The organism is Ruegeria sp. AA6, from assembly GCF_056542865.1.
Window position 1 is genome coordinate 1 of record NZ_JBQGAN010000010.1, and the last position, 55,580, is coordinate 55,580.

Annotated in this window: 57 protein-coding genes (1 of these 57 running past the window's edge); 23 read left to right on the forward strand and 34 right to left on the reverse strand. The window is 58.8% G+C overall.

The features are described 5' to 3' along the window. Positions 1–100: 100 nt before the first annotated feature. From pta to ACR0LN_RS13050, 4 genes are all read left to right on the forward strand, one after another. Positions 101–1,123, forward strand: coding sequence for a phosphate acetyltransferase (gene pta / locus ACR0LN_RS13035; RefSeq protein ID WP_480430161.1), 1,023 nt, complete (start codon positions 101–103; stop codon positions 1,121–1,123). Between the two features lie 71 nt (positions 1,124–1,194). After that, the gene (locus ACR0LN_RS13040) at positions 1,195–4,008 is read left to right on the forward strand and encodes a molybdopterin oxidoreductase family protein (protein ID WP_480430163.1); all 2,814 of its coding nucleotides are present in this window, start codon (positions 1,195–1,197) and stop codon (positions 4,006–4,008) included. Between the two features lie 109 nt (positions 4,009–4,117). Further along, on the forward strand, positions 4,118–4,867 hold the full coding sequence (locus ACR0LN_RS13045) for a 4Fe-4S dicluster domain-containing protein (RefSeq protein ID WP_480430164.1): 750 nt from the start codon (positions 4,118–4,120) through the stop codon (positions 4,865–4,867). Then, complete coding sequence (locus tag ACR0LN_RS13050; RefSeq protein WP_480430165.1) at positions 4,867–5,754, forward strand: dimethyl sulfoxide reductase anchor subunit family protein; 888 nt, start codon at positions 4,867–4,869, stop codon at positions 5,752–5,754. Before ACR0LN_RS13045 ends, ACR0LN_RS13050 begins: the two co-directional genes overlap by 1 nt. 131 nt (positions 5,755–5,885) lie before the next feature. Here the strand turns inward: ACR0LN_RS13050 and dapA are convergent, their stop codons facing one another. Then, positions 5,886–6,758 carry a 4-hydroxy-tetrahydrodipicolinate synthase gene (gene dapA / locus ACR0LN_RS13055; RefSeq protein WP_480430166.1) on the reverse strand — a complete coding sequence of 291 codons (873 nt, stop codon included), beginning with the start codon at positions 6,756–6,758 and terminating at the stop codon, positions 5,886–5,888. Between the two features lie 134 nt (positions 6,759–6,892). Here dapA and ACR0LN_RS13060 point away from each other — a divergent pair, with 134 nt between their 5' ends. Beyond that, positions 6,893–8,857: a lytic transglycosylase domain-containing protein gene (locus tag ACR0LN_RS13060; RefSeq protein WP_480430168.1), complete on the forward strand. Its 1,965-nt coding sequence runs from the start codon at positions 6,893–6,895 to the stop codon at positions 8,855–8,857. Here ACR0LN_RS13060 and ACR0LN_RS13065 read toward each other — a convergent pair. Both ACR0LN_RS13065 and mnmC2 read right to left on the reverse strand, forming a co-directional pair. Continuing rightward, complete coding sequence (locus tag ACR0LN_RS13065) at positions 8,831–9,700, reverse strand: DMT family transporter (protein ID WP_480430170.1); 870 nt, start codon at positions 9,698–9,700, stop codon at positions 8,831–8,833. The two genes, ACR0LN_RS13060 and ACR0LN_RS13065, sit on opposite strands and share 27 nt — an antisense overlap. Continuing rightward, on the reverse strand, positions 9,697–10,362 hold the full coding sequence (gene mnmC2, locus ACR0LN_RS13070; RefSeq protein WP_480430171.1) for a tRNA (5-methylaminomethyl-2-thiouridine)(34)-methyltransferase MnmC2: 666 nt from the start codon (positions 10,360–10,362) through the stop codon (positions 9,697–9,699). Before mnmC2 ends, ACR0LN_RS13065 begins: the two co-directional genes overlap by 4 nt. A 49-nt stretch (positions 10,363–10,411) precedes the next feature. Between mnmC2 and ACR0LN_RS13075 the strand changes: the two genes are divergently transcribed. Further along, a complete protein-coding gene (locus tag ACR0LN_RS13075; RefSeq protein ID WP_480430173.1) occupies positions 10,412–11,452 on the forward strand; it encodes an NAD(P)/FAD-dependent oxidoreductase in 1,041 nt (346 codons plus the stop codon). On the opposite strand, the gene ACR0LN_RS13080 is transcribed toward ACR0LN_RS13075, so the two are convergent. The 4 genes from ACR0LN_RS13080 to ACR0LN_RS13095 all read right to left on the reverse strand — a co-directional run bounded on the left by ACR0LN_RS13080 (position 11,444) and on the right by ACR0LN_RS13095 (position 14,417). Then, positions 11,444–12,241: an HTD2 family dehydratase gene (locus ACR0LN_RS13080; RefSeq protein WP_480430174.1), complete on the reverse strand. Its 798-nt coding sequence runs from the start codon at positions 12,239–12,241 to the stop codon at positions 11,444–11,446. The two genes, ACR0LN_RS13075 and ACR0LN_RS13080, sit on opposite strands and share 9 nt — an antisense overlap. A 38-nt stretch (positions 12,242–12,279) precedes the next feature. Then, positions 12,280–12,822, reverse strand: a complete 543-nt coding sequence (locus ACR0LN_RS13085; RefSeq protein ID WP_480430176.1) for an NADPH-dependent FMN reductase — start codon at positions 12,820–12,822, stop codon at positions 12,280–12,282. Between the two features lie 112 nt (positions 12,823–12,934). Beyond that, on the reverse strand, positions 12,935–13,606 hold the full coding sequence (locus ACR0LN_RS13090) for a YiaD family glycine zipper/OmpA-like lipoprotein (protein ID WP_480430177.1): 672 nt from the start codon (positions 13,604–13,606) through the stop codon (positions 12,935–12,937). Between the two features lie 118 nt (positions 13,607–13,724). Further along, positions 13,725–14,417 (reverse strand): helix-turn-helix transcriptional regulator, encoded by a 693-nt coding sequence (locus tag ACR0LN_RS13095; RefSeq protein ID WP_480430179.1) that lies wholly within the window; start codon positions 14,415–14,417, stop codon positions 13,725–13,727. 102 nt (positions 14,418–14,519) lie between these two features. Here ACR0LN_RS13095 and ACR0LN_RS13100 point away from each other — a divergent pair, with 102 nt between their 5' ends. Continuing rightward, positions 14,520–14,705, forward strand: a complete 186-nt coding sequence (locus tag ACR0LN_RS13100; RefSeq protein ID WP_480430181.1) for a hypothetical protein — start codon at positions 14,520–14,522, stop codon at positions 14,703–14,705. Between the two features lie 3 nt (positions 14,706–14,708). On the opposite strand, the gene ACR0LN_RS13105 is transcribed toward ACR0LN_RS13100, so the two are convergent. Then, complete coding sequence (locus tag ACR0LN_RS13105; RefSeq protein WP_480430182.1) at positions 14,709–15,356, reverse strand: RluA family pseudouridine synthase; 648 nt, start codon at positions 15,354–15,356, stop codon at positions 14,709–14,711. A gap of 97 nt (positions 15,357–15,453) precedes the next feature. On the opposite strand from ACR0LN_RS13105, the gene ACR0LN_RS13110 reads away from it, so the two are divergent. Beyond that, complete coding sequence (locus ACR0LN_RS13110) at positions 15,454–15,864, forward strand: nuclear transport factor 2 family protein (RefSeq protein WP_480430183.1); 411 nt, start codon at positions 15,454–15,456, stop codon at positions 15,862–15,864. Positions 15,865–15,866: 2 nt separating this feature from the next. Continuing rightward, positions 15,867–16,571, forward strand: coding sequence for an SGNH/GDSL hydrolase family protein (locus ACR0LN_RS13115; protein WP_480430185.1), 705 nt, complete (start codon positions 15,867–15,869; stop codon positions 16,569–16,571). Here ACR0LN_RS13115 and rarD read toward each other — a convergent pair. The 10 genes from rarD to ACR0LN_RS13165 all read right to left on the reverse strand — a co-directional run bounded on the left by rarD (position 16,562) and on the right by ACR0LN_RS13165 (position 27,747). Then, the gene (rarD, locus tag ACR0LN_RS13120) at positions 16,562–17,416 is read right to left on the reverse strand and encodes an EamA family transporter RarD (RefSeq protein WP_480430363.1); all 855 of its coding nucleotides are present in this window, start codon (positions 17,414–17,416) and stop codon (positions 16,562–16,564) included. The genes ACR0LN_RS13115 and rarD overlap by 10 nt on opposite strands. Before the next feature lie 303 nt (positions 17,417–17,719). Continuing rightward, positions 17,720–20,173, reverse strand: coding sequence for a GcvT family protein (locus ACR0LN_RS13125; RefSeq protein WP_480430187.1), 2,454 nt, complete (start codon positions 20,171–20,173; stop codon positions 17,720–17,722). An 89-nt stretch (positions 20,174–20,262) separates the two neighbouring features. Then, positions 20,263–21,234 carry a GlxA family transcriptional regulator gene (locus tag ACR0LN_RS13130; RefSeq protein WP_480430189.1) on the reverse strand — a complete coding sequence of 324 codons (972 nt, stop codon included), beginning with the start codon at positions 21,232–21,234 and terminating at the stop codon, positions 20,263–20,265. A 10-nt stretch (positions 21,235–21,244) separates the two neighbouring features. Then, positions 21,245–22,135 (reverse strand): homocysteine S-methyltransferase family protein, encoded by an 891-nt coding sequence (locus ACR0LN_RS13135; RefSeq protein WP_480430190.1) that lies wholly within the window; start codon positions 22,133–22,135, stop codon positions 21,245–21,247. Between the two features lie 12 nt (positions 22,136–22,147). Further along, complete coding sequence (locus ACR0LN_RS13140) at positions 22,148–23,200, reverse strand: alcohol dehydrogenase family protein (RefSeq protein WP_480430191.1); 1,053 nt, start codon at positions 23,198–23,200, stop codon at positions 22,148–22,150. 18 nt (positions 23,201–23,218) lie between these two features. Then, positions 23,219–23,689, reverse strand: coding sequence for a cupin domain-containing protein (locus ACR0LN_RS13145; protein ID WP_480430193.1), 471 nt, complete (start codon positions 23,687–23,689; stop codon positions 23,219–23,221). A gap of 16 nt (positions 23,690–23,705) precedes the next feature. Further along, entirely contained in the window at positions 23,706–26,153 is a 2,448-nt protein-coding gene (locus ACR0LN_RS13150) for a GcvT family protein (protein ID WP_480430195.1), read from the reverse strand. A gap of 28 nt (positions 26,154–26,181) precedes the next feature. Beyond that, positions 26,182–26,550 (reverse strand): GFA family protein, encoded by a 369-nt coding sequence (locus ACR0LN_RS13155; protein ID WP_480430196.1) that lies wholly within the window; start codon positions 26,548–26,550, stop codon positions 26,182–26,184. A 4-nt stretch (positions 26,551–26,554) separates the two neighbouring features. After that, the gene (locus ACR0LN_RS13160) at positions 26,555–27,178 is read right to left on the reverse strand and encodes a LysE family translocator (RefSeq protein ID WP_480430197.1); all 624 of its coding nucleotides are present in this window, start codon (positions 27,176–27,178) and stop codon (positions 26,555–26,557) included. Then, positions 27,178–27,747, reverse strand: coding sequence for a helix-turn-helix domain-containing protein (locus ACR0LN_RS13165; protein WP_480430199.1), 570 nt, complete (start codon positions 27,745–27,747; stop codon positions 27,178–27,180). Before ACR0LN_RS13165 ends, ACR0LN_RS13160 begins: the two co-directional genes overlap by 1 nt. 126 nt (positions 27,748–27,873) lie before the next feature. Between ACR0LN_RS13165 and ACR0LN_RS13170 the strand changes: the two genes are divergently transcribed. Both ACR0LN_RS13170 and ACR0LN_RS13175 read left to right on the forward strand, forming a co-directional pair. Then, the gene (locus tag ACR0LN_RS13170) at positions 27,874–28,143 is read left to right on the forward strand and encodes a DUF1294 domain-containing protein (RefSeq protein WP_480430201.1); all 270 of its coding nucleotides are present in this window, start codon (positions 27,874–27,876) and stop codon (positions 28,141–28,143) included. 109 nt (positions 28,144–28,252) lie between these two features. Beyond that, a complete protein-coding gene (locus ACR0LN_RS13175; protein WP_480430202.1) occupies positions 28,253–28,642 on the forward strand; it encodes an SHOCT domain-containing protein in 390 nt (129 codons plus the stop codon). A 50-nt stretch (positions 28,643–28,692) separates the two neighbouring features. Here ACR0LN_RS13175 and ACR0LN_RS13180 read toward each other — a convergent pair whose 3' ends face one another. Continuing rightward, positions 28,693–29,145, reverse strand: coding sequence for a GAF domain-containing protein (locus ACR0LN_RS13180; RefSeq protein WP_480430204.1), 453 nt, complete (start codon positions 29,143–29,145; stop codon positions 28,693–28,695). Positions 29,146–29,199: 54 nt separating this feature from the next. Beyond that, the gene (locus tag ACR0LN_RS13185; RefSeq protein ID WP_480430205.1) at positions 29,200–30,372 is read right to left on the reverse strand and encodes a thiolase family protein; all 1,173 of its coding nucleotides are present in this window, start codon (positions 30,370–30,372) and stop codon (positions 29,200–29,202) included. Between the two features lie 102 nt (positions 30,373–30,474). Between ACR0LN_RS13185 and ACR0LN_RS13190 the strand changes: the two genes are divergently transcribed. The 3 genes from ACR0LN_RS13190 to ACR0LN_RS13200 all read left to right on the forward strand — a co-directional run bounded on the left by ACR0LN_RS13190 (position 30,475) and on the right by ACR0LN_RS13200 (position 33,074). Continuing rightward, a complete protein-coding gene (locus ACR0LN_RS13190; RefSeq protein WP_480430206.1) occupies positions 30,475–30,813 on the forward strand; it encodes an STAS domain-containing protein in 339 nt (112 codons plus the stop codon). A gap of 32 nt (positions 30,814–30,845) precedes the next feature. Beyond that, on the forward strand, positions 30,846–31,286 hold the full coding sequence (locus ACR0LN_RS13195) for an ATP-binding protein (protein WP_480430208.1): 441 nt from the start codon (positions 30,846–30,848) through the stop codon (positions 31,284–31,286). Positions 31,287–31,496: 210 nt separating this feature from the next. Continuing rightward, entirely contained in the window at positions 31,497–33,074 is a 1,578-nt protein-coding gene (locus tag ACR0LN_RS13200) for a gamma-glutamyltransferase family protein (RefSeq protein WP_480430209.1), read from the forward strand. A 24-nt stretch (positions 33,075–33,098) separates the two neighbouring features. On the opposite strand, the gene hspQ is transcribed toward ACR0LN_RS13200, so the two are convergent. Then, entirely contained in the window at positions 33,099–33,425 is a 327-nt protein-coding gene (hspQ, locus tag ACR0LN_RS13205; RefSeq protein WP_480430365.1) for a heat shock protein HspQ, read from the reverse strand. An 80-nt stretch (positions 33,426–33,505) separates the two neighbouring features. On the opposite strand from hspQ, the gene ACR0LN_RS13210 reads away from it, so the two are divergent. Then, on the forward strand, positions 33,506–34,387 hold the full coding sequence (locus ACR0LN_RS13210) for an AEC family transporter (RefSeq protein ID WP_480430210.1): 882 nt from the start codon (positions 33,506–33,508) through the stop codon (positions 34,385–34,387). Positions 34,388–34,447: 60 nt separating this feature from the next. Continuing rightward, positions 34,448–35,029: a transglycosylase SLT domain-containing protein gene (locus ACR0LN_RS13215; RefSeq protein WP_480430211.1), complete on the forward strand. Its 582-nt coding sequence runs from the start codon at positions 34,448–34,450 to the stop codon at positions 35,027–35,029. Between the two features lie 12 nt (positions 35,030–35,041). Here ACR0LN_RS13215 and ACR0LN_RS13220 read toward each other — a convergent pair whose 3' ends face one another. The 4 genes from ACR0LN_RS13220 to ACR0LN_RS13235 form a co-directional block, all read right to left on the reverse strand. Beyond that, on the reverse strand, positions 35,042–35,638 hold the full coding sequence (locus tag ACR0LN_RS13220) for a LolA family protein (protein ID WP_480430213.1): 597 nt from the start codon (positions 35,636–35,638) through the stop codon (positions 35,042–35,044). Positions 35,639–35,677: 39 nt separating this feature from the next. Beyond that, positions 35,678–38,566: a DNA translocase FtsK 4TM domain-containing protein gene (locus tag ACR0LN_RS13225; protein WP_480430215.1), complete on the reverse strand. Its 2,889-nt coding sequence runs from the start codon at positions 38,564–38,566 to the stop codon at positions 35,678–35,680. Between the two features lie 14 nt (positions 38,567–38,580). Further along, positions 38,581–39,762 (reverse strand): aminotransferase class I/II-fold pyridoxal phosphate-dependent enzyme, encoded by a 1,182-nt coding sequence (locus ACR0LN_RS13230; protein WP_480430216.1) that lies wholly within the window; start codon positions 39,760–39,762, stop codon positions 38,581–38,583. 109 nt (positions 39,763–39,871) lie between these two features. Next, positions 39,872–41,200 (reverse strand): amidase, encoded by a 1,329-nt coding sequence (locus tag ACR0LN_RS13235; protein WP_480430218.1) that lies wholly within the window; start codon positions 41,198–41,200, stop codon positions 39,872–39,874. Positions 41,201–41,253: 53 nt separating this feature from the next. Here ACR0LN_RS13235 and ACR0LN_RS13240 point away from each other — a divergent pair, with 53 nt between their 5' ends. Next, complete coding sequence (locus ACR0LN_RS13240; RefSeq protein WP_480430219.1) at positions 41,254–42,516, forward strand: FAD-dependent monooxygenase; 1,263 nt, start codon at positions 41,254–41,256, stop codon at positions 42,514–42,516. On the opposite strand, the gene ACR0LN_RS13245 is transcribed toward ACR0LN_RS13240, so the two are convergent. The 7 genes from ACR0LN_RS13245 to ACR0LN_RS13275 form a co-directional block, all read right to left on the reverse strand. Further along, complete coding sequence (locus ACR0LN_RS13245; protein ID WP_480430221.1) at positions 42,513–42,698, reverse strand: Trm112 family protein; 186 nt, start codon at positions 42,696–42,698, stop codon at positions 42,513–42,515. The genes ACR0LN_RS13240 and ACR0LN_RS13245 overlap by 4 nt on opposite strands. Further along, positions 42,695–43,336 carry an LON peptidase substrate-binding domain-containing protein gene (locus tag ACR0LN_RS13250; RefSeq protein ID WP_480430222.1) on the reverse strand — a complete coding sequence of 214 codons (642 nt, stop codon included), beginning with the start codon at positions 43,334–43,336 and terminating at the stop codon, positions 42,695–42,697. The genes ACR0LN_RS13245 and ACR0LN_RS13250 overlap by 4 nt, the downstream gene beginning before the upstream one ends. 27 nt (positions 43,337–43,363) lie before the next feature. Beyond that, positions 43,364–44,278, reverse strand: a complete 915-nt coding sequence (locus ACR0LN_RS13255; RefSeq protein ID WP_480430223.1) for a tetratricopeptide repeat protein — start codon at positions 44,276–44,278, stop codon at positions 43,364–43,366. A gap of 76 nt (positions 44,279–44,354) precedes the next feature. After that, positions 44,355–45,143 carry an exodeoxyribonuclease III gene (locus ACR0LN_RS13260; RefSeq protein WP_480430224.1) on the reverse strand — a complete coding sequence of 263 codons (789 nt, stop codon included), beginning with the start codon at positions 45,141–45,143 and terminating at the stop codon, positions 44,355–44,357. A gap of 231 nt (positions 45,144–45,374) precedes the next feature. Then, positions 45,375–46,274 (reverse strand): PA2778 family cysteine peptidase, encoded by a 900-nt coding sequence (locus tag ACR0LN_RS13265; RefSeq protein WP_480430226.1) that lies wholly within the window; start codon positions 46,272–46,274, stop codon positions 45,375–45,377. Next, positions 46,229–46,603: a PA2779 family protein gene (locus tag ACR0LN_RS13270; RefSeq protein ID WP_480430227.1), complete on the reverse strand. Its 375-nt coding sequence runs from the start codon at positions 46,601–46,603 to the stop codon at positions 46,229–46,231. The genes ACR0LN_RS13265 and ACR0LN_RS13270 overlap by 46 nt, the downstream gene beginning before the upstream one ends. A gap of 376 nt (positions 46,604–46,979) precedes the next feature. Continuing rightward, positions 46,980–47,666 carry a response regulator transcription factor gene (locus ACR0LN_RS13275; RefSeq protein ID WP_058283107.1) on the reverse strand — a complete coding sequence of 229 codons (687 nt, stop codon included), beginning with the start codon at positions 47,664–47,666 and terminating at the stop codon, positions 46,980–46,982. A gap of 162 nt (positions 47,667–47,828) precedes the next feature. Between ACR0LN_RS13275 and ribA the strand changes: the two genes are divergently transcribed. Together ribA and ACR0LN_RS13285 are read left to right on the forward strand one after the other, a co-directional pair. Further along, complete coding sequence (gene ribA / locus ACR0LN_RS13280; protein WP_480430229.1) at positions 47,829–48,923, forward strand: GTP cyclohydrolase II; 1,095 nt, start codon at positions 47,829–47,831, stop codon at positions 48,921–48,923. Continuing rightward, a complete protein-coding gene (locus tag ACR0LN_RS13285) occupies positions 48,920–49,420 on the forward strand; it encodes a L,D-transpeptidase family protein (RefSeq protein WP_480430230.1) in 501 nt (166 codons plus the stop codon). Before ribA ends, ACR0LN_RS13285 begins: the two co-directional genes overlap by 4 nt. Here the strand turns inward: ACR0LN_RS13285 and ACR0LN_RS13290 are convergent. Both ACR0LN_RS13290 and ACR0LN_RS13295 read right to left on the reverse strand, forming a co-directional pair. After that, on the reverse strand, positions 49,404–50,063 hold the full coding sequence (locus ACR0LN_RS13290; RefSeq protein ID WP_480430232.1) for a YggS family pyridoxal phosphate-dependent enzyme: 660 nt from the start codon (positions 50,061–50,063) through the stop codon (positions 49,404–49,406). The two genes, ACR0LN_RS13285 and ACR0LN_RS13290, sit on opposite strands and share 17 nt — an antisense overlap. 103 nt (positions 50,064–50,166) lie before the next feature. Beyond that, positions 50,167–51,246: a porin gene (locus ACR0LN_RS13295; protein WP_480430234.1), complete on the reverse strand. Its 1,080-nt coding sequence runs from the start codon at positions 51,244–51,246 to the stop codon at positions 50,167–50,169. 283 nt (positions 51,247–51,529) lie between these two features. Here ACR0LN_RS13295 and ACR0LN_RS13300 point away from each other — a divergent pair, with 283 nt between their 5' ends. From ACR0LN_RS13300 to holA, 4 genes are all read left to right on the forward strand, one after another. Continuing rightward, the gene (locus ACR0LN_RS13300) at positions 51,530–52,015 is read left to right on the forward strand and encodes a DUF3576 domain-containing protein (protein WP_480430236.1); all 486 of its coding nucleotides are present in this window, start codon (positions 51,530–51,532) and stop codon (positions 52,013–52,015) included. Positions 52,016–52,087: 72 nt separating this feature from the next. After that, complete coding sequence (leuS, locus tag ACR0LN_RS13305; protein WP_480430237.1) at positions 52,088–54,736, forward strand: leucine--tRNA ligase; 2,649 nt, start codon at positions 52,088–52,090, stop codon at positions 54,734–54,736. Continuing rightward, entirely contained in the window at positions 54,723–55,226 is a 504-nt protein-coding gene (gene lptE, locus ACR0LN_RS13310; protein WP_480430239.1) for an LPS assembly lipoprotein LptE, read from the forward strand. Before leuS ends, lptE begins: the two co-directional genes overlap by 14 nt. Next, positions 55,223–55,580, forward strand: the 5' end (the start) of a protein-coding gene (gene holA, locus ACR0LN_RS13315; protein ID WP_480430240.1) for a DNA polymerase III subunit delta. Its footprint extends 671 nt past the window's final position; 358 of the gene's 1,029 nt are visible here — the first part of the coding sequence; the start codon lies at positions 55,223–55,225; its stop codon lies off the right edge, out of view. The genes lptE and holA overlap by 4 nt, the downstream gene beginning before the upstream one ends.

The following is a 55,580-nucleotide window of genomic DNA, read 5'->3' on the forward strand; positions in this document are numbered from 1 at the left end:
AACTGGGCGAACCCTTCCGCCGCGACGCCATGAAAAAACCCGTCGCCGTCGCAGGCGTCGACGCCGCAGACATGACACCGCAGGTCGAGGCCTGATCGCAGTGAAGCCCCTGCATCAAATTCTTGGGGCTGCGACCAGTTCCAAAAAGATCATCGCCCTTTCCGAGGGCGATGATCCACGTGTTGTAGAAGGTGCGCTTAAAGCGCGTGCCGAGAACGCCGCCGAAATCATCCTTGTCGGCGATCACGCGCAAGTGGCAGCTCTGCTGGCCGAGAAGGGCGGAGCAGACGTTGACGGGATCGAGATTCACGATCCGACCACGTCCCCCCATACGGATCGGTTTGCCTCGGCCTATTATGAGCTGCGCAAGCACAAGGGCATGACGCCCGAAAATGCGCAGAAGCTGATCCGGAACCGCCTGAACTATGCCGCGATGTTGGTGCATCTGGGACTGGCTGACGGTACGGTTGGGGGTGCGGTCGAAACCACATCAGATACCGTGCGCGCCGCTTTGCAGATCATTGGCAAGGCTCCAAACGCCCATATGGTGTCCAGCTTCTTTCTGATGATCTACGACCGCGACCATCACGCGGTTCAGGGCGCCCACATATTTGCCGATTGCGGTCTGGTCGTCGATCCCGACGAACGGGAACTGGCCGAGATCGCACAGGCCTCTGCCGCGTCCTACCATGCGCTGACAAGTCACGAGCCACGCGTTGCAATGCTGTCCTTCTCGACCAGCGGCAGTGCCAACCACCCCAAAGTGTCAAAGGTGGTCGAGGCCACCCGTATCGCCAAAGCCGCCAGCCCACACCTGTTGATCGACGGAGAACTGCAGTTCGATGCCGCTTACGTACCTGAGGTGGCAAGCAAGAAGGCCAAAAACTCGCCGCTGGAAGGGAAGGCCAATGTATTTGTGTTCCCAAATCTCGACGCTGGCAATCTTGGCTACAAGATCGCGCAGCGCATAGGAGGGGCCGAGGCCATCGGGCCGGTTCTGCAAGGGTTGGCGAAACCCGCAAACGACCTGTCACGCGGCTGTTCAGCCGATGATGTGCTGCATATGATCGCCGTGACAGCGGTTCAGGCACAACACACTGAGACACAAGAAAAAACCGGGTAAAGCCGGTCAAAATACAATTTCGACCTGACCGGAATGCCAGAAGGGTCTGATAACCAGCAAAAGGGACTCCCATGAACCAGCCCGTTATCGACACATCGCCTAAGGTCTCGGACGAGGTCCGGAAAACTACGTGCTACATGTGTGCCTGTCGTTGCGGCATCAACGTCCACATGAAGGACGGCAAGGTCGCTTATATCGAAGGCAACCGCGACCATCCGGTGAACAAGGGTGTTCTTTGCGCCAAGGGCAGTGCCGGGATTATGCAGGTCAATGCACCATCCCGCCTGCGCAAGCCCCTGCGCCGAGTCGGTCCACGCGGTTCGGGTGAATTTCGCGAGATCGAATGGGATGAGGCGATCAGCACCGCCGTCGGCTGGCTGAACGAGTTGCACGAGACTGCGCCGCAAAAACTGGCGTTTTTCACCGGTCGCGATCAGAGCCAGAGCTTCACGTCATTCTGGGCACAGAATTTTGGTACTCCGAACTATGCCGCACATGGCGGGTTTTGTTCCGTCAATATGGCGGCGGGCGGAATCTACACAATGGGCGGCGCCTTCTGGGAGTTCGGACAACCCGATTGGGACCACACAAAACTGTTCATGCTGTTCGGCGTGGCCGAGGACCATGACAGCAACCCGATCAAGATGGGCATCGGCAAGATCAAGGCGCGCGGCGCGCGGGTGATCGGGGTGAATCCGATCCGCTCTGGCTATAACGCTGTCGCCGATGACTGGGTCGGGATTACACCCGGCACCGATGGTCTGTTCATCTTGTCTCTGATCCACGTGCTGATGAAGGCGGGTAAGATCGATCTGGACTACCTCAGCCGCTACACCAACGCGCCGGTTCTGGTGAATGCAGCCGACGGTCCCGAAAAGGGTCTGTTCCTACGCGACGCCGATGGCAAGCCTCTGGTCATCGACCGCGTCACGGGTAAGCCAACCGCATTTGACAAACCCGGCGTCCGCCCGGACCTGTCAGCCACCTACGAAAAGGACGGCGTCACTCATCGTCCGGTCTTCCACCTGATGGCCGAGAAGTACCTCTCTGACGATCACGCCCCCGAATCCGTGGCAGAGCGCTGCGGCATTCCCGCGAAACGCATCCGTGCCATCGCCGCCGAAATTGCCCGTGTGGCCTTTGATGAGGCCATCGAACTGGACCACGAATGGACCGATTTCCGGGGGGAAAAGCACTCGAAAATGACCGGCCGCCCGGTCAGCTTCCACGCCATGCGCGGCATCTCAGCCCATGCCAACGGCTTCCAGACCTGCCGTGCGTTGCACGTCCTGCAGATCCTGCTGGGCACGGTCGAGGTCCCCGGCGGCTTCCGCTTCAAACCGCCCTACCCCAAACCGATTGAAGCCCACCCCAGCCCTCACGGTGACCGTAGGCCCGGGCGCCCGTTGGAAGGTCCGCACCTGGGATTTGTGCGTGGCCCCGAAGACCTGCTTATCGACGACTGTGGTACGCCGCAGCGCATCGACAAAGCATTCACCTGGGAAAACCCGATGTCGGCCCACGGGCTGATGCATATGGTGATCTCGAACGCTGCTGCGGGCGATCCATACAAGATCGACACGCTGTTCATGTACATGGCGAACATGTCTTGGAACTCGTCCATGAACACCAAGGGCGTGATGGAGATGCTGACGGCCCGTAACGAGGACGGCAAATACGTCATCCCCAAGATCATCTATTCCGATGCCTATTCCTCGGAAATGGTGGCCTATGCCGACCTGATCCTGCCCGATACCACCTATCTGGAAAGGCACGACTGCATCTCGCTGCTGGACCGCCCGATCTGCGAGGCTGATGCTGCCGCCGACGCGATCCGCTGGCCGGTGATCGAGCCCGACCGCGATGTGCGCGGGTTCCAGTCGGTTCTGATCGAACTCGCCAACCGCATGAGCCTGCCGGGTTTCACCAACGAAGATGGCACGCCCAAGTGGAAGGACTACGCCGACTATATCGTCAACCACCAGCGAAAGCCGGGCATCGGCCCTCTGGCCGGCTTCCGGGGTGAAAACGGTGACAAGGAAGGGCGCGGAGAGGTCAACCCGGACCAATTGAACCGCTATATCGAAAACGGCGGCTTCTACGTCGCGCACATCCCCGAAGGCGCAGATTACTACAAACCATGGAATACGGCATATCAGGATTGGGCCGTGGGGATGGGGATTTATGACAGCCCGCAACCCTACCTGTTCCAGCTTTATTCCGAGCCGATGCGCAAATTCCAACTGGCTGCCGAAGGGCACGGAAAACGCCAACCGCCCGAGCATCTGCGCCAACGCATCAAAGACACGATGGACCCGCTGCCGATCTGGTATGAAACCGACCAGCAGGGCAACGAAGGCTTCACCGTCAACGCGCTGACCCAGCGCCCGATGGCCATGTATCACAGCTGGGGCACCCAGAACGCGTGGCTGCGCCAACTGCACGGGCGTAACCCGCTTTATGTCCCGTCCAAACTGATGCGCGAACACGGGCTGCAGGACGGCGACTGGGCCAAGGTCACGTCTCCGCACGGGGAAATCACCGTTCCGGTTATGGAGATGGCTGCGCTGAACGAAAACACCGTCTGGACCTGGAACGCGATTGGCAAACGCAAGGGCGCATGGGCTTTGCAAGAGGATGCGCCAGAAGCGACCAAAGGCTTCCTTCTCAACCACTTAATCCACGAATTGCTTCCACCCAAAGGCGATGGACAACGCTGGGCCAATTCGGACCCGATCACCGGGCAGGCCGCATGGTTCGACCTGAAAGTCAAAATCGAAAAAGCCGAAGCCCCCAGCGATGCCGAAAGCCAGCCCGAATTTGCACCGATCAAATCACCTGTGGGCACCGGTCCGAAAGACCTCGCATGGAAGGTCGGCAAATGACCCGGATCCGCACTTCATCTGGCCATAAATACCTCGGGGGTGAATTGAGCCGCAGGCTCAAGAGGGGGCTGGCCCCCTGCCCCGCCCACCAAAGCGGAGGCACCCTGACATGACGCAACTCCCCCAATCCACCGAGCGCAAAATGGGTCTGGTCATCGACCTGGATACCTGTGTCGGTTGCCATGCCTGCGTGATCTCGTGCAAAGGCTGGAATACCGAAAACTACGGCGCACCCCTTTCTGATCAGGACGCCTATGGCGGCAACCCGTCGGGCACCTTCCTGAACCGTGTGCATTCTTACGAGGTCACACCAGCCGAGGGTCACGCCCAACTGATCCACTTCCCCAAATCCTGCCTGCATTGCGAAGACGCCCCATGCGTGACCGTTTGCCCAACGGGGGCCAGCTACAAGCGGGTCGAAGACGGCATAGTTCTGGTCAACGAAAGCGACTGCATCGGCTGCGGTCTCTGCGCCTGGTCCTGCCCATACGGCGCGCGGGAACTGGACGTGGCAGAAGGCGTGATGAAGAAATGCACCCTCTGCGTCGATCGCATCTACAACGAAAACCTGCCCGAGGTGGATCGCGTCCCCTCCTGCGTGCGCACCTGTCCGGCAGGCGCGCGTCACTTCGGAGACCTTGGCGACCCCAACAGCGACGTCAACAAACTGGTGGCCGAACGCGAAGGCATGGATCTGATGCCCGAAATGGGCACCAAACCCGTCAACAAATACCTGCCGCCCCGGCCCAAGGATCAAATTGAGGACCAAATCGACATTCTGGCCCCGCTGCTGGCCCCGGTTGCCGAAGAACCCAAAGGCTTCCTCGGCTGGCTCGACAAAACTCTGGAGAAGCTCTGATGCATCCGGCCCCTTCTGTCATCATCTTCACCACCTTTTCCGGGCTTGGTTTTGGACTGCTGTTTTTCCTTGGCCTCGGCCAACCCGCAGTGACCGGCTTTGTCGCGTTCGTCTTCTACGTCATCGCCTATGCGCTGGCGGTTGGCGGGCTGCTGGCCTCGACCTTTCACCTGGGGCATCCCGAACGCGCTTGGAAAGCCTTTAGCCAGTGGAAATCCAGTTGGCTTAGCCGCGAAGGGGTTTGCGCTGTTGCTGCGTTACTTATCATGGGCCTCTACGCGCTTGGAGCCGTGTTCGCGGGCAGCCACTGGGCAATCTTCGGTTGGCTCGGCGCGATCCTCAGCCTTGCTACCGTGTTCACCACGTCGATGATCTACACCCAACTCAAGACCATCCCGCGCTGGAATATGAACCTGACCCCGGCAATGTTCCTGTCCTTCAGCCTGGCCGGTGGTGCGCTTTTTTCCGGGGCCGAAGCACTGGCACCGTGGTTGCTGGCCATTGCCGGTGCTGTTCAGCTTGCCTATTGGGCGAAGGGCGACGGAGCCCTGGCCCGGTCCGGCACCAATCTGGGCACCGCCACTGGTTTAGGAGGCCGAGGAGCCGTCCGGGCTTTTGAGCCACCGCATACGGGAACCAACTATCTGTTGCGAGAATTTGTCCACGTGGTCGGACGCAAACACGCACAGAAACTGCGCATGATTTCCTTTGGGTTGGCGTTTGTCCTGCCCCTGCTGCTGATCCTGATCCCGGTCTCGGGGGTTGCGATCAAGCACATATTGGCTCTGCTCGCGGTGCTATCGCATCTGACCGGTGTGGTGGTGTCGCGCTGGCTGTTCTTCGCACAGGCAGAACACGTCGTCGGCCTGTATTACGGGAAACGGTGAAGGGGGCTCTGCCGCCGCCGCGGCAAGCCGCGACTCCCCCGAGGTATTTTGGCCAGATGAAGTTGGGATCCTGAAAAGGAAAAGGGCGACACTCAGAGATGTAGCCGCCCGTTTTAAATTCGGGATTTCGTTCAGATCAGGCCAGCATGCGCCATTGCAGCATCGATGGCAGCTTTGGTGCTGTCCTCCAGCGAGGTCAAGGGCGAGCGAACCTCGGTGCTGCACAGGTCCAATTTGCTGAGCGCGTATTTTGCACCAACCAACCCCGGTTCGATGAAGATCGCTTCGTGCAGTGGCATCAGGCGGTCTTGGTATTCCAGCGCTTTGGCATAGTCACCGGCCAGTGTTGCCTGCTGGAACTCGGCGCATAGCTTTGGCGCCACATTTGCTGTGACCGAGATACAGCCGACCCCACCATGCGCGTTGAAGCCCAGTGCGGTGGCATCCTCGCCCGACAGTTGGCAGAACTCAGGCCCGCAGGAGGCGCGTTGCTGGCTAACCCGCGCCAGATCACCGGTGGCATCCTTGACGCCCACGATGCGCGGCAACTGCGCCAGTTCACCCATGGTATCCGGCGTCATGTCGATCACCGACCGGCCAGGGATGTTGTAGATGATGATTGGGATATCCGCGCAGTCATGCAGCGCGCGGAAATGCGTGATCAGCCCCTTTTGGGTGGGCTTGTTGTAGTAGGGCGTCACGACCAGCGCCGCATCGGCACCGATCTTTTCTGCGAATCGCACAAAGCGGATCGCTTCGACCGTGTTGTTAGACCCCGCACCGGCGATAACCGGCACACGACCGCCTGCAGCTTTGACAACCTCTTCCACGACAGTTTCGTGCTCTTCGTGGCTGAGTGTTGGGCTTTCGCCAGTTGTACCCACGGGAACCAGCCCGGTCGAGCCTTCCTGAATCTGCCATTCCACCAAGTGTTTGAGCGTCTTCAGGTCCAACTCGCCGTTTGTGAACGGGGTGACGAGGGCTGGCATTGAGCCTTTGAACATGACACGCTCCTTAGGGTGCAGTTTGTGTTTTTTGTGCCCAAGGATCGTCACATTCATGGCGATGTGAGTTGATACCGTGGGCACAAGGTTTATCCTAAATGGCTCTATCCTTGGTTGGTTGGGAAATGCAAGGCATGACACGCGTTCTGGCGCTTTTGATAGCAATGATTCTTGGGTCAATCGGGCAAGCACAGGCCGACTCGGTCGGTGATCTGCGCGCCGGTATGAATGAGATGCGCAAGGGCGACTGGAATGAAGCCTTGCGGGTGTCAGGCCAGCGCGGCTCGGTCAGCCGCGATATCATTGTCTGGCACTGGCTGCGCGAAGGGTTTGGCAGTTCTGGTGATGTGCTGGTGTTTCTGGATCGTCGGGCGGATTGGCCGGGTCTGGCGTGGTTGCGGCGCAAGAGCGAGCCTGCCTTTACAGGGGCCGATCCCGACCGGGTTCTGAAGTTTTATGCCGAGGTGCCACCACAGACCGCCGAAGGCGCACTGAACTATGCTGTCGCGCTGAAGGCAAAGGGCCGTCAGGGCGATGCCGAGGCCGACCTTGTGGCCGCATGGCGCACAATGCCGATGGGTAAGGGCCTCCAGAAGAATTATCTTGAGAATTTCGGCAAGCTTCTTAGGCCCCACCACGCGGCAAGACTGGACCGGATGCTTTGGGACAATCATCTGGTCAGCGCGGGGCAGATGCTGCCACTGGTCAGCACAGATCAACGCAAGCTGGCCGAGGCACGCATTGCTTTGCAAAAACGTCAGCCTGGTGTCGACGGCAAAGTTTCCGCCGTACCGAAATCTGTCGCCAACTCGCCCGGGTTGGCCTTTGACCGGTTTGTCTGGCGTGACAAGAAAGAGCTGGACGACAGCGCGATTGACCTGATGCTGGCGCGCTCGACCGGGCCGGATGCCCTGGGCGAGCCGGACAAATGGGCCGAGGGCCGTCGCCGTCTGGCCCGCCTTGAGATGCGCAACGGCAGTGCGAACCGGGCTTACCAGATCGCCGCCAACCACCACATGACGCCGGAAATGGGCTATGCCTATGCCGACCTCGAGTGGCTGGCCGGTTTCCTTGCGCTGCGCAAGCTGAATGATCCCGCGACGGCGGTACGGCATTTCCAGAACTTCTCGGGCGCAGTGCAGTCACCGATCTCGAAAGGACGCGGCGGGTACTGGCTGGGCCGGGCCTATGCCGCAAAAGGTGACGCAGACAAAGCCTATGAGGCGTACGCGACAGGCGCCGATCATCAGACCTCGTTTTATGGATTGTTGGCGGCCGAACGGATCGGACGACCCTTTGACACTGAGTTGGCTAATCCCCGCCGGGCACCGCATTGGAAACAGGCAGAGTTCGCCGATTCCAGCGTGCTGGAGGCTGGTTTGCTGTTGTTGCGTGCAGGTGAAGATAATCTGTCCGAGCGCTTCCTGACCCATCTGGTTGAGGAATTGGATCAGGTGCAGGCCACGCAGCTGGGCGATCTGGTGGTCGAACTGAAAGAGCCGCATCTGGCCGTCATGATCGCCAAACGCGCGGCCAAAACCGGCGTTGTTCTGCCCGCTGCCTATTACCCGGTGCATCCGGTGGCAGATATGGGTCTGCCGATGGCAAAAGAGATGACACTGGCGATCGCCCGCCGCGAGAGCGAGTTCGACCCTGTGGTGGTCAGCGGTGCCGGCGCGCGTGGGTTGATGCAGGTGATGCCCGCTACGGCACAACTTGTGGCCAAAGAGCTGGGCATTCTCAGTGGGCACAAGACCTCCAACCTGACCAGAGACTGGCAGTACAACGCCAAGTTGGGCGCAAATTACCTCTCGGGTCTGGCCGCTAACTTTAACGGCAATGTGGTGATGATGGCGGCGGGCTATAACGCCGGGCCGCGGCGTCCGATTTCGTGGATGGATCGGTATGGTGACCCCCGCGCCGGTGAGATCGAGGTGGTCGACTGGATCGAAACCATCCCCTTCAGCGAGACCCGAAACTACGTGATGCGGGTGGCGGAAAGCCTGCCCGTCTATCGCGCGCGGCTGGGCAAACCCGCGCTGCCGATCCCGTTCTCGCAGGAATTGGTTGGGTCAACGTTGGCGTCGTTCGCGCCATAAGGTGAACAGGCCCGCACTGACGACAAGCACTGCGCCCAGGACTACCTCTGGTCGCAGCTCCTCGCCAAAGACTGACAGACCGATAATGGACGTCCATATCAAAAGGAAATAGGCGAAGGGCTGCACCGCGCTGGCCTCGGCCTTTTCATAGCATTTGATCAGCAACCAATGGCCGCTTACTCCGGTGATGCAAAGCGCTGCCATCCACACCCAATCCGCGCGCACCATCGGTTCCCAGAACCACATCCCCACAAGCGTTATAGCCACGGCCCCAGCAATGCCAGTCCAGAAGAAACTTGTAACAGCGCTGTCTTTGCGGGCGACATATCGCGTCAGCAATGCGTAGACCGCAAACATCAGCGCCGACAGCAATGGTAGGACGGCCCAGGGATTGAAGACGCCAGCACCCGGCTGCAACATGACCAGAACACCGATGCAACCGACGCAAATCGCCGACCAGCGTCGCCAACCGACTTTTTCACCCAGAACCGGCCCGCTAAGGGCGGCGACCAAAAGCGGGTAGCAGATGAAAACAGCCGTGCTGTCGATCAACCCCAACACCGTGAAGGCATAAACGGCAACGCAGATCTCGGCCGCGAGCAATACGCCCCGAAACACCTGCAAACCCAACTGGCTGGTTTGCTTCGCGGCTTTCAGACCGCCGGGCGCACGCGCGGCTATGGCGACCACAAAGGCCGCAAAGAACCAGTAGCGGATCATCACGACCATATAGGTGTTATACGACCCCGCCAGATAGCGCGAGATGCCGTCCTGTGCGGCAAACACAACCGTCGCGGCGATCATCAGCGCGATACCCGCGCGCGCATTATTCTGCTGCGTCATGCCCGGATCGCCCGTGTCATGTGGCGTTTTCGTCCGTAGCCGGGGGTGCGGGTGACGGTGAAGCCCGCCTCCTCCAGCCCGCGCCGGACAAACCCGGCGGCGGTATACGTCGCCGCTGTACCGCCCTGGGCCGTGTGGTCGGCCACATGCTGCATCAAATCGGCGCCCCACAGTTCCGGGTTTTTAGCCGGTGAAAACCCGTCCAAAAACCACGCATCGGCCTTGCCGGTCCAAACAGGTAACGTCTGGCGCGCATCCCCTTCGATGACCTCAAGATGCAAGGTGCCCAGATTGCATGCCCCTCCCTGCCACTTTGCCAGAAAACGTTCGCTCCAAGGGGCCAACTCAGGGAAAGCCGCCAGCGCGCGGGACATATCGTCCGGCGCCATCGGGAAAGCCTCGAAGCTGGTAATGGTCAATGGGCTGGTCTGGCCAGATTTTTCCCACTCGGCCCAGACGGTTAGCATATTCAGTCCGGTGCCAAAACCCAGTTCGGCAATGCGAAACCCCGGCGCGAAACGCGCAGGCAGATCATTGCCCGCCAGAAACACATGCCGCGTTTCCTCCTGCCCGTTTTGCAACGAGTAGTAGGGATCGTCGAAACGATCCGAGACTGGGATCTGATCCTCGGTCCATGTCAGTTCGGCGCGCTGGTCTGCCATCGGGGAATCCTGTAGCTAAGCGGCGCGACACTGAACAAGGAAAAGGGGAATGGCAATGGTCGATGTAACGGTGCGCGGCGCGGGCATCTTTGGCCTGTCCATCGCCTGGACCTGCGCCCGGCGCGGTGCCAAGGTACAGATCGTCGATCCCTTCGGCCCCGGCGCTGGGTCCAGCGGAGGGTTGGTTGGCGCCCTTGCCCCCCATGTGCCCGAGAACTGGAACGCCAAGAAGGCCTTACAGTTTGACAGCCTGATCATGGCTGAACCGTTCTGGACGCAGGTCGAAGCCACTGGCGGCGTTTCCCCTGGCTACGCGCGGCTGGGCCGGTTGCAACCTATCGCCGACGCCCGCACGCTTGAGCTTGCCCATGCCCGTGCCGTTACCGCAGACCAGCTCTGGCAGGGCCGCGCGGAATGGCGAGTGGTTAAGACCGGCGCGCTGGGGTCATGGTGCCCACCCAGCCCAACCGGGTTCGTGATCCACGACACGCTCAGCGCCCGCATGCACCCGCGTCGCGCCTGTGCCGCGCTGGTCTCGGCGCTGGCGGTGATGGGGGTCAACGTGATGACGGATGCTCCGGACAAAGGGCAGGTCGTCCACGCCACCGGTCTGACGGGCTTGCGTGAACTAAACGTCGCATTCGGAAAAACCGTGGGCAACGGCGTCAAAGGGCAAGCCGCGCTGCTGAGGTTCGATGCGGGTGAGGTTCCGCAGCTGTTCGCGGACGCGATTCACTTCGTACCCCACGCGGATGGCACCTTGGCGATCGGGTCTACATCAGAGCGAGACTACGACGATCCAACCAACACCGATGCAGTGCTGGACGACGTTTTGGACCGCGCCATGCGCGCGGTGCCGGTGCTGCATGGCGCGGAAGTAATCGAAAGATGGGCCGGTGTACGCCCCCGCAGCAAAAGCCGCGCGCCAATGTTGGGCCTGCATCCGCTGCACAAAGGCCAGTTCATTGCGAACGGAGGCTTCAAGATCGGCTTTGGCATGGCCCCAAAAGTGGCCGAGGTCATGGCCGATCTGATTCTGGAAGGGCGCGATACCATCCCAGACGAATTCCGGCCCGAAGCGTCACTCTGACTGGGCTACAGCCTCAGCCGTCATACACTGCCGGCCGTCCGGCCCGCGCACCCAAAGCGAAGGGCCAGCCCGGCACAGGGTCGCGGCTTCGAAATGCATCAATGGGGCGGTCGCGCGAAAGGAAAACTGCGCCAGTGGCCCCATCAGGTCTTTGGCAAACAGCATCAGAAGCTGCGCCAATAGCGGGCCATGCACCACCAATCCGGCATAGCCTTCAACATCGCGCGCGTAATCCAGATCATAGTGAATACGGTGTCCGTTGAAGGTCAGTGCAGAATAGCGAAATAGCAAGGTGGAACCGAAAGTCGCCTCGCGCTGGTCTGTCTCATCGGTGCGGGCCATTGGAGGGGTCGGTCTGACCTCGTCGGCAGCCGGATCCTGACGATAGACCAGATCCTGCCATTCAGTCAGGCACAGGGCACCGCCCTGCCAGATTTCATGCCGCAGTGTAACGAACCCCAGCGGCCCGGTTCGGCCAGTCTTAGAAGTTGCATCCTCGCAAGTGGATCGTCGCTCGGCCACGTGCCCGGCGACTAGAGGGGCGTTGAACACCAATCGCCCACCTGCCCACATACGGCGGGGTAGGCCCATGTCGGGGATCAGGCCGCCGACCTTCGGATGACCATCCCGGCCCAACTGTTCCGGCGGGTGAGGGGACCAGAAATACAGTTGATGAAAAAACGGTGGCAGCGGCATGCCAGCCTCAACCGACACATCCCGCCCCAGCGCCACTTGCAGCGCTGTGGCGCGGGCCGGGTCCATTACGTCGGTCTGAACTTCTTCTGACATGGCGGCAGACTAGGCAGCCCGGGCCGAGCAAACAAGCGTTAGAACCCCGCTTCGGCCCGAAGCTTTTCCATCAGGGTCTGCAGGCTGCTTTCATAGCGGTCGCTGGTCAATTTCCCCTGTTCGTCAAACTCGTTCGAGCTGTTGGCCAGATGAATTTCCGGCCCCTGCAAGATACGCGGCTGGAAGGGCACCATATAGCTGCGCAACACCATCTGCGCGCGCTCACCACCAGCGCGGCCCGCCGCCGCCGACATCACGGCCACGGGCTTGTCGGCCCAAGGGCGACCATCGGTCCGACTGACCCAGTCCAGTGCGTTTTTCAGAACCCCGGACGGACCTTTGTTGTATTCGGGGGTCGAGATGATCACCGCATGCGCCCGCGCGATCTGGTCGGCCAGGGTTTGGACTGCTGCGGGAATGCCCTCGCCGTTTTCCAGATCGCCATCGTATAGCGGCAGGTTCAGGTCCGCCTCGATATGAGTACCGGGATCGAACAACCGCGCTGCCTCGCGCAGAAGTTTTCGATTGGTCGCGTTTTGGCGCAATGAGCCTGATAGGCTCAGTAGGATCGGTTCGGACATTGGGAACTCCGTTATGGTGTTTCTCAATAGCTAGCCCAAGCAGCGCGCGTGCCAAAGGCCAAGTGACGCGCAGTCAATGTGCAAAAAAGGGCACCCGAAGGTGCCCTGCCTATTATGTGCGACCATTGGGGATGATCTCGATGTCGACCCGACGGTTCCGGGCCTTGCCCTCGGGCGTCAGGTTCGAGGCGGCTGGCCGGCCTTCACCCAGACCAATCGTTGAAATCCGGGCGCTGCTGACACCATTGGCCTGAAGAATGTCGGCCACAGACTGAGCACGGCGTTCGGACAGGGCCTGATTATAAGATGCCTCACCATCACTGTCGGTATTGCCGATGACCTGAACGTCCGAATTGGGGTACCTCGTCAGGTTCTGCCCCACCCGCACCAGATCAGCGCGCAGCGCCGGGCGCACGGTCGCGCTGTCGGTGTCAAAGGAAATATCGTTCGGGACGGTAACGATCAGACGGTCGCCCGCGTTGGTGATCGTGATACCGTCATTGGCCAGCTGCTGCCGCAGTTCCGCCGCCTGCCTGTCCAGCTGATTGCCAACCAGACCGCCGCCGGCTGCACCGATGGCCCCACCGGCCAGCGCGCCCAGCAACGGGTCGGAATCATTTGCGATCGCGCCGACGCCAGCGCCGACCAAACCACCCAAAAGCGCACCCTGTTTGGTGTTTTGGTTAGGGTCGGCAGGCAAATTCAGTGTGCCGGGATCGGTACACGCGCCCAAAAATACGGCCGAACATAGCCCCGCGGACAAAACAAACTTGGAAATCGTCATGGTTTCACCTTCTGCTCCGGCGCCCGTTCGCCGGACGCGTATTGTTTGGTGCAGTATATCGCGGTGCCCGCAGGCGGGCTCAAGCAACAATCCGGTGAAATAGGCGAATACCCGCCGCTTACGACGCGTCGGCTATTGCATCCCAGTGGTTCTGTTCCTGCCAGATCGCACGCAAGGGCTCTCCTTGCCCGCAAAAGTGGTCATCGGTCAGCGTGCAGGCCCAAATACGATCGGTGCGAAAATGTCTAAAACCGTTCCGCAATTCGCACCACGCGACCAGCATGGTGCATTCGATGTGATAGATCAGCGCCACGGGGCGAACAACACGTTCGGTCCGTTCACCCTGGGCGTTCTCATAGGTGATACGGATCTTACGTTCGCTGCGAATAGCCTCGCGGTAGTTCACCACGGGGACACACCCCTTTTCCGGGTCATCCAACGGCGCGCCCCATGGGGCGACCTGCAGCCAATCGGCGGGCACACGCAATGCTTCGATCTTTCGGCACACACGGTTGGCGGCCTGTTGCAAAGTGCTGTCGCCCGTGCGGGCCAGCATCGAGAGACCGACCCAGAGCGCCTCGACCTCCTCGGCGTCAAAGTTCAAAGGCGGCAAGTCATAGCCGCGCCGCATCAGGTATCCGATCCCGGCTTCGCCCTCAATCGGGGTGCGCTGCGCTTGCAGGGCGGCGATATCGCGATAGACCGTGCGCGCCGACACTTCGAGCTTTTCGGCCAACGCCTCGGCTGTCACCGGAGCATCGGCGGCACGCAATATCTGGATGATCTCGAACAGGCGGGTGGAACGGCGCATGGGGGTCTCCGGTTGATCTGCTGACACTCTAGCACACCCCCCTGACAACGCGGTGTCAGCAGTGATGCGCAAAGCTGGGCCTCAATAGAAAGGAGATCACCCATGCCAAGCCGCGACAATCACGTGATGATGACCCTGAAACTGGACCGCTGGGCACAGGACCACACCCTGCGCGCGTTTGAGATCGAACGCGAGATCATGGCCGCGCGTCAACCCTGCACCCCGCCCAAACGGACAAAACGGTTCTCGCTGGGCAATCTGAAGATGCTGTGGACCAGTACGGCCTGAAGATCAGAAATCCGCTTTGGCGCGGAACTTCATGGAAACCCCGCCCTCGGGGCTTTTCAGTCGCAATTCCTCAGAATGCAGCATCAGGCGCGGGAAGTCCCGCGCCAGGCCTTCGGCATAGAACGGGTCACCCAGGATAGGGTGGCCCAGCGCCTGCATATGCACCCGCAATTGATGCGACCGGCCCGTCTTGGGGAACAAGCGCACGCGCGTCGTCTCCCCTTCGTATTTGACCACGCGCCAATCTGTGACGGCTTGTTTGCCCGTTTCATGGCACACCATCTGCCGGGGGCGGTTGGGCCAATCCACGATCAACGGCAGATCGACGGTTCCAGTCTTCTCGGCAACCCTGCCCCAGACACGCGCCACATAGGTCTTGCGGGTCTGGCGGTTCTCGAATTGCATGCTCAGGTGCCGCTGCGCATGGGGGGTCTGGGCAAAAACCATGACACCAGAGGTATCCCGGTCCAACCGATGCACCAGCAGCGCCTGCGGAAATACCGCCTGTACCCGGTTCAATAGGCAATCGGCCAGATGCTCGCCCCGTCCCGGCACCGACAACAATCCCGAGGGTTTATTCACCACGATCAACTGCGCATCTTCGTGCAACACGTCCAAGGGGGTCATCGGGGGATCATAGGTCTCGCTCATGCGCGCCTGCCTATCGCAGCGCGCGACCTCCCGCAACGTCGGGCTTGCCTGAACGAAACGGTTCAGCAACTCTGCCTTCAAAGCGGAAGGAGAGACCATGCACCCCACAATCGAACGCATGCAGGAGGTAGTCGCCAAAGGCGATGAAAACCTGATCCAAGATTTGCTGGCCGAAGACGTGCGGTTTTCTCCACCAACATACTACAGCACCTGGACGGGGCGGGCGCCAGTGGCGGCGGTGCTGGGGCATGTGGGGCAGGTGTTCACGGATTTTCGCTATCGTCGCGTGATGGGTGAGGCCAAGGACTGGGCGCTGGAGTTTCAGTGCAAGGTCGGTGACCTGGACGCCGTGGGTGTCGACTTGATCACCCTGAACACGGATGGCCTGATACAGGACTTCGAGGTCGTCATGCGCCCCCTTAAAACCATCGACGCCCTGCGCGAGGCTATGATGGCGCGCATCATGACTGACGCGCGTTTCCTCGAATTCAAAAACGCGCTGACCTGACCATGCCTGTTGCCGCGGATCAATTGCTGCGCCTGCCTTTGCTGCCGGTTCTGGCAGCGCAGGGCGTTTCGGTACGTCGCAAGGCACAACTGCTTCCGGAACCCATTGGCCCGCGCGAAGGGCGCGACGGGCGCGGCCCTCGGCTACGCCTGTTGATCGCCGGAGACAGCTCTGCCGCCGGGGTCGGCGCAGGGACACAGACGCAAGCGCTCTCAGGGCAGTTGGTGGCCCGGCTGGCCAGGCATTATACCGTGGAATGGCGGCTTGAGGCGACAACCGGGCACACGACGCAGGACACAATCGACCGGCTGCGTGGGCTGAACACGAAGTTCGACATGGCTGTCACCGCGCTTGGCGTCAATGACGTCACCCGGGGCGTGACGCGCAGACGCTTTGTTGAGCGGCAAGGGCAATTGTTGGAACTTCTGACCGGCCCGATGGGCGTGCGGCGTCTGGTGGTGACCGGTGTTCCACAAATGAACCGTTTCCCGGCCTTGCCGCAGCCTTTGGCTTGGGTATTGGGGCGTCAGGCAGAGCGGCTGAATCAAGGTTTACAGCAGGTCGCGACCAGTTTTCCGCAAGCTCGTCACTTGGCCTTGAACCTGCCAGACGACCCGGCCCTGGCGGCGCCGGACGGCTATCATCCTAGTCCCAAAACCTATGCCATCTGGGCCGATGAGGCCGCGCAGCTACTGCGTCAGGCCTGAGCCCGCATCTGCCGGATCATCGGTATCGAATAGACCACTAGTGCCATCCAAATCAGCGGGAACGCGATCATCCGCCCACGACCGATCTGTTCCCCGAACACCGTGATGGCGGTGATAAAGATCATGGTTGGCGCGATGTATTGCAGTATTCCCATCGTGGACAACCGCACCAGCTTGGCCCCGTTTGCATAGACCAGCAAAGGCACAGCTGTCACCACACCCGCTCCGGCAAGCAGCATAGTATCGGTGGCACCTAATCCAAAATGCCCCGTTCCCTGCGCACCCAGCCAGGTGACATAGGCCAGTGCCGGAATAAGCAGGATCAGTACCTCAAGCAAAAAGCCTTGATTGGGACCAATGGGCAGCGACCGTTTGAAAAAGGCATAGAACCCCCAGGACACCATCAGACCTAGTGCAGCCCAAGGAAGGCTTCCGGCCTCGACAACCAGAACCAACACCCCTAACGCCGCAATTGCCACGGCCATCAGCTGCGTTTTCGTCAAAGGCTCGCGCAACAAAACGGCTCCCAATGCGATACTGAACAGTGGGTTGATGTAATACCCCAGCGCCGCATCCAAAGCATTTCCGCTGGCAATCGCCCAAACGTAAATCGCCCAGTTCACCGAGATTAGGGCCGCAGTCAAACAGGCCATCGCCAACATCTTTGGATTCGCCAGCGCCGCCTTCAGATCTCGTGTGCGACCCAATGCCACCAACAACACCCCAGCTATGGGTACCGACCAAATGATGCGATGCGCCACGATCTCAACCGGGCCTATATGCGCCATGGCCTTCATATACAGCGGCAGAAAGCCCCAAAGGACATAGGCTGTAACAGCCAACATCAAGCCTTTCGGCGTGTCTTCATTGTTTGGCGGAATAGGAGTGTCTGCCACGGCGGGTCTCCGACTGATACCGTTTTTCTCTACGGCAATTCAAACGGGTTTGGAAACCGTGAAAACTGTGAAGTCAGCCATCAGAAATTCTGATACGTCGCGCAGGTTCACACCTTTGGATATGCGAGGCTCTGCCTCGCGCTCCGAGATATTTACAGCCAGATGAAGAACGGATCCCCAGCTTCATCTGGCTGTAAATATCTCGGGGGAGTCGCCCGGTACGGGCGGCGGGGGCAGAGCCCCCTGCCCAGGTCAGACCTTCACCCGTTCCGATTTCGGGTCGTACATCGGCTTCAACGAAGCCTCAGCCTTAACCTTCACACCGCACACGTCGATCTCATAAGTCGAGGCCAGCACGTCAGCTGCCTTTTCTCCTTCGCAAGGCACATAGCCCAGACCGATGGCTCCACCCAACGTGTGGCCGTAGTTGCCCGAACTCAGATACCCCACATACTCACCGTCCCGCACGATCGGTTCGTTGTGGAACAGCAGTGGTTCGGGATCGGTCAGCTTGAACTGTACAAGGCGGTTTTTCGGCCCGCTCTCCTTGCGCGCAATCACCGCCTCACGCCCGATGAAGTCGCTGCCCTTGTCAACCTTGACGGCAAAGCCGAGGCCCGCATCAACCACGTGGTCTTCGCAGGTGATATCGTGGCCGAAATGGCGGAAACCCTTTTCGAGCCGGCAGCTGTCCATCATGTGCATACCGCAGAGTTTCAGATCCATGTCCTGCCCGGCCTCGTGCAGGGTTTCAAAGACATGACCAGCCATATCAGACGAGACGTAAACCTCCCATCCAAGCTCACCCACATAGGTCACGCGGTGGACGCGGGCGAGTCCCATGCCAATCTCAACCTCTTGCGCGGTGCCGAACGGGTTGGTCGCGTTCGAGAAATCAGCGGGTGAGACCTTTTCCAACAGCGCGCGCGCGTTGGGGCCCATGACAGCCAGAACGCCTTCGCCTGCTGTCACCTCTGTGATCGCCACGTTGAAATTGCCCGCATGGCGCATCATCCAGGTTTGGTCGGCCAGACGGGTCGCCGCCGGGGTGACGACCAGATAGGCTGTTTCGGTCAGGCGGGTGACGGTAACGTCTGCCTCAATCCCACCGGTGCGGTTCAAGAACTGAGTGTAGACGATCTTGCCGTTGGGCACCGAGTAATCGCCACCGCCGATGTAGTTCATGAACTTCTCGGCATCCGGCCCTTCAACGCGGATTTTGCCGAAGGACGACATGTCATACATGCCCACATTCTCGCGAATGGCACGGTGTTCTGCTGCCGAATTCTCAAACCAGTTCTGGCGCTTCCAGCTGTATTGATACTCCCGCTCCTGCCCTTCATTGGCAAACCAGTTGGCGCGTTCCCAACCGGCCAGTTCGCCCATCACAGCGCCCTGTTCCAGCAGTTGGTGGTGGAACGGGGTACGACGCACACCGCGCGCAGTAGCCTTTTGGCGGTAGGGGTAGTGATCCGCATAAAGCAGGCCCAGTGTTTCCTTCGAACGCTCGAACAGGTACTTTTTATTGCCCTGAAACGGCTGCATCCGGCTGATGTCGACGTCGCCCAGATCGAACGGTTTCTCACCGCTGTCCATCCACTCGGCCAGCGCCATGCCTGCGCCACCGGCGGACTGGATACCGATCGAGTTGAAGCCTGCCGCGACCCAGACATTGTCCATCTCGGGCGCGAGACCCAGATGATAGGCGTCGTCTGGCGTAAAAGATTCCGGGCCGTTGAAGAATGTATGAATCCCGGCCTCCGCCAGCAGCGGCACACGCTCGACCGCTTTTTCCAGGATCGGTTCGAAATGGTCGAAATCTTCCTGAAGTTGGTCGAACTCGAAGGATTCCGGGATGCCGTCCATCGCCCAGGGTTTCGACTCGGGCTCAAATGCACCCAACAGGATTTTGCCCGCATCTTCCTTGTAGTAGGCGTATTCATCCGGCACCCGCAGAACCGGCAATTGGGTCATGCCCTCGATATTCTCGGTGACGATATAGAAGTGTTCGCACGCATGCAGTGGTACGTTCACGCCTGCCATCCGGCCAACTTCATGACCCCACATACCAGCACAGTTCACCACCATGTCGCATTCGATATGGCCCGAGGCGCTGCCATCATCGGCAACCCAATCCACGCCGGTCACCTTGCGCCCCTGTTTGACAATATCGGCGACTTTCACGCGCTCTTTCACGACTGCGCCGCGTTGGCGTGCGCCCTTGGCCAGCGCCAAGGCGATGTTTGCCGGGTCTCCCTGCCCATCGAGCGGCAGGTAAACGGCCCCTTTGACACCTTCGAGGTTGATATGCGGATACAACTCCTGCACGCGCTCGTTCGAAATCTCTTCGACCTCAACCCCAAAGGCACGGGCCATGGCGGCCTGACGGTAGATCTCTTCCTTGCGATCTTCGGACAGTGCAACTGTGATCGACCCGCAGCGTTTGAAACCAGTGGCAACGCCGGTTTCCTCTTCCAGCGAGCCATAAAGTTCCTGGCTGTATTTCGCCAGTTTGGTCATGTTCGCCGTTGCGCGTAGTTGTGCGATCAGGCCGGCAGCGTGCCAAGTCGTGCCGCTGGTCAGCTGCTTGCGCTCCAGCAGCACAACGTCTTTCCAGCCCTTCTTGGTCAAATGATACGCGACCGAGCATCCGATGACGCCGCCTCCGATGATGACCACTCGGGCCTTGCTGGGAAGATCAACCATCCTGAAATCTCCGCTGTGTCAGGTTTGGGTCAAATTGCCACGAAAGACCGACAGTAAATGCACGAAAACCGTCACGCCATTGGTGATTTTCACCTTTGTGAGGACGCCCGCTTTTCCCGTCGTACTACAAAAGGAGTGACACCAAAGAAGCTCTTGTAAACCGAGGAAAAACCGTTGGGAAAGCCGCAGGCAAGACCGATTTCGCGAACGCTCATGGTGGTGTTCAGCAGCAGGTTATTGGCCTTGGCCAACCGCATTTCGCGATAAAACCCGTTGGGCGTAGTGCCGAAGAAGGTTTTGAACTTACGCTCAAGCGACCGGTTCGACAGGTGCAGCGAATCGACGATCTGGTTGATCGGCAGCGGGTCTTCGATATTGGCCTGCATCAGCTTGATGCATTGATCCAGCCTGGCATCCCCGGTCGAGGTCAGTTTCGCGCCGGAAAATGGTTGCATCGAGGAAAAATCGCGGATGTTTTCGTGCAGCATGATATCGGCCACGGTCATCTTGGCGGGCCCCGAGATATGGCGACCAATCACGGCAAGCGCCACGTCTGTTGTCGCCTCCATCCCCGCACACGTCACTACCGCGCCTTGTTCGGTGGCAATGGACAGCTTGGCCTCGAACCGCGCGCCGCGTTCGCGCAGGAATGAGGCGTTTTCCCAATGAGTTGCCATATCGTCAGCGCCCTGTTCGTCGATATAGCGACTGGCGGCTTCGGCCAGCAGAAACACCTTGGCGTCGCGAAAGGTGTAATCGGACACCACACGACTCAGCGACAGGTCAGGATGATCCGGGTCGCAGTTGCCGATGACGAAAAGGTAATCAGCCTTGGGCTGCGCCAGCACGGCTTCTGTCTGCACGACCGCATCGCTGCTGCTGGCAATCGGACCACCTTTGAGCGACCGATAGGTATACGTGAACGGCGGGGTCGGACACACACGATTGGCCAACCGCAGCACCTCGACCAGTGACGCCAGCTCCAAAAGCACATAGCCGGGTGCCACGAGAATATCGAAATGCTGCGGTGTTTTTGGTGACGTGTCAGAGAGTTTCGGCATCGCTTACGTCTCAGACAATCTGATGACCGGCATCTCGTAGCCGATGTGCCAGTGCTTCTATGTGATCCGGGCCGACCTCGCAACACCCCCCAACAATGGTCGCGCCCTGCGCCACCCAAGTCATGGCGTGTTCGGCGTAGGCTTCTGGTCCCAAATCCTGCCGCTGTTCCAACGCATCAACGGTGGGCGCGTCTTCTAGGAACTTTTGTGAGATCCCGACGAAACCGTTGGCATAGGCGCCAAACGGGCGACCCATTTTTGCAATGATCTCCAACGCCGCAGGAATAGCCTCGGGGCGGGAACAGTTGATCAACACCGCATCTGGCTCAAAACGTTCCACAACCGGCGCAACATCGGACAACAGCTCGCCCGAGCGCAAACGCGTGCCATCCTCATCCATCACAGACAACGCCAGCCACACAGGTTTTCCAGCTTGCGCTGTGCCACGCAGAGCGCCCTCGGCCTCCTGCACAGACGACACAGTTTCTATCAGGAACAAATCCACGCGATCTGCCATCAAACCCACGAGTTCGGCAAATTTGACCTCAGCCTCGCTGACATCCGGGTTCAGGTCAGGCCGGTAGGACGCCAGCAATGGACCAAGTGCGCCGGCGATGCGCCCTCCGGCGTTGCGCGCACGCTCGGCCTGCGAAAGCGCCGTTTTGACCAATTCGGCAAGTTGCCCTTCCAGTCCCACCCGCTCAAGCCGGGAGCGGTGGACGGCATATGTGTTGGTGGTGGCAACTGTCGCACCGCGGCGAAAATACTCGGCATGAACATCCCCGACCAAATCCGGGTAGTCGATCATCACCCGCGTCGACCACAGAGGCGTCGCTCGGTCACCGCTGCGCTTGACCAGTTCCTGCCCGATTGAGCCGTCCAATAAAGTGATATTCGCCATGTCTCAGCCTATTCAGGGAATCAGAACAAGTTTGCCCGGAAACGCTTTGGATTGAAAATCCGCCTGCGCGGTGGCGATGTCCTTTAACGGATAGGTCTTTGAGATCAAGGGCCTGATCCGACCGGCATTGATCATTTCGGCCAGTCGCCCGAACACGTCGAACGCCTGATGGGTGCATCCGTGAATGGTGATGTCGCGCAAGTAAATATCGCGCAGATCGGCCTGCACGATCGGTCCGGCAATGGCGCCCGAAACGGCATAGTGACCGCCCGGTTTCAGCGCAAGAATCAGGCCCGGCCATGCCGCGCCGCCGACAACGTCGATCACCACATCGAACATATCCGCAGGCAGCACCGCGTCGCGGCCAAACGTGTCGACTGCGCCCTGAGATTTGACCACTTCGGATTTGGTCGGGCTGGTCACACCCCAAACCGTCGCCCCTCGCAACGCTGCAAGCTGCACGGCGGCCAGACCGACTCCGCCGGAAGCCCCGGTGATCAGCACCTTTTGCCCTGCGGTCACATTTGCGCGGGTCAGCAGGTTTTCCGCCGTGCCAAAGGCGCAGGGAATAGCCGCGATTTCCACATCTGACAGGGGCGAGGTGGTCACGTCATACAAATCCGCAGCCTCAACCAGACAGTACTGAGCAAACGCCCCGTCGATTTCTGACCCCAAAGCGATGAAGCCTGTCGGATGGCCCGGACGTGGGCGCGGCAAGTTGATCGGGCAAGTCACACGCTGACCCGGCTTGAACCCGGCTTCGGGGCCAACGGCTTCAACGACACCACACAGATCGCCACCCTGAATGCGTGGGAATTGCAGCGCACCGCCCCAACCTCCGGCCTCGACGTCCTGATCCACGGCATCAGTCGCGCCGGTCACATCCGAAGAATACCATCCAACGCGCGTATTGATATCGGTATTGTTGACCCCCGCTGCCATTACGCGCACCAATACCTGTCCCGGTCCCGGCACAGGCACCGGTATATCGTCGCGCCACTCCAGCGCTTCAGGCCCACCGTGATGTGTCAGGTAAACGCCAGACATGGTTTTAGGGGTTGTCATCGGGCCTTGCCTTTACGTCTAATCGTCCGGATGTGGCGGAACCGGGCCCATTGGGATAATGTCGTAACGGGCATTCAGCGCGGCCATTTTTGCCTCATCAGCGAAATCGGCTTCGCTCATTTTCGCAAGTTCTGCAAGAAACCCGTCAAACCCTGCGGGCTGAAAGATCATCAACATCCGCGCCGGTTTGCCCTTGGCCACTCGGCCGGCATGTGGAACACCCGGTGGCACATGGATCGTGGTGCCCGCCTTGCAGCGATGCCAATCGCCATCGACATAGAAATCCACCTCACCTTCCAGAAAATAAAAGGTTTCGGCGTGGGTATCATGGCGATGAAGGCCAAGCGCGAAGCTGGCCTTCAGATTGTCTTCCATGAGCGTGTAAGCGCCATCTGTATCCTGACCAGAAACCTTCACGAAGGTGTGGTCATTCTCCCAGTCATAGTTGGGGCCCTCTCCGGGCCCCAGTTTGGTGTATCGCTTGCTCATGGCACCTCCGCGGGTGTTACGCGCGCAGCCGCTCGTTCTGCGGATCCCAGAGCGGCTGGTCCTCTTGTACCACAGCGCGGCGTCTCTCGCCGTAGATTTCCACCTCAAGCTCGGTGCCGGGGTTGGCAAGCTCGGACTTGATCATGCCCAGCGCGATGGATTTGCCCACGCGATAGCCCCATGCGCCCGAGGTGGTTTCACCCACGATCTGATCACCCTGCCAAATGCAGGACATGTAAGGCGCGTCGCAGTCGCCCGCATCCACGGTCAGTGTGACAAAGGACTTCTTCACACCTTGCTGCTTTTCGTTCAGGATCGCGGCCTTGCCGGGGAAGTCCTGCGGCTTGTCCAGCTTGACGAACCGTTCCAGCCCGCCCTCAAGCAACGAGTAATCGGTGCTCAGATCGCCTTTCCATGCGCGATAGCCCTTTTCGATGCGCAGAGAGTTCAGGGCGTACATCCCGAACGGTTTGGCTCCGGCGTCAATGATCGCGTTGTAGATCGCGGGCATATCCTCGTTCAGCGCATGCACTTCCCAGCCCAATTCACCGGCAAAGGACACACGGATCAGGAAGGCATCCTGACCGGCCACCTTTGCAGATTGATGGGTCAGCCAGCCCGAGGACAGGTCCGCATCGGTCATGCCCGACAGAAGCGTACGTGAATTCGGGCCGGTGACGATCAGAGTGTCGCGGGTCGTGGTTACATCCTCGACCGTCACGCTGGCGGGCATGGCGTTCATCAGGATGTCACGGTCGTGCCACTGCGCCGTGGCGGCGGTGATCAGAACGAACTCATCCTCGCCCAGACGGATACAGGACATCTCGGTCAGGATACGGCCCCGGTCGTCTGCAATGTAGATCAGGTTGATCCGACCAACTTTTGGCAGACCACCGGATGCGAGACCGCGCAGCGCCTCAGCGGCGCCCTCTCCTGTGACCTTGAAGCGCGAGAAGCCTGGCAGATCCAGCACTCCACAGTCGTCCCGCACGGCCTCGCATTCCTCTTTAACCCGCTGCTCCCACGGACCGGAACGGCCCCAGGTGTGGGTGGCCTCCAGCGATGTGTCATCGCCCGGCTTGGCGAACCAGTTGGCGCGCTCCCAGCCGTTGTAGACACCCATTACGCCGCCCAGTTCCTTCACCTTGGCATGCACGGGCGACAGCTTCTTGTCGCGCGCGGCAGGCCATTCGTGGTGGGGGAAGTGCATGGCGTATTCGTTGCCATAGACTTCCATGCCCTTCTGGTTGCAGTAGTCCTGATCGGTGTAGTCGGTGTAGCGGCGCGGATCGACCGCCCACATATCCCACTCGGTGTGACCATCGACGATCCATTCGGCCAGCACCTTGCCTGCGCCACCGCCCTGCGCGATGCCGAAGGTAAAGCTGTGTGCCTCAAACGCGTTTTTCACACCCGGCATCGGTCCAATCAGCGGCAGACCGTCCGGTGCATACGGAATCGGGCCGTTGATCACGCGCCCCACGCCCGAAGTTGCCATCAGCGGCACCCGCTCCATCGCGTCGGTGACGATGTCCTCGATGCGGTCCAGATCGTCGTTCCAGAGTTGGAAGCTGAAATCCTCGGGCATCGGGTCGTCTTCGGTCATCCAGTGGCCCTTGCAGTTGGGCTCATAGGGGCCGAGGTTGAAGCCGTTCTTCTCTTGCCGCAGGTAGTACGAGATATCCACGTCGCGCAGCAGGGGCAGCTTGCCGCCATGGTCTTTCGACCATGCCTCGACCTCGGGCACTTCGTCGGTCAGAAGATACTGGTGGCTCATGACCATCGCGGGCACGGTTCGACCGCCGTATGGCTTGAACATCTCGCCCACACGCTGCGCATAGTAACCGGCTGCGTTCACAACGTAATCACAGGCGATGTCACCCTGATCGGTATGCACGGTCCACGTACCGTCGTCATGCAGCGTCACACCAGTCGCCGGGCAGAAACGGATGATCTTCTGGCCCAGATCGCGTGCGCCCTTGGCCAGAGCCTGCGTCAACTGCGCCGGGTCGATGTCACCGTCGGTCGGGTCGTACAGCACACCTTCCAGGTCGTGCGTTTCCATGAACGGATAGCGTTCCTTGGCCTCTTCCGGCGTCCACATCTCCATCGGGATGCCCTGATAGAGGCCCATCGACATGGCACGCTCGAACTCCTGCATCCGTTCCTTGCTGTGCGCCAGACGGATTGATCCCGAAACGTGGTAGTTCATCGGGTAGTCGACCTCTTCGGCCAAGCGCGAATACAGCTCGGTCGAATAGCGCTGCATGTTCATGATCGCCCACGAGGTCGAGAATGTCGGAACGTTGCCCGCCGCGTGCCATGTGGACCCGGCGGTCAGTTCGTTCTTTTCCAGCAGAACGCAATCGGTCCAGCCCTTCTTGGCCAGATGATACAGGGACGAGCAGCCCACGACGCCGCCACCGATGATGACCACACGGGCCTTGGTTGGAAAATCACTCATGTGTTTTGATCCTCTGTTAGTGTGCCCGCTAGGGCAGATCGTCTGAGATGTCGTAATAGTCACCTTTGTCAGCGACAAAGATGTGCTTTGAGAGTTTCAGGCCCGTAGGTTCGCTGAGCGCCCCCATCGAGATCGAAATCGTGTCTTCTTCGTTGTGCTGCCAGAACAGGAAAGAGCCGCATTCACTGCAGAACCCGCGTCGGGCAATGTCCGAGGCGCGGAACCAGCGTAGCGGATCGCTGGACGAGAAACTCAGGTTGTCCTGATGGGTCGAGGTCGAGGCCCAGATATGACCCGATTGCTTGCGACACTGGCCGCAGTGGCAGGCGGATGGCGGCGACAGCTCTCCGTCGATGGTAAACGCGACTGCGCCGCAAAGGCAGGAACCGGTGTGCATGTGATTACCCCCTTGCTGCGGGCGTGGAACTGGCACCCAGCAACACGCCATAGATGATGAAACAGGTCGCCATCACACGGCGGACCCAAATGTTGAACACAGCCCCCAGCGCTGCCTTGCCCATCACCGCGCCTAGTAGGGTGAACCCGGTATAGCTGAGCGTGGTGATGACCAGCGCAGTCGGCATGATCACCCCCATCTGCTGCCAGATCGGCACGTCGGGCTGCACGAATTGCGAAAAGGCAGCAAGGTATCCAGCCACGCTTTTGGGATTGATCGTCGCCACGGCCAGCGCGTGCAGATAGACATGCCGCGCGGGGCGCTCAGAGGCGGGCGCGGGTTTGGTCGCGTTCATCCAACCGCGGATACCGACCCAGATCAGGAATCCGGCACCCACAAGCTTGGCGATGAAAAATCCGGTCGGTGACGCGGCGATCAGCGCGGTGATGCCCAGCGCCGACAGGATCAGAAACGCGCTGGCTTGTGTCAGGATCGCCGACACGCCCAGCATCGCCTTGGGAAACGGCAGGCTCATCCCGTTTGAGATACAGTTGACCGCATTCGGCCCCGGAGTGGTGACGAACACCACCCAGAACAATGCGAATATGGTCCATGCCTCGAAGCTCATCAGTAAACCGGAGGGGCGATGACCCAAACGGTCACGGCAGGCTCATTATAAGGGTTTGCCCATTGGTAATGTTCTTGTTTGATGCGGAAGCTGTCACCCGGACCGACGGTGAATTTATGCTGTCCGATCGTCAGGTCCAGACGCCCGGACACCATGTACCCGACCTCTTGCGTTGGGCGGTTCGCCGGGGTTTGCATTTTCGAACGCGGCTTGAAGGTGGAATGCACCATCACAAAATCATCGGTCAGGTCGGGCGAAAGGAGTTCCTCAATCAGCCCTTCTTCATCCGCGCCCATCGGTCGACGCGATCCAGCCCGGACAACATAGCCCTGCTCGTTTGCCGGAACCGAGGAATGCGCGAACAGCATCGACATCGGAACATCCAGGCATTCTGCAATCTGGCGCAGATCCGAGATCGACGGGTCGGACATGTCCCTCTCAACCTGGCTGAGCCACCCGACCGAGCGGTTCAGCCGCTCTGCAATCTCGGTCAGCGTCAGCCCTCGCGCCTTGCGCAGGGCGCGGATATCCGCACCGAGTGTCGCGCTTTGCGGGGCCTGAGTGTTCATCGCCGTTCCGAATCTCGTGAAATTTTTACCCTGTTTTTCACGATGACGTAGAATCGTGAAATTTCCAAGCATTTTTTCATTTGCGGCAACACACCGGCTTGGTATGCCTCAGCCATGTGGAGCGCAGTGATCTACCTTTGGGCCGTTAACACCCTGACCCTGTTGGCCTTTGGCTGGGACAAGGCCCGCGCACGACGTCGCAAAGGCAGAATTACCGAACGCCGCTTATTATGGCTGGCCGCGCTTGGAGGCAGCCCCGGCGCACTGATGGGACGTTGGATGTTCCGGCACAAGACGCGCAAGCGCGAGTTTTCAGTCTGGTTGTTCACGATTGCAGGGGTGCAAGTGTGCCTGTTTTACGTGCTGGCTGGGGGAGCCTTTTTGGATCACCTGTGATCCACCTTCATTAACAAATCAACATATTATCAAATTGCGAACTGTCTGATACACTCCATGATCACTGAAGGTATGGATTAAACACCAATATACAAAGGGTTAGACGAAAATGGAAAATGGGCTCGGTTTTTTCGATATAGTCTGGTCAATCTTCTGGCTGTTCCTCATGGTCGCCTGGTTCTGGGTGATGATATCGGTCGTCGCCGACGTCTTCCGCTCAAAGGACCTGAGCGGCGGCGGCAAGGCCCTGTGGATCGCTTTTGTGATCCTGATCCCCTGGCTCGGCGTGCTGTGTTATCTCATTGTTCGCGGGGATAAAATGCACCAGCACAGCGTTGAGACCATGAACCAGATCGAAGAAGCTCAGAAGGATTATATCCGATCGGTTGCAAGCGTTTCAGCGGCCGATGAAATTGAACGTCTGGCGGCGCTCAAGGAAAAAGGGCACCTGACGGACGAGGAATTCGCTGCGCAAAAAGCAAAGGTTCTGGCGACCTGATCGGCGGATAAGGCACTGCCATCGTCGACCGGGAGCCCTCCCGGTCGAATTCATTGTGCAAACACATCTTTCAATATGGCGGTCAGTGACGACGCGTCTGCTTCTGTGAAGGCATTCGGTTGGTCGCTGTCGATATCGAACACGCCGATCACTGCCCCCTCTGAATCCCAAACCGGCAAAACCAGCTCTGACCGGGTCGAAGATGCGCAAGCGATATGGCCGGGGAAATTGTCCACATCCGGGACCAATTGCACCTCTTCGGTCTGGGCGGCTGCGCCGCAGACTCCACGGTCAAAGGGGATGACCAGACAACCGTGACCGCCCTGATAGGGGCCAATTTTCAACAAACCGGGTTCGGTTACACGATAAAATCCGGTCCAGTCAAAGCGGTCATCCGAATGGTGCACTTCGCATGCAATGGTTGCCATCAGGGCAACCTGATCCGTTTCACCCTCGGTCAGGGCAGCAATGGTTTTGGCGAGCGCGTCGTAGTCAACTGTCATGGTCATGCTTTTTGGCAGATTTTTGCGAGGGAGTATGTGGAAAAAGTTGAAGCGTCAAACGCGTTCGATGGCAATAGCCGTCCCTTCTCCGCCGCCAATGCAGATTGCGGCCACGCCTCGTTTGAGGTTTCGTTTTTCCAGAGCGTTCAGCAGTGTAACCATGATACGCGCGCCCGATGCGCCGATGGGGTGACCCAGCGCGCAGGCGCCCCCGTTTACGTTAACCACGTCGCGTGGCAGCCCCATCTCGTGCATGAAGGCCATCGGCACGACAGCGAAGGCCTCGTTCACTTCCCACAGGTCCACATCATCTTTTGACCAGCCAATGGTTGAAAGCAGTTTTTGCGCTGCTGGAACCGGCGCAGTCGTGAACAAACCCGGTGCCTGTGCATGGCTGGCATGACCAACAATCCGCGCTCGTACTGTCAGCCCCTGCGCTGCGGCAGCTTCGGTAGAGGCCAGAACCAACGCAGCTGCGCCATCAGAAATGGACGACGAATTTGCCGCCGTCACTGTCCCATCCTCGCGGAACGCCGGTTTCAAGGTCGGGATTTTGTCCGGCCGCGCAGATTGGGGTTGTTCGTCCTGAGCAATGATAACTTCCCCCTTGCGGGTTCGCGAATTCACCGGGGTAATTTCGCCCTCGAACGCACCGCTTTTCTGCGCAGCCAACGCATTGGACAGGGATTGCAGCGCATACTCGTCCTGCGCCTCACGGGTGAATTGGAAAGCTTCAGCGCAATCCTCGGCAAACGTACCCATCAAGCGACCTTTGTCATAGGCGTCTTCGAGCCCGTCCAGAAACATGTGATCGATAACCTGACCGTGCCCGATGCGGGCTCCACCGCGCATTTTGGGCAAAAGATACGGTGCGTTGGTCATGCTCTCCATTCCGCCCGCCACCATCGTATCGGCATGGCCCAGCGCGATCTGATCAAAGGCCATCATGGCGGCCTTCATGCCCGAACCGCACATCTTGTTCAGGGTCGTGGCGGGCACGTCCTCGCCCAGACCAGCCGCGAATCCGGCTTGCCGTGCCGGGGCCTGACCCTGACCCGCCGGCAAAACGCAGCCCATCAGAACTTCGTCCACCGTTTCAGCGCCCGCCCCCTGTAGCGCGGCTCGAATGGCTGCGCCGCCCAGATCTGCGGCAGCGATACCGTCGAACATACCTTGGAATCCCCCCATAGGCGTACGCGCCGCCCCCGCGATAACGACCTGTTTCATCGCGATGCTCCTCCTGTTTTCCCTTAGCTTGGATACCGAATGGTAAGAATTGCCGTCTAGCGTATTTCTACTAGCGAATTTCAGATTGAAGGACCGTCGCGCATGGCCCTGAGTAGTAAAACGACCGACACAACCCAAATCATCAAGGTGCATTCCGACCGGATTGATGCGGCTATGGCCATTCAATTCAAAGAAGACATGCGAAATGAAGCAGAAGGTGGCGCGGCCAGAGTTGTTCTGGATTTAACCAGCGTCGAATTCATCGACTCAAGCGGGTTGGGGGCAATCGTAGCCTCGATGAAACAGCTTGGAAGCGACCGCAGGCTGGATTTGGCGGGTCTGCACCCCTTTGTCGAGAAGGTATTTCGACTGACCCGCATGGACACGGTATTCAAACTCTACCCGACGCTGGATGATGCCCTGTCGACCTCTGCAGATTGACCCGATTTATCATCTGAATAGGCGCGATGCACATGAGTAATGGCAAGTGTATGGATCTTAGCTTCGCGGCAACTGAGGCTGAAGCCAGCTCTGGGATTGCGCAACTCAGCCGCGGGCTGGCCGCACAGGGGCTTCCTGCACATAAAGCTGGCGATGTAAAAATCGCGCTGGCCGAAGCTATCAACAACGTGGTCGAACACGCCTACGCCGACATTACGCCAGCTCGGGTGCAGGTGAGATGTCGTCTGCATCAAAACTGGCTTGAAATTCTGATTTCGGACACAGGCACCCCCCTGCCCGGATTTCGGGTGCCTGACGGCATGCCGGCGGCCTTGGGTGAGACCCTTGATGACTTGCCCGAAGGGGGGTTTGGCTGGTTTCTGATCCATGAATTGACCAGCGACATCCGCTATGAGCGGGACAACGGTTGCAACAGGCTATCGTTGCGATTCGACTTTCCTGAAGCCACCTGACAACTAGGAATGGTCACAATATGGCCCAGATCGAACCATTGTCGCGCCGCAAACAAGGGTCAATGTCGGTCTTGTAGCTCAGATAGCTTCCCTCGGCGTCGTATGTCACAGCCCCCACCCAGTGAACGACGCCGAGGAACTTCCCATTGATTTGACTGGACAAGACTAGGCCGCGCGATACCTTCGTCGCGTTCAAATGGGAAAAGTACCATGCGGGATTTTCATACTCCGGGCCGGTCCGAAGTTTTGTCGACAGAAGGGATGTGCGCCACGTCGCATCCTCTGGCTGCGAAAGTGGCCGTGGATATTCTTCAGCAAGGTGGCAACGCGATGGATGCCGCGATTGCCGGAGCAGTCCTGCTGGGGATTTGTGAACCTCAAATGACCGGGTTGGGTGGCGACTGTTTTGTGTTGTTCAACCGGGCGGGTGAGAATGAAATCCGCGCCTTGAACGGTTCGGGTCGCGCGCCTGCTGCCGCGAATGCAGAAGCACTTAGGGCACAGGGGTTGACTGCGGTACCGCTTAATACGGCTGACGCTGTGACTGTCCCGGGCGCCGTCGACGCGTTCTGCCACTTGGCGGAAACCGAAGGCAAACTGGGACTGGACGCCATTTTGCAACCCGCCATTCACTATGCCGACGCCGGTGTACCTGTTGCACCCAGAGTCGCCTTTGACTGGAAAATCGCGGCCGACACCCTGCAAGGCGCGGCGCGGGCTCATTATCTGATCAAAGGCGAGGTACCTGAGATCGGGCAAGTCTTTCGCTCTCCCGGTCAGGCTGAGGTTTTGCGTCAAATCGCACGAGGCGGTCGGGATGCGTTCTATGCCGGCGACGTAGCCGAGGATATGATCTCCGCGCTTACCCAAATGGGCGGCGTCCACCGGGCCGAGGACTTTCTTGCCACCAAATGCACCGAGACCCTGCCCGTTAGCGGTGAATACAAAGGGATGGAGTTGGTCGAGCATCCCCCAAACGGCCAGGGCGCCACGGCCATTTTGCTGCTGAACATCCTCAAGAATTTCGACCTTGCCAAGATGGACCCGTTTGGCGTTGAGCGGCTACATATCGAGGCCGAAGCCTCCAAACTTGCTTATGACGCCCGTAACCGGTTCATTGCCGATCCCGATCACACAACCCACGCGGGTCGGTTTACGGACCAGACTGTGGCCGACAAGCTGGCCGCACTCATCAACCCGAAACATGCGATGCCTGCCGCCGCCCCGCTGACCGAAGCCATTCATAAAGATACCGTCTATATCACGGTGGTGGACCGGGATCGCATGGCCGTCTCGCTCATATACTCGATTTTTAGCAGCTTTGGATCCGGCATTGCTTCCGAAAAATACGGCATTTTGTTTCAAAATCGTGGCGCGGGATTTACGCTGCAGGCGGGGCATCCAAACGAACTTGGTGGCGGCAAACGTCCCATGCACACGATCATTCCCGGGGTCATAAAGCAGGACGGTCGCGTGCTGATGCCATTCGGCGTAATGGGCGGCGCATATCAACCCACTGGTCACGCCCGGTTCGTATCAAACCAAATCGACCACGGGTTTGGCCTACAAGCCAGTATTGATGCGCCCCGTGCCTTTGCCGACAAGGGTGTGCTGAAACTGGAACGCGGAATTTTGCCCATTGTTGCGCAACAATTACAAGAAATTGGCCACAATGTTGAGATACCAGAAACGCCGCTGGGCGGGGCGCAGGCCATACGAATCTCGGACAACGGCGTTTTGGTCGGCGCAAGCGACCTGCGAAAAGACGGATGCGCACTGGGATATTAATGACCGAGGCCAGGTTTCGCGCGCTTAGTTCAGATGAAAGTGAAGAGGATATGATCCGTTTTCAAACGGACCAAACATATCTGGAATATCGGGGTGCTCAACCGGTTCTCCAGACTGATCCTCGATCAGGTTTTGTTCTGAAACATAAGCAACATAGAAGGATTGGTCATTCTCAGCCAGCAAATGATAAAATGGCTGGTCTTTTATCGGGCGACTGTCCTCAGGGATGGCCTGATACCATTCTTCTGTGTTCGAAAATTCGGGGTCCACATCGAAAATCACCCCTCGGAAGGGATGCTTTTTGTGCCGAACCACTTGGCCCAGGCCGTATTTGGCATGTGTCTTAAGCATTGTTTCAGCCCCCAAAGCAGTTACTACCTCTTTCTGGCCCGAAAAGCCAATCATTGATCTGAAATTCAGGGAAACAGTCTGTGAACCTTCTGCTAACAGTGTTCGAAATTGCGGCGCCGGTCTTTATTCTGGCAGGTATCGGCTTTGCTTGGGTCAAGCTTGGTTTTGAATATCGCCTGCAATTTGTCACCCGCTTTGCCATGACACTTGCGGTTCCCAGCCTGATCTTTGTGGCGCTGATGCAAACGGACATTCCCGGCGGTGATCTTTCCCGTTTCACCATAGCAACAATTTTCGCAAACCTGCTGTTGGCGGTGGTGTTCTGGGTGATCGTTAAAGGCTTGAAACTGGAACAGCGCACCTATCTGTCTCCGTTGATTTTCGGCAATACCGGCAACTTGGGCCTGCCGTTGTGTATTTTTGCATTTGGTCAGGCGGGGCTAGGCTTTGCCGTGATCTTTCTGGCCGTGACGGCGTTGTTCTCCTTCACCTATGGGATCTATCTTGTGGCGGGCAAAGGTGCCACCGGTCAGGTGATCCGCCAGCCGATGGTCTGGGCAACGATCCTGGGTGCACTTTTCCTGTGGCAAGGCTGGGAAACGCCGCTGTTTCTGACCAACACATTGGAGTTGCTGGGACAAATGGCCGTTCCGCTGATGCTGGTGACAGTTGGCGTCGCAATCGCGCGCCTGACCACGCACAGTTTGGGAAAAGCCGTTTGGCTGTCATTGCTCAAACTGTCCGTCTGTTTCGTGCTGGGCTGGATCGTCGCCGTGGCTTTCGACCTTGAGGCCGAGGCCTTTGGCGTTCTGGTACTTCAGATGTGCACGCCCGTGGCCGTGACATCCTATCTGCTGGCTGAAAGGTTCAAGGCGGATGCCGACGCAGTCGCAGGGATGGTCATGGTCTCAACAGCTCTGTCCGTGGGCGCATTGCCTCTAATTCTAGCTATTGTTCTGTAACGATTGTGATTTCCTAAACGCTCAATCTGCGCTAGAATAAAGAAAAAAGGCACGAGGCACATGAGCAGAATTCTTATCGTACTCTTCGGGGTGCTGCTTTTGGCATCCTGTGGGGGTGGTTCGAAACAACCGCCCAGCAAGCTGAATGACGCGTGCAGCATTGCGCGCGAACGGCCGAATTATATGAAAGCCTTCAAAAGCACGGAACGAAAATGGGGCGTTCCCGTTCACGTGCAGATGGCGACAATCTATCAGGAAAGCCGCTATAAGCACGATGCACGCACGCCGCATAAATACGTTCTGGGTGTAATCCCGATGGGCCGCCAAAGCAGCGCCTATGGCTATGGTCAGGCGCTGGACGGCACGTGGGAGCAATACCAGAAGGAAACGGGCAAGCGCCGCGCCAAGCGGGATCGTATCCGCGATGCATCAGACTTCATCGGCTGGTACATGAACAAAAGCTATGAGCGGAACGGCATTCACCCCGCCGACACGCGCAACCAGTACCTCGCCTATCACGAAGGTCATACCGGCTACGCGCGCGGCAGCCACTATAGCAAAACGTGGCTTCTGAACGTCGCCAATGACGTGGATGCCCGCGCAAAGCTGTATCAGGCGCAACTGTCCGGTTGCCGTTACTGATGGGTCAGCGGGTCAGCGATTGCCTGAGCCGCTCCTATTCGACTTGGTGAACAAGTCACGGCTTAGGCTGGAACCTGTGTTCAACTGCCCTAGCAGCACGGTTGTCTGAGTCCCCGCGTTGTCGTGGATCACCCATTTGCGCAACTCGATCGGATTGTCGGTGAACATCAACTCAATCCGCCCAGAGTCGGGGTTCTTGGGATCCTGCGCGGTTACAACCGTGGCGGTGCCGTCAAAGTCATGCCCTACGACCATATTCGCCTGCCCCAGATTCACATTTCGCGCCAGCACCAGTGACAGCGGCGTCCTATTCAACGGATATTGCTCGGGCGGCTGGTTCGATTTCGGATCAAAAATCTGGACCGTCCCCGTATTGGCCAGAACCACGGCACTGCTCGGCGGATCATACTCGAACCGCATCTTGCCCGGCCGCTGCATCCACAGCTTTCCCGTGCTCAGCGAGCCATCGTCGTTGACCTGAGTGAATGTTGTCTGAACAGTCTTCAAACCGTTCAGATAGTTAGAGATCTGCGACAGCGGCAGCTTATCCGCGGCCCAGGCGGCGGGTGCGGCCAGGGTCAAAGCAAGGGCAAAAGCAATCTGTTTCATGCCTCACAGATATGCGCTCTGCCCTTGTTATTAAATATCCTATTGCTCGGGGACGAGGATTTCCCGCTTACCGACGTGATTTGCAGCCGAAACAACGCCTTCGTCCTCCATCTGCTCAACCAGCCGCGCAGCTTTGTTGTAGCCGATGGCAAGTTTTCGCTGGATGTAGGAGGTCGAACATTTGCGATCCTTGATCACAATCGCCACCGCCTGATCGTAGAGCGCATCCTCTCCGTTCGTGTTGCCACCGGTATTCAGGCCCAGAACCGCGTCGATATTGTCGGCTTTTTCCTCGGCCGGGCCATCGACCACGCCGCTCATGTAATCCGGAGGACCGAACTGTTTCAGGTGGTTGACGATTTCCTCGACCTCTTCGTCCGAGACAAAAGGCCCGTGGCAACGGGTGATCTTAGCCCCGCCCGCCATGTACAACATGTCGCCCTGCCCCAGCAGCTGCTCGGCGCCCATTTCGCCCAGAATGGTGCGGCTGTCGACTTTCGAGGTTACCTGGAACGAAATCCGGGTGGGAAAGTTCGCCTTGATCGTGCCGGTGATCACATCGACCGAGGGGCGCTGTGTCGCCATGATCAGGTGAATGCCCGAGGCCCGCGCCATCTGTGCCAGGCGCTGAATACAGGCTTCGATTTCCTTGCCCGCGACCATCATAAGGTCGGCCATCTCGTCGACGATGACGACGATATAAGGCATCGCTTCGGGCGCGAATTCCTCGGTCTCGAACACCGGTTCGCCGGTTTCGTCATCAAACCCGGTCTGCACCGTGCGGCTGAACATCTCGCCCTTTGCCAGAGCGTCCTTCACGCGACCGTTGTAGCCGGCAATGTTGCGGACACCCATCTTGGACATCTTGCGGTAACGATCCTCCATCTCGCCCACGACCCATTTCAGGGCCACAACCGCCTTTTTCGGGTCGGTCACAACGGGCGACAGCAGATGCGGGATGCCGTCATAGACGGACAGTTCCAGCATCTTCGGGTCGATCATGATCAGGCGGCATTCATCCGGTGTAAGCTTGTAAAGCAGCGACAGGATCATCGTGTTGATGGCCACCGATTTACCGGAACCCGTAGTCCCCGCGATCAGCAGGTGAGGCATCTTCGCCAGGTTCGCCACAACAGACTCACCCCCGATGTCCTTGCCCAGCGCCAAAGGCAGTGCATGGTTGCCATCGCCGAAATCGCGGCTGGCGAGAATTTCACGCAGAACCACCATCTCGCGGTTTTCGTTCGGCAGTTCGATCCCGATTACCGAGCGCCCCGGCAGTGTTGAAACCCGCGCCGACAACGCTGACATGGACCGCGCGATATCGTCGGCCAGACCGATCACACGGCTGGCTTTCAGACCCGGGGCCGGTTCCAGTTCGTACATAGTTACCACGGGACCGGGGCGCACACTGACGATCTCGCCCTTGACGCCGTAGTCATCCAGCACGTTCTCCAGCATCCGCGCGTTTTCCTCCAGCGCTTCATCGCTGAGGTGATGACGCTGAATGCTGGCCGGGTTCGACAACAAGCCCAGTGGCGGCAGTTCGAAATCGGAGTGCCGTTCTTCGAACGACAGCGCGGGCTGCGCCTCGGCCTGCGCGCGGCGCGATGGCGGCGGAGTGCGACGCACCGGTTGCGCCACAAACGGCTTTCGCGGCTCGGCCACCGGGATTTTCATCGCAGGGCGCGGCTGCGGTTCGGGCTGGGGTGCATCTTCGAACACGGCCTCATCTTCGAAAACCGGCTCGGGCGCGAAATCCTCATGTAGCGGCTCCTGCTGCCATTCCGGCTCGGACTCTGCCGTCAACATCGGCTCGGGCGGCAGCCCAGCCGAGGTCATCGGCGGTTCGGGCGGCAGGTCTTCACCGCCGCGAGGGTTCAGGATCAACGGGTCCGGCCCCCGGCCCCGCCCCTTGGTCAGCGGCAGGTTCGGATCATGCTCGGGCACCATCTCGCCCGTGGCTACTTTACGGTTGCGCACCGCGGCAGAGATTTTGGACCGGATGCGATCCTCGCCTGGCATCTCATCGAAATCGGCAACGGGTTCCCGATCAATCAGTTCCGGTTCCGGCATCGGCTCGGGGCGGCGAATCAGGCTGGGCATCCGCGCCAGCAGGCCGGGTTTTGCTGGCTCAGGCTCCTCGAACTCCGACTCTTCGAACACCGGTTCTTCATAGACCAGATCGTCATCAAACACAGCATCTGCACGGGCGAGTTTGCGTTCTTCCCATTGTGCGCGACGATCACGGGCCGCCTGCGCAGTGGCAGTGGCCCCACGACCCAAAAGGTTCATCAGCATGTCGTAAGACATGACCAAACCCAAAAGGAACGCACGGAAACCTTTGCGCACGTCTATTTTGGTAAAGCCCAGAACAAATACACCCAACGTCAGCATGCCCGCTGCCATGGCCAGCGACATCAGCTTAACCATGAAATGGGACGAAATCGGCAGCAAGGTCAGCAACGCACCCATCACGGTGTCGCCGAACAATCCACCCAGACCAAAGCTGTGGGTCGCGCGCCAAGCCTCACCCGGCACCAAAGTCGCGGCGTAGACCGAGACAACAGCAATCCAGATCGGGGCAAAGATCAGACGGCCAACCGCGCGCTCCTCGCCGAAATGTCCTGCAAAGCGTATGCCCCAGCCAATCAGGACCAAGGCGATGCTCCAGCTGCCCCAACCAACGATCATGAACAGTGGGGCTGCGATCGAAGCACCAACTCGCCCCATCCAGTTCTGCACCGGTGCATCGGTCGACACCATCCAGTTCGGATCATCCGGCGTGTAAGACCAGATCATCGCAGCGGCGGCCAACCCCAGAAGGATCAGAGCGATCCCGATCAACTCCTTGCTGCGCCGCTCAATCGCGGCCTGGGTCGTGCTGTCCAGCAATGGATCGCGATTGCGCGCGTTATATGATGCCATTTTGCCCTCGTACCTCACGAATAGATGCAGTCGCGGAGCGTGATCAGCCCTTGCTGCAACTTTGTTTTTGGGGCCACCATGGCGACCCGGATAAATTGCTCGCCCGGGTTTTGCCCCGGATCACCTTGAGAAAGATATGCGCCCGGCAGGACACGCACTCCGGTCTCCTGCCACAGCTTCAATGCGGCTTCTTCGCCGTTCTCGACCGGCAACCACAGGAAAAACCCGGCCTCGGGCGGCATATAGCCCTGAAGGCCCGCAAACACCTCATCTGCAATCGCATATTTTTCCTGATAGAGCGCACGGTTCTGGGCCACGTGTTCTTCATCCGCCCAAACCCGGGCGGCAGCGGCTTGCAAGGGCAGCGGCAGCGGCGCGCCTGCATAATTGCGCAGCTGTTTGACCCGCTTGATTGTCTCCGGCCCACCTGCAATCAGCCCCGAGCGCAAACCGGCCAGATTCGACCGTTTCGACAGCGAGTTGAACAGAGTGATCCGTTCAGGATCAGCACCCAGTTCCTGCGCCACCGTCAGCACACCCACCGGGGCGTCGTCGCGATAAATCTCGGAATAGCACTCGTCCGCGAAGATGCGGAAATCATACTTCTCGGCCAAACGGATCAGCTCGGCCCAGTAGTCGCGCGAGGCGACGGCCCCCTGTGGGTTGGCCGGCGAACAGATATAGGCAACGGCAGTTCGGTTTAGCACATCTTCGGGCAAACCAGCGTAGTCGGGTAGATGGCCCGTGGCGGCAGTGGCGGGCACAAAAACCGGCTCAGCCCCGACCGAGATCGAAGCGACCATATAGACCTGATAAAACGGGTTCGGGCACAGAACGACCGGCCTTGCGCCATTTTTCTGTTCCGGGCACAGCGCCATCGCGGCGTTGTACAGCCCCTCACGCGTGCCGTTCAGAGCCATCACGTTTGCCTCGGGGTCCATCGCTACACCATAGCGGCGCTTGATCCAGTCGGTGATCGCCGAGCGCAGTTCGGGCGAGCCTTCGTTCGGTGGATAACCTTGAAAACCCCCAGCATTTTCCATGATCACATCCGTCACCCAGGACGGGAAGTCATGCATCGGCGCGCCGATGGTCATGTGAATCACATCTCCGCCCGGCTGGTGGTGATCCAACAGGGTGCGCAGACGCGGGAATGCATATTCCGGTAGGTTCGAAAACCGCTCGGGGAAATTCATAATTACTGCCTCAATATCGGGGTCATTTTCGCCCCGTTTTTTTGGCAGATTACAGACCGCACCCTGCTTCGTCCAGACAAAGAGGTGCCGAATCAGGGGATTGTGGCATTCAGGCCAAAGCGGTTTCGGCTGCTGATCCAAGGCGCAAAAGCGCCTCTTCCGAACCCGGGTGGCCCATCATCATCAACCCGCAACCCGGCGTTCCCGTGGGCAGGGTCAGAGACGCCAAACCCATCAGATTCCCAATCCGGGTGTTGCGCAGGGCCAGCAGGTTTTCAGTGACATAGTAGTCGTGGTCGCTCATCAGCCGCTCCAGATTGGGCGGCAGATTAGGAACGGTCGGTGCCAGGACAGCATCGAACCCGGCTGCGGCCGCGTCCCAGGCGGCGCGGCAGGCCTCTAGCTTTGACCACGCCGCGACGTAGTCCGGCCCGGACACGTCTTTACCACCACGGAACCGTTCAAGTATCTGAGGGTACATCGCATCTGGGTTCGCTTCGATAACATCGCGCCAAAGACCGTAGGATTCAGTCGTATCAACAATGCTGGACAAGGGCATCGCGTCGTTAAGTTCAGGAACCTCAAGTGGCACTATTTTCGCGCCGGCTTCGCGCAACCGATCGAGGCCCGCTTCGTATGCGATGCGCGGCGCGTCGCGCAAATCATCCCTTGCCACGTTTTGCAGATCCGCAAAGTAGCGACCTTTCAGGCTGGCACCTCGCAGATCGGCCGGAGTACTGCCCTCCAACATCGCCAACATGTGCGCCGCGTCTTCTACTGAGCGCGCCAATGGGCCTACCGTGTCAAACCGCAGACGCAATGGCACCACCCCTTCCAGACTGACCCGCCCGGCGGTGGTTTTCAGACCGACCAAATTATTCCAGGCTGCGGGAATGCGCACAGAGCCAGCAGTATCAGAACCAATTCCACAAGCCGCCAGCCCCCAGGCCACTGAAGCAGCAGCACCTGAGGATGATCCGCCGGGAACTGCTTCTTCATCGTTGATGCAAGGTGGTGTGCCGGTGATCGGGTTCAGGCCAAGCCCGGAAAAGGCCAGCTCGCTCATATGGGTTTTGCCCAAACAGACCGCCCCCATCGCGGTCGCGTTGCGCACCACCACTGCGTCGGCGTCCGGGACCCGGCCTGTCAGCAGGACCGAGCCTGCTTCGGTTGCGATACCAGCGGTGTCGAACAGATCTTTCCAACTGATCGGCACACCATCCAACAGCGACAAACGGCGACCCAGTTTAGCGCGCTCTTGCGCGGCAAGCGCCTCGGCCCGTGCGCGGTCGTGGGTAACCCGGGCATAGATCCGGTCGCGATGGGGATGGTCGTCGATAGCGGACAGGTAGGTTTCGGTCAGTTCCACCGGGTCGATACGGCCCATACCAATGCCCCGGCCCAAATCACACGCCGTCATGGTCAACCAGTCCTGCATCGCTGCCCCTTTCAAAGACTATGTCGTTGCGGACGGTAGCGACAGGACCGCACATGGACAATCCCGAATGGGCGCGCATATTGCGGGGCATGGAAAAGACCTCGGATATCCTGATTGTAGGCGGCGGCCTGAACGGCCCGGCATTGGCATTGGCGCTGGCGCAGACGGGTCATTCCGTCGCCGTTATCGACTCGCTTGATGAAAAGATACGCAAGAACGCCGCCTTTGACGGGCGCGCCTATGCGTTGGCGCTGGCCTCGCAACGTTTGCTGGACGCGATCGGAGTTTGGGACAGGGTGGCAGACCATGCCCAGCCGATGCTTGAGATCAAAGTCACCGATGGGCATGCAGGTGCCGGGCCATCGCCGTTTTTCATGCATTTCGATCATGCCGAGATCGAAGAAGGCCCGATGGGCTATATGGTCGAAGACCGCCACCTGCGCCGCGCGTTTCTGGACGCGATGGCAGAGGAAAAAGCCATTACACAGATCAACGGCAAGACAGTCGTTGCACAGGATACTGACGCAGGCGGAGTGACCCTGACGTTGAATGACGGCAGCACAGTGACTGGTGGGTTGCTGGTCGGCTGCGACGGGCGTCGCAGTGGCACCGCCGCACGCGCAGGTATCAAACGCAGCGGTTGGGATTACGGTCAGACCGCCCTTGTCTGTGCTATTGAACACGAACTACCCCATTACGGCGTAGCACATCAATTCTTCATGCCACCCGGCCCTCTGGCCATTCTGCCCCTGACCGGCAACCGCAGTTCCATTGTCTGGAGTGAGCGCACCGAAACGGCGCGGCAGATCAATGCCCTGCCCGAGGCAGACTACTTGCAGGTTTTGCGCCCCCGGTTCGGAGATTTTCTGGGTGATATCCGCCTGCAGGGCGACCGCTTCACCTATCCGCTGAACCTGACCATCGCCAATTCCTTCATTGACACACGCATGGCTCTGGTCGGAGACGCCGCCCATGGCATGCACCCTATCGCTGGGCAGGGCCTGAACGCCGGTCTGCGCGACGTCGGCGCATTGGCCGAAGTGCTGACATTGGCCGGACGGCGCGGTGAAGATATGGGCTCGGTCCTCGTACTGGAACGCTATCAGGAATGGCGTCGCTTCGACACGGCCGCGCTGGCGATGGCCACGGATGTGTTCAACAAACTGTTTTCAAACGACAATCCGCTGCTGCGGATTGGCCGCGATATCGGGATGGGAATCGTGGGGTCCTTGCCCGGCTTGCGCCGCGGCTTTGTGCGCGAGGCCGCCGGGTTGACCGGAGACCTGCCGAAGCTATTGCAAGGCCGCCCGATTTAGTCGAGCGTGCGCGCCTCGTCGATCAACATCACTGGAATTCCGTTGCGAATCGGAAAGGCCAGCCCGGCCGCTTTCGACACCAGTTCCTGCTTTTCGGCGTCATAGTGGAGCGTTGTGTGGGTCTGCGGGCAAATCAACGCTTCAAGCATGTGGCGGTCGAATGGATGCTGGGGTTCAGTCATTGCAGTTTTTCCTCATTCGTTCCGCCACGCATGGCGAATTCTATCAATGTCACCAACGTCTCACGCCGTGTGCGCAAGCAGGGCGCTTCGAGCAGCGCCTGTTTTTCCTCGGGGTTGAAATCCAGCAGCATCGACAATGAGTTCACCAGCAACTCATCATCGGCGTCTTTTAGCGTGTCCCAGTCAGTCGAAAGCTGACGCGAGGCGAAGAACCGTTCGAGCAGGCCCAGAAAGTTTTGCCGGTTGAACCCATCGTCCATCTCGGCCTTGCCAAGGTCGCGGTCAAACCCACTCCACGACACGGCGCAGCGCCGATAAGGCGTAAAAGCGTCCAGTTCTGATTGAACACGGAACCGGGAAATTCCGGTCAGCGTAATCAGATAGCGGCCATCCTCGGTTTCCGAAAACTGCGTCACCCGACCGGCACAACCGATCTGATGCAGCTTGTCCTCGTTGCTTTGGCAAGGGTTCGGCTGCACCATCCCTATCAACCGCTCCTGCGTTTTCAGCGCATCGTCCAGCATCTGCAGATAGCGCGGCTCGAAAATATGCAGCGGCAGGCGGGAACGGGGCAGCAACAGCGCCCCGGGCAATGGAAAAACGGATACCGTTTCCGGCAGGTCAGCGGGATGCATCATGTATCCGAGTGTAGCTCTGATCGGAGATTAGGCAAATATCATCGAGCTGAGCTTGCGGCGACCATTCAGAACAATCGGGTCGTTGGGCTTGAGCGCATCGAAAATGGTGAACAGCTGCGTCTTTGCGGCTGCGTCATTCCACTCACGATCCCGGCGGAACAATTCCAGCAATTGCGCCACGGCCTCTTCGACCTCGCCATTGGCGTGCAGCGCCTGTGCCAAATCGAACCGCGCCTGATGATTGTCGGGTTCGGCCTCTACCGCTGCGGTCAGCTCAGCCACCGGACCGGCATCGGCGGCCTGTTTCGCAAGCTCAAGCTGTGCATGCGCGGCTTCCAATTCGGGCGCGTCGGAAATCTCGGCAGGCGCACCGTTCAGGATCGCCTCGGCCTGTTCAAGATCGTCAGCCGCGATATGGGCGCGCACCAGCCCGCCATAGGCGCCAGCGTGGTTCGGGTCTTCGCCCAGAATCGCGGCAAAGGTCTGGGCCGCGTCGGTCGCAGCGCCTTCGGCCAGCATCTCTTCGGCGGCCTGAACGGCGTCGTCGAGTTGCCCGCCGGGGCTTTCGCCGCCAGCCGCTTCAATCACGCGGTCGATGAATGCCTTGATCTCGGACCCCGGCAGCGCGCCCTGGAACCCGTCGACCGGTTGACCCTTAAAGAACGCGTACACGGTCGGGATCGACTGGATGCGCAGTTGCCCTGCGATCATCTGCGCCTCGTCCACGTTGATCTTGACCATTTTCACTGCACCTTTGGCAGCGGTCACGGCTTCTTCCAATGCAGGCCCCAGCGTCTTGCATGGCCCGCACCAAGGCGCCCAGAAATCAACGATGATCGGCGTTTCCTGAGACGCCTCGACCACATCGGCCATAAACGTGGCCTCGGACCCGTCTTTGATCAGATCGGCTTCGGGGCTGGCGGCTGCGTTCAGAAGGTCCATGGCATTCACTCTCCGGTTCGAACTTGCGCCCTATATGCAACCGCTTGCGTCGGAAACCAAGGGCAGAGTTGCGCGATTATAGGTCGAATGTCGCAAAAACCGGGGCATGGTCGCTGGGTTTCTCCCACCCGCGCGCGTCGCGCAGCACACGACTGGAATGACCCGCATTCGAGATATCGGGCGTGGCCCAGACGTGATCCAGCCGCCGCCCCTTGTCGGCCGCGTCCCAATCCCGTGCGCGATAGGACCACCAAGTGTAGAGCTTCCCTTCGGGGATGTCCTGCCGCGTTATATCAACCCAACCGCCCGCATCCTGCGTCTCGGCCAATTGTTCAACTTCGATCGGAGTATGCGAGACGACCTTGAGAAGTTGCTTGTGCGACCACACATCATCCTCTCGCGGGGCGATGTTCAGATCGCCGACCAGAATGGATTTCTCGGGCTTCTCCGCATGGAACCAGTCGCGCATGTCGGTGAGATAGTCGAGCTTTTGGCCGAACTTCTCGTTCTTTTCGCGATCCGGGATGTCACCTCCTGCGGGGACATAGAAATTTTGTATGGTCACGCCATTCTCCAACCGCGCGGCAATATGCCGTGCATGGCCCAGATCGGCGAAATCCTTGTCGCCCACTTCTTCCATCGGAATGCGCGACAGGATGGCGACGCCGTTATACCCCTTTTGCCCGCGCGCAACCATGTGGGTATAGCCCAGCTCGGCAAACCCATCGGTCGGGATCTTTTCGACCGGAGATTTACATTCCTGCAAACACAGAACGTCCGGGGCTTCTTCCTGCAGCAATTTCAGCACGATAGGTTCGCGCAGGCGGACCGAGTTGATGTTCCAAGTGGCAAGTGTAAAGGGCATAGGGGATTCCTCTGTCGCGGTTGGGCGGAGGTTAGCGTGGTGTGAAGTTGGGTTCCACGAGAAAAGGACATCGAGGAACGTAGCCGCTGAAAGACAGCAAAGCCGGCTAAAGAAGCGTTCGACGTATTCTAACTAGTGTCTTGGCGATGGGGATCTGGCTTAGGCCAGAAAAACATTATTTTCTGACATGCTGTTCGACTTCGCCTCTTGAGAAACAAGCCAGAAAATTTTTCAATCCGAACCTGTGGTTGCCTCCGATAACTCCTGGACAACAAGCTTCAGATTATGGTGAATTTCTGGCGGGGAAGGGTTAATTTTAGCGGCACGTTCAAATGCTTTCTTTGCGCCTTCTAGGTCGCCTTCCTGGTACCGTGTATTGCCAAGACCATACGCCCATATCCAATTGTCGGGCCAGCGGGAACCGCCATTGATATAAACCTTTGCGGCGGCTTGCGTGTGCCCTAGCTGTTCCAGCGCTGCCGCCGCACGCACAATTTCCCATTGATTTTCTGTTGTTGGAAATTGGTCGGGAGGTAAAGCGGTCATCGCCCAGTAATCCCCACGCCGCCATGTCCGCATAAACAGCTGGAGATCCATCGTCATTTTCTCATGCTCACCCGAGTGAAGGGTGATCTTGTCGCTATTCAGATCATAACCAACAACGACCGCATAGTGCCATCGAGGTGCCCATTTAAAGCCAAGGTTCTGAAAAATGATAACAGGATTTCCTGCTGCAACTTCGTCAAGCACCTCTGCTATAGTTGATAATCTAACTGCTAGCATTGCGTGTCGACGCGCGGCTCCGACCATGTCGGAGAGATAAGTTCCTTCTGCGCCGGGTGTAAAGGATTGAGCCGCTACCTCGTCTTGAGTGACGTCCAGCCCCGACCACTGAAAGACCATCGCAAGCGACGCAGGTCCACAGTAGAACTCGTTCTGTTCGATAAGTGGAACCCCCTTAACTTCGGCTCGTGACGGGACATCAACCTGCGACGGTATTTGCTGTTGTGTCTGCGCACATGCGACCAATAAAGCTGGCAGCAAGGCGATAAGCCAAGTGTGAAGTCGAAGAGTGCGAAAACAGCTCAGCGCCCGGCACACCGGGTAAAGGGGAACACTTTCGTCAGACATAAGAGATCTGTCACAAGCAATATTATAAACACTGTCAGTAACGCGCCAACAATACCGTTGCCCCCAGCAGTGTCGTGATCCATTTGATGCAATACCGATGCTATTTCTTCATTCGATAGTGCCTTGAGACGCGTTTCGGCTTCTTTGGGATCGACACCTCTTGCGACAAGCTCGTCACGAATTTCTTTTCTGTTGAGTTCGCTCAACAAAAATTCGCGGTCGGCATGTGTCTCGTATCTAGAGATCACCTCGTGGGTACTGAGCATTTCTGCCTGCGCCATCGTGCTAAGTTGCGTCGCCAGCAGCATTTGCGCAGCTATGAGCGTCACTATGCTACTTCGCACTATTGGTTGAAATCCCATCCTTTGCCGTCCTCCTGGTCTCGACGTCGTTCGTGTCTGCGCCGTAAGCAAATACTGCAAAGGCCATTGTTTAATAGCCGGTAACTGAATGCAAGCTTGCAGGAGTAAACTATAAACTGAAGCATGCAATGAGGACATCATCAGTGACAACAACGCACGATTGTCGGGTCCGTTGTGGGTTCTGAACCAACCTTCGCCTCCAACCACCCCACAAAAAAAGCCGGGCCATCAGGCCCGGCAGTCCAACAGGGAGGTGCATGTCTTAACCCGGACATGCGCGGGTTGGGAGTAATCTAATTACACATCCAGAGTATCACTTTGATCCACGTCAATCCACAACGAGTTAAGAGACCAAACGATATCCACCCGATTCTGTGACCAAAAGGCGCGCATTCGATGGATCGGGCTCGATTTTCTGGCGTAGGCGATAGATGTGGGTCTCAAGCGTATGGGTGGTGACACCGGCGTTATAACCCCAGACCTCGTGCAAAAGCACATCGCGGGCAACCACGCCATCGGTCGAGCGGTACAGGAACTTGAGAATATTGGTTTCTTTCTCGGTCAGCCGAATTTTGCGATCCTCTTCAGTGATCAGCATCTTCATCGCAGGCTTGAAAGTGTACGGCCCCAGAACAAATACCGCATCCTCGGATTGTTCATGCTGGCGCAGTTGCGCACGGATACGGGCCAGCAGGACCGGGAATTTGAATGGCTTCGAGACGTAATCGTTGGCCCCTGCGTCCAGGCCCAGAATCGTGTCTGCATCACTGTCATGGCCGGTCAGCATCAGAATCGGGCTTTTCACACCCTGTTTGCGCATCAGGCGGCACAGCTCGCGCCCATCGGTATCCGGCAAGCCGACGTCGAGAATGACCAGATCATAGATCGCTTCGCGGGCCCGCTCCATTGCGGACTGACCATCATGAGCTTCGAATACGTCGAAATCTTCGGTCATCACGAGTTGCTCGCTAAGCGCCTCGCGCAGGTCTTCGTCATCATCCACCAGCAGGATTTTCTTGAGCTGAGCCATGTCCGGTCCTCCTAAGCCTTTTCCACCACTTGCGCGCGAAAGATGCAATCAACAAGGTTTACTGCAATCGTCTCACGCCCTCGTGTCTGATGCAGAGGAAATGTTTCACATTTCCCTCTGATCACGCTAGGAGGAAGGTCCAAACGTTACAGGGTAACATAGATGAGTCTGATCCCGGATATTTCCGAATTGCTGGCACGGGCCCGCGCCGATCTGCGTATGGGCGTTCCGGTGGCCCTGACTGATGAACGCGGCTTTAGCGTGCTCGCTATAGCGGCCGAGACGCTGAGCGCCCAGCGACTTGCCGATTTGCGCAGCCTTGGGGGCGAACCTGTTGTTGCGGTTACTGCGCGACGGGCTGAAACGCTGAAAGCGCGTGCCTATGATGGTGATTTGGCGCGGGTGATTATTCCCGCAGATGCGGAAATCGGCTGGGTGCAGGCTGTGGCCGACCCGTCGGATGATCTGAACGCCCCAATGAAGGGCCCCCTGATGACAGAACGTCAGGGAAACGCAAACCTGCACCGCATCGCTATTGCCCTGACCAAATCGGCCCGCCTGTTGCCCGCCGCCGTTGTCATGCCCATCGAGGACGGGCGTAGTTTTGCCGCCGCACACGGGCTGACCTGTATCGACCACACCCGCGCGGCACCACATCTGGCAGACCGAAGTGAGTTGCACGCGGTGGTGGCAGCGCGCTTGCCCATGGAAGTGTCAGAGGCCGGGCGCCTACATGTGTTCCGCCCTGAGGATGGAGGCGAAGAACATTACGCCGTCGAAATCGGTCGCCCGGATCGGGACAAGCCGGTTTTGGCACGCTTGCATTCCGCCTGCTTCACCGGTGACCTTATGGGCAGTCTTAAATGTGACTGCGGCCCCCAATTACGCGGTGCGCTGGCGCAAATGGGCTCGGAAGGGGCTGGTGTTCTGCTCTACCTCAATCAGGAAGGCCGCGGAATCGGATTGGCAAACAAGATGCGCGCCTATTTCCTGCAGGATCAGGGTTTTGACACAGTCGAGGCCAATCACCGGCTGGGATTCGAAGATGATGAACGCGATTTCCGGCTGGGCTCGGATATACTAAAGTCATTGGGTTTCAGCTCGGTTCGGTTGTTGACCAATAACCCGGCGAAAATCGCGATGATGGAGAATACCGGCATAGCCGTAACGGAACGTGTTCCACTTAAAGTCGGCGAAACCGCACATAACCGGGGGTATCTGGCTACCAAGGCGGCTAAATCGGGGCATTTGCTTTGACGCCTGCTGATCTGGTTCTGACCCCGCGCGGAGTGCGGTTTGCAGGGCGGGTCTTTCCCTGCTCGATCGGCAAAGGCGGGCTGACTGATGCCAAGCGCGAAGGAGATGGAGCCACACCGATAGGCGTACACCACATCGCCGGAATGCTGTATCGGCCGGACCGGATTTCAAAGCCGGCCGAATGGGCGATTCCCATCGGTCCACAAGATCTTTGGTCAGATGACGACAGGGACCGCCACTACAACAATTTGGTCAGCGCGCCCTATGCCTTCAGCCATGAGAAATTGCGCCGTGCTGATCCGCTGTATGATCTGGTTCTGATTACAGATTGGAACTGGCCCAATGCCGTGCCGGGACGGGGGTCGGCGATCTTTATCCACCAGTGGCGCCGCCTCGGATACCCGACAGAGGGTTGCGTTGCCTTCCGTCGAGACCACCTGCATTGGATTGCCAGCCGGGTGTCACTGGGCACGCGCCTGATTATCCCTGCGGCTTAACGCGCTCGCCAAATATGGCTGAGCCCACGCGCACATGAGTTGCACCAAGTGCAATAGCTTTCTCGAAATCACTGCTCATGCCCATGGAAAGGCCGGACAGGCCATTGCGCTCTGCGATCTTGGCCAGCAGCGCGAAATGCAACGAGGGTTCTTCTTCGACCGGCGGGATACACATCAGGCCCTGTATCGGCAGGTCTAAACCCCGACATTCCGCAATGAAGGCATCTGCATCCGTGGGCAGGATTCCAGCTTTCTGGTCTTCTTCCCCGGTGTTGACCTGAATGAACAGGTCCGGGCAGGTGCCCATTTCCTGCGCCAGTCGCGCCAGTGTTTTCGCCAGTTTAGGCCGATCGACCGAATGGATTGAGCTGAACAGCTCAATCGCTTGTCGAGCCTTGTTGGTTTGCAGCGGGCCAATCAAGTGAAGATCGATATCTGAGAACTGCTTCATAAAGTCCGGCCATTTTCCGGCGGCTTCCTGAACCCGGTTTTCACCGAAACACCGGTGGCCCTGCGCCAGTACCGCCTGAACGCGCTCATTAGGCTGCACTTTTGAAACGGCGATCAGTTCGACAGACCCGGCAGGCCTCCCGGCGGCAGTTTCAGCGTTGGCAATACGGGCAGTGATATCTTGCAGCGACATAGGGTTCCTCAATCTGCTTTGAGCGCAGAAAAACACCATGTCAGCACAAAAGAAAAGGGCAGGTCCGAAGACCTGCCCTTAAACCTTGCGGTTTCAGACCAACTTAGAAGTTGAACTGTGCACCGAAGTCCGCAACGATTTGCGAGTCGCAAACGCTGCAGTCGTTCTGGCCGATACCACCGCGCAGCGATGCACCGCCGCCCAAGTCGTAGATGGCGCCCAGAGCAATTTGACGAGTGTCTTCATCGGCTTTACCGTCACCGTAGGCGAACAGCAGGGTTGTTGCTGCGCCCAGGTTGTAGGAAGCCGACAGACCCCATGCGGTGCCTTCAGTTGCGTCAACGCGGGTTCTGTCGTCTGCAACAAACAGGGTACCGCCAAAGTCACCCCATTCGCCGCCCAGGGTCAGAACGGTCAGGCTCGGCTTGTCGCCATCTTCCACGTCAGTTTGACCATAGGCAAGAGCTGCGGTGATGTTGTTGAAGGTGTAAGTCGCGCTCAAGTCCCAGCGATCAGCGCTTCCAGCATCGAATTCTACGATATCAATATCGGTTCCATTCGCAGTGAGCGTACGGGTAACCGCGTCGCGCTGGTCATACGACGCGCCAAACGCGAAGTCACCAACTGCGTACTGGAAGAACACACCGTTTGCACCCGAACCGGTCGAGGAGTACGCCAGGAAGTCGTAGTCAACGCCCGAGTACTGACCTGCGAACAGTTCCAGACCAACTTCGTTACCGTAGTAGTTTGCAAGGTTGTCGAACGAACCTGCCACGTTGCCGGCGTCAACACGCAGACCACCGTAGATGACCGAGAAGCGTGCGCCGTTCAGACCAGCCGAGTTGGCTTCGCCGGTTGCGGAGTCTTCGTCAGCTTGCAGACGAACACGGCCTTCAAAGCGAACGCCGCCATCGGTTTCGGTGAAACCATCGATGTTCAGACGGAAGCGCGAAACCAGAATGGTATCGGAGCCTTCAACAGTACCGGTAACGGTCGGATCGGTTACAACGTCACCATCAGCGGTCGTGAAAGTACCTTCAACAACAGTGGTTGCAGTGAAGGCGCGGTCTTCTTGGTAGCCAACACCAAAGCGGCCATAACCACTGAAGTTAACGCCGGAGTCGGCCGCTGCAACACCTGCGGTTGCGATCAGAGCGGTCGATGCGAAGAGAACTTTTTTCATCTTGTTTCCCTCGGTTTCAAAAGTTTTTCTACTCGACACATGCCTCAGCACATGTCTCAGCACGGGAACCGTTTCGCTCTTTTTGCCCCCAACACGCAAGCTTGGCATAAATGAATTGAGTGCATTGACACAAAATTGGTGCAAGGATGCCACAGTCTGTTTTAGTGGCCTAACCAGCCCCATACCCACCCTTTAAGTGACAATAAGAGGGTTGTTGCTGAACGGGTCCTTGTCTAGGAGTATCCCTGACAACCAAGACCCAAGTGAACAGGACCAGTCGATAATGCGCCTGCAGACGATTTTCGGTTTCATCATAGTGGCTGCTGCCGTGTCGGCCTGCGGACAGAATCGGGGTGCCGATCCAAACCCGAATGTTCTTGCCACCGGCGGTAATTCTGACGAACAAGAGTTCAACGATCCGAACCGGTCGACCATCTGGGATCTGTTCAGCGGCGCCAACTCCGAACAGGTCACAAATGTGAATCGCTACCTTTGGACTGCGTCGCTGGATGTTCTGAATTTCCTGCCTGTTCAAGAAGTCGATCCATTTACTGGTGTAATCGTAACGGGTTACGGCACGCCCCCGGGCGGTGGGCGACAATATCGCGCGACGGTACACATAAGCGACCCGGCCTTGGCTGCGCGCTCGTTGTCTGTCTCGTTGCAAACCAGCGGAGGTGCACCGGTCAGCGCCGCCACCACCCGCGCGATCGAAGACGCAATCCTGTCGCGTGCCCGTCAGTTGCGGATTGCGGACAACAAGCTCTAGCCACCCGCCGAAAATCGCAATATTACCACGCCGGGTTCACGCCCGGCGTTTTCATTCACGAAGGACCGCACGATGTCTCGCTACTCGGCCAACGAAATCGAAGCAAAATGGCAAGAGGCCTGGGACAAGGCCGGAATCTTCACCGCCGACCACACGGCGGACAAGCCGAAATACTATGTGCTTGAGATGTTCCCCTACCCGTCTGGCCGAATCCATATGGGACATGTGCGCAACTATACGATGGGCGACGTGATCGCGCGACATAAGCTGGCGACCGGGCACAATGTGCTGCACCCGATGGGCTGGGATGCGTTCGGGATGCCTGCCGAGAACGCCGCGATGGCCATTGGCGGCCACCCCAAGGACTGGACCTATGGCAACATTGCCGACATGCGCGGCCAGATGAAACCTCTGGGCCTGTCGATCGACTGGTCCCGTGAATTCGCCACCTGCGACCCCGAATATTACGGCCAGCAGCAGGCTTTGTTCCTGGATATGCTTGAGGCCGGACTGGTTTATCGCAAGAACGCCGTGGTGAACTGGGACCCGGTCGACATGACCGTTCTGGCGAACGAACAGGTCGAAAACGGACGCGGCTGGCGCTCGGGCGCGCTGGTCGAACGCCGAGAGCTGACGCAGTGGTTCTTCAAAATCTCGGACTATTCCGAAGAATTGTTGGATGCGCTGGACACGCTGGACAATTGGCCCGCCAAGGTCCGCCTGATGCAGGAAAACTGGATCGGCAAGTCGCGCGGCCTGCAATTCGGGTTTGAGCGCACCGATGGCGGAGAGCCGATCACCGTCTATACGACTCGGCCCGATACGCTGTTGGGCGCGTCCTTTGTCGGCATCTCGCCGGATCACCCGATTGCCAAGCAGCTTGAGGCTGAAAATTCCGAAGTTGCTGAATTCGTGGCCGAATGCCGCAAAGGCGGCACCACCGAAGAGGCCATCGAAACCGCCGAGAAGCTGGGCTATGACACCGGCATCCGTGTCAAACACCCGCTGGACCCGAACTGGGAACTGCCGGTCTGGATCGCAAACTTCATCCTGATGGATTACGGCACCGGCGCGATCTTTGCCTGCCCGGCGCATGACCAGCGCGACCTCGATTTCTGCCGCAAATACGGCCTGCCCGTCGTCGATACCTTCTTTGCGCTGGATGACGATACTCCGGTCGACAAGATCGCCTTTGTTCCCCCAAAGACAGAGAAAGTTCGCTGGGTGAACCATTTCGCGGGTCTGACCGAGGCCACAGGCGACGAGGCCATCAACGCCACTGTCGACTTTGCGGAAAAGGCTGGTTGGGGCGAAGGCGTCACCAAGTTCCGCCTTCGTGACTGGGGCCTGAGCCGTCAACGCTATTGGGGTTGTCCGATTCCCGTTGTCCATTGCGAGAAATGCGGCACGGTGCCGGAGAAGAAAGAGAATTTGCCGATTGAGTTGCCCTATGATGATGGCAACGGCAAACCCATCGACTTCTCAATCCCGGGCAACCCGCTGGACCGCCACCCCAACTGGCGGGATACGCCCTGCCCGTCCTGCGGGGCGCCTGCCAAGCGCGAAACCGACACGATGGACACGTTCGTCGATTCGTCCTGGTATTACGCGCGTTTCACCGCGCCGCGTTCTGAGACGCCGACCGATCTGGCCGAGGCCGAGTACTGGATGAATGTCGATCAGTACATCGGCGGCATCGAGCACGCGATTCTGCACCTGCTTTACTCCCGGTTCTTCGCGCGGGCGATGAACATCACGGGCCATCTGCCGAAAAAGGCCATCGAGCCTTTCAACGCCCTTTTCACTCAAGGCATGGTGACGCATGAGGCCTACTTTAGAGAAGTTACAGAGAACCGCGGAGGGGATCAGCCGCCCAAAGTAAAGCGTTCAGATGATCTAATAGTAACAACTTATCCGGCGACGATAACTGCAACACGCAAAGAGTATTTCTTCCCGGAGGAAGTTGAGCGTCGAGGTGAATCAGTCTTCCTCAAAAAGACAGGGGAAGAAATAGAAGCCTTAAGCGCCGTTAAGATGTCGAAGTCCAAGAAGAACGTGGTCGATCCGGTCAACATCATCTCGGCCTTCGGCGCGGATACTGCGCGTTGGTTTGTGCTGTCCGACTCGCCCCCTGAACGGGATGTAGAATGGACAGCATCCGGGGCCGAAGCCGCCTTCAAGCATCTCAGCCGGGTGCATCGCATCGCGTCCGAGATCGCGGAATCGGACAACCCGGCCAACGCCGAGGACGAAACCCTGCTGCGCGAGATGCACAAAGCCATCCATGATGTGACCGGCGGTGTTGAATCCTTTGGCTTCAATGCCTCAATCGCCAAGCTCTATGCCTTCACCAACACGCTGGCGAAATCCAAGGCAGGCACCGACGCCAAGCGTCAGGCCGCCAAGACATTGGCACAACTGATGTCCCCCATGACGCCTCACCTGTCCGAGGAACTCTGGCAGGTGCTGGGCGGTGAAGGGCTGGTTGCAACCGCGCCGTGGCCCGTGGCCGATGAGGCAATGCTGGTCGATGACACCGTTACCCTGCCGATCCAGATCAACGGCAAGCGCCGCGCGGAAATCAGCGTGGCCAAGGATATGGCCAAGGACGAGGTTGAAAAAATCGCGCTCAGCACCGAAGCTGTGCAAAAGGCGCTGGATGGCAATGCGCCGAAGAAGGTGATTGTTGTCCCGGGCCGGATCGTGAATGTCGTTGTTTGATCGCAGAACCCTGTTGAAGATGCCGCTGGCGGCCGGTTTTCTTGTCACCGCCTGCGGTTTTGAACCCGTTTATGCGCCCGGTGGTTCAGGCGCGGAATTGAACGGTCAGGTTCAGGTATCGGCCCCAAGCACCACAGATAGCTACCAGTTGGTTCAGAACCTTGAGCAACGGCTGGGCCGCAGCGCAAGCTCGGGCAACGCCTACGCTCTGGACGTGAGTGTCGCCACCGTGACACGGGCTGCCGCGATCACGACGACGAACGAAACCAATCGCTATTCCATTGACGGCGAGGCGACCTACACCCTCAGATCGAATGCAACCGGGCAGGTGGTAGCCTCTGGCTCTGTCGAAAACTTCGTCGGATATTCCGCTGCCGGATCAACAGTTTCGACACTGGCTGACGAACGGGACGCAAAGAAACGGTTGATGGTGATTCTCTCCGATCAGATCGTAAACGAGCTGTATGCAACGCCGGGTCTTGGCGCATGAAGCTTAGCCCGCGCGAGGCGGAAGGGTATTTCGCCCGTCCAGACGCCGACAAGGCCGGGCTACTGATCTACGGCGCAGATGCGATGCGCGTGGCGCTTAAACGCCAGCAGGTTCTGGCCGCCCTGCTGGGTGCCAATGCCGAAGAGGAAATGCGCCTGACCCGTATGCCCGGAGCCGACCTGCGTAGTGATCCCGCGTTATTGCTGGACGCAGTCAAAGCGGTAGGCTTCTTCCCTGGCCCGCGCGCCGTTTTTGTCGAGGACACCACGGACGTCGCCGCCCCCGCGATCATCGCCGCGTTCGAGGATTGGGCGCCCGGCGACGCTCAGATCATTGTCACTGCCGGGCAACTGA

Coding starts and splice junctions, on each gene's coding strand:
- ACR0LN_RS13040 (WP_480430163.1), top strand. CDS start 1,195: ATGAACCAGCCCGTTATCGACACATCGCCTAAGGTCTCGGACGAGGTC.
- ACR0LN_RS13045 (WP_480430164.1), top strand. CDS start 4,118: ATGACGCAACTCCCCCAATCCACCGAGCGCAAAATGGGTCTGGTCATC.
- ACR0LN_RS13050 (WP_480430165.1), top strand. CDS start 4,867: ATGCATCCGGCCCCTTCTGTCATCATCTTCACCACCTTTTCCGGGCTT.
- dapA (WP_480430166.1), bottom strand. CDS start 6,758: ATGTTCAAAGGCTCAATGCCAGCCCTCGTCACCCCGTTCACAAACGGC.
- ACR0LN_RS13060 (WP_480430168.1), top strand. CDS start 6,893: ATGACACGCGTTCTGGCGCTTTTGATAGCAATGATTCTTGGGTCAATC.
- ACR0LN_RS13065 (WP_480430170.1), bottom strand. CDS start 9,700: ATGACGCAGCAGAATAATGCGCGCGCGGGTATCGCGCTGATGATCGCC.
- mnmC2 (WP_480430171.1), bottom strand. CDS start 10,362: ATGGCAGACCAGCGCGCCGAACTGACATGGACCGAGGATCAGATCCCA.
- ACR0LN_RS13075 (WP_480430173.1), top strand. CDS start 10,412: ATGGCAATGGTCGATGTAACGGTGCGCGGCGCGGGCATCTTTGGCCTG.
- ACR0LN_RS13080 (WP_480430174.1), bottom strand. CDS start 12,241: ATGTCAGAAGAAGTTCAGACCGACGTAATGGACCCGGCCCGCGCCACA.
- ACR0LN_RS13085 (WP_480430176.1), bottom strand. CDS start 12,822: ATGTCCGAACCGATCCTACTGAGCCTATCAGGCTCATTGCGCCAAAAC.
- ACR0LN_RS13090 (WP_480430177.1), bottom strand. CDS start 13,606: ATGACGATTTCCAAGTTTGTTTTGTCCGCGGGGCTATGTTCGGCCGTA.
- ACR0LN_RS13095 (WP_480430179.1), bottom strand. CDS start 14,417: ATGCGCCGTTCCACCCGCCTGTTCGAGATCATCCAGATATTGCGTGCC.
- ACR0LN_RS13100 (WP_480430181.1), top strand. CDS start 14,520: ATGCCAAGCCGCGACAATCACGTGATGATGACCCTGAAACTGGACCGC.
- ACR0LN_RS13105 (WP_480430182.1), bottom strand. CDS start 15,356: ATGAGCGAGACCTATGATCCCCCGATGACCCCCTTGGACGTGTTGCAC.
- ACR0LN_RS13110 (WP_480430183.1), top strand. CDS start 15,454: ATGCACCCCACAATCGAACGCATGCAGGAGGTAGTCGCCAAAGGCGAT.
- ACR0LN_RS13115 (WP_480430185.1), top strand. CDS start 15,867: ATGCCTGTTGCCGCGGATCAATTGCTGCGCCTGCCTTTGCTGCCGGTT.
- rarD (WP_480430363.1), bottom strand. CDS start 17,416: ATGTTGGCTGTTACAGCCTATGTCCTTTGGGGCTTTCTGCCGCTGTAT.
- ACR0LN_RS13125 (WP_480430187.1), bottom strand. CDS start 20,173: ATGGTTGATCTTCCCAGCAAGGCCCGAGTGGTCATCATCGGAGGCGGC.
- ACR0LN_RS13130 (WP_480430189.1), bottom strand. CDS start 21,234: ATGCCGAAACTCTCTGACACGTCACCAAAAACACCGCAGCATTTCGAT.
- ACR0LN_RS13135 (WP_480430190.1), bottom strand. CDS start 22,135: ATGGCGAATATCACTTTATTGGACGGCTCAATCGGGCAGGAACTGGTC.
- ACR0LN_RS13140 (WP_480430191.1), bottom strand. CDS start 23,200: ATGACAACCCCTAAAACCATGTCTGGCGTTTACCTGACACATCACGGT.
- ACR0LN_RS13145 (WP_480430193.1), bottom strand. CDS start 23,689: ATGAGCAAGCGATACACCAAACTGGGGCCCGGAGAGGGCCCCAACTAT.
- ACR0LN_RS13150 (WP_480430195.1), bottom strand. CDS start 26,153: ATGAGTGATTTTCCAACCAAGGCCCGTGTGGTCATCATCGGTGGCGGC.
- ACR0LN_RS13155 (WP_480430196.1), bottom strand. CDS start 26,550: ATGCACACCGGTTCCTGCCTTTGCGGCGCAGTCGCGTTTACCATCGAC.
- ACR0LN_RS13160 (WP_480430197.1), bottom strand. CDS start 27,178: ATGAGCTTCGAGGCATGGACCATATTCGCATTGTTCTGGGTGGTGTTC.
- ACR0LN_RS13165 (WP_480430199.1), bottom strand. CDS start 27,747: ATGAACACTCAGGCCCCGCAAAGCGCGACACTCGGTGCGGATATCCGC.
- ACR0LN_RS13175 (WP_480430202.1), top strand. CDS start 28,253: ATGGAAAATGGGCTCGGTTTTTTCGATATAGTCTGGTCAATCTTCTGG.
- ACR0LN_RS13180 (WP_480430204.1), bottom strand. CDS start 29,145: ATGACAGTTGACTACGACGCGCTCGCCAAAACCATTGCTGCCCTGACC.
- ACR0LN_RS13185 (WP_480430205.1), bottom strand. CDS start 30,372: ATGAAACAGGTCGTTATCGCGGGGGCGGCGCGTACGCCTATGGGGGGA.
- ACR0LN_RS13190 (WP_480430206.1), top strand. CDS start 30,475: ATGGCCCTGAGTAGTAAAACGACCGACACAACCCAAATCATCAAGGTG.
- ACR0LN_RS13195 (WP_480430208.1), top strand. CDS start 30,846: ATGAGTAATGGCAAGTGTATGGATCTTAGCTTCGCGGCAACTGAGGCT.
- ACR0LN_RS13200 (WP_480430209.1), top strand. CDS start 31,497: ATGCGGGATTTTCATACTCCGGGCCGGTCCGAAGTTTTGTCGACAGAA.
- hspQ (WP_480430365.1), bottom strand. CDS start 33,425: ATGCTTAAGACACATGCCAAATACGGCCTGGGCCAAGTGGTTCGGCAC.
- ACR0LN_RS13215 (WP_480430211.1), top strand. CDS start 34,448: ATGAGCAGAATTCTTATCGTACTCTTCGGGGTGCTGCTTTTGGCATCC.
- ACR0LN_RS13220 (WP_480430213.1), bottom strand. CDS start 35,638: ATGAAACAGATTGCTTTTGCCCTTGCTTTGACCCTGGCCGCACCCGCC.
- ACR0LN_RS13225 (WP_480430215.1), bottom strand. CDS start 38,566: ATGGCATCATATAACGCGCGCAATCGCGATCCATTGCTGGACAGCACG.
- ACR0LN_RS13230 (WP_480430216.1), bottom strand. CDS start 39,762: ATGAATTTCCCCGAGCGGTTTTCGAACCTACCGGAATATGCATTCCCG.
- ACR0LN_RS13235 (WP_480430218.1), bottom strand. CDS start 41,200: ATGCAGGACTGGTTGACCATGACGGCGTGTGATTTGGGCCGGGGCATT.
- ACR0LN_RS13240 (WP_480430219.1), top strand. CDS start 41,254: ATGGACAATCCCGAATGGGCGCGCATATTGCGGGGCATGGAAAAGACC.
- ACR0LN_RS13245 (WP_480430221.1), bottom strand. CDS start 42,698: ATGACTGAACCCCAGCATCCATTCGACCGCCACATGCTTGAAGCGTTG.
- ACR0LN_RS13250 (WP_480430222.1), bottom strand. CDS start 43,336: ATGATGCATCCCGCTGACCTGCCGGAAACGGTATCCGTTTTTCCATTG.
- ACR0LN_RS13255 (WP_480430223.1), bottom strand. CDS start 44,278: ATGGACCTTCTGAACGCAGCCGCCAGCCCCGAAGCCGATCTGATCAAA.
- ACR0LN_RS13260 (WP_480430224.1), bottom strand. CDS start 45,143: ATGCCCTTTACACTTGCCACTTGGAACATCAACTCGGTCCGCCTGCGC.
- ACR0LN_RS13265 (WP_480430226.1), bottom strand. CDS start 46,274: ATGTCTGACGAAAGTGTTCCCCTTTACCCGGTGTGCCGGGCGCTGAGC.
- ACR0LN_RS13275 (WP_058283107.1), bottom strand. CDS start 47,666: ATGGCTCAGCTCAAGAAAATCCTGCTGGTGGATGATGACGAAGACCTG.
- ribA (WP_480430229.1), top strand. CDS start 47,829: ATGAGTCTGATCCCGGATATTTCCGAATTGCTGGCACGGGCCCGCGCC.
- ACR0LN_RS13290 (WP_480430232.1), bottom strand. CDS start 50,063: ATGTCGCTGCAAGATATCACTGCCCGTATTGCCAACGCTGAAACTGCC.
- ACR0LN_RS13295 (WP_480430234.1), bottom strand. CDS start 51,246: ATGAAAAAAGTTCTCTTCGCATCGACCGCTCTGATCGCAACCGCAGGT.
- ACR0LN_RS13300 (WP_480430236.1), top strand. CDS start 51,530: ATGCGCCTGCAGACGATTTTCGGTTTCATCATAGTGGCTGCTGCCGTG.
- leuS (WP_480430237.1), top strand. CDS start 52,088: ATGTCTCGCTACTCGGCCAACGAAATCGAAGCAAAATGGCAAGAGGCC.
- lptE (WP_480430239.1), top strand. CDS start 54,723: ATGTCGTTGTTTGATCGCAGAACCCTGTTGAAGATGCCGCTGGCGGCC.